This window comes from Solibacillus kalamii (assembly GCF_002174535.1).
GTDB classification, from domain to species: domain Bacteria; phylum Bacillota; class Bacilli; order Bacillales_A; family Planococcaceae; genus Solibacillus; species Solibacillus silvestris.
On record NZ_NHNT01000014.1, the window covers coordinates 57,672 to 99,836 of the forward strand.

Annotated in this window: 41 protein-coding genes (1 of these 41 cut by a window edge); 17 read left to right on the forward strand and 24 right to left on the reverse strand. The window is 38.9% G+C overall.

From position 1 onward, the window contains the following. Positions 1-1,141, reverse strand: the 5' end (the start) of a protein-coding gene (locus tag CBM15_RS16905) for a 3-hydroxyacyl-CoA dehydrogenase/enoyl-CoA hydratase family protein (protein WP_087618375.1). Its footprint begins 1,244 nt before the window's first position; the window shows 1,141 of its 2,385 coding nt (coding positions 1-1,141); the start codon lies at positions 1,139-1,141; its stop codon lies off the left edge, out of view. A gap of 241 nt (positions 1,142-1,382) precedes the next feature. Here CBM15_RS16905 and CBM15_RS16910 point away from each other — a divergent pair, with 241 nt between their 5' ends. The 3 genes from CBM15_RS16910 to CBM15_RS16920 all read left to right on the forward strand — a co-directional run bounded on the left by CBM15_RS16910 (position 1,383) and on the right by CBM15_RS16920 (position 3,644). Then, positions 1,383-1,700: a thioredoxin family protein gene (locus CBM15_RS16910; RefSeq protein ID WP_087618376.1), complete on the forward strand. Its 318-nt coding sequence runs from the start codon at positions 1,383-1,385 to the stop codon at positions 1,698-1,700. Between the two features lie 136 nt (positions 1,701-1,836). Then, positions 1,837-3,030, forward strand: coding sequence for an MFS transporter (locus CBM15_RS16915; protein WP_087618377.1), 1,194 nt, complete (start codon positions 1,837-1,839; stop codon positions 3,028-3,030). Between the two features lie 2 nt (positions 3,031-3,032). Then, entirely contained in the window at positions 3,033-3,644 is a 612-nt protein-coding gene (locus CBM15_RS16920; RefSeq protein WP_087618378.1) for an NAD(P)-dependent oxidoreductase, read from the forward strand. A 50-nt stretch (positions 3,645-3,694) separates the two neighbouring features. Here CBM15_RS16920 and CBM15_RS16925 read toward each other — a convergent pair whose 3' ends face one another. Further along, on the reverse strand, positions 3,695-4,627 hold the full coding sequence (locus tag CBM15_RS16925; protein WP_087618379.1) for a hypothetical protein: 933 nt from the start codon (positions 4,625-4,627) through the stop codon (positions 3,695-3,697). Next, positions 4,596-5,120, reverse strand: a complete 525-nt coding sequence (locus CBM15_RS16930) for a sigma-70 family RNA polymerase sigma factor (protein ID WP_087618380.1) — start codon at positions 5,118-5,120, stop codon at positions 4,596-4,598. The genes CBM15_RS16925 and CBM15_RS16930 overlap by 32 nt, the downstream gene beginning before the upstream one ends. 130 nt (positions 5,121-5,250) lie before the next feature. Here CBM15_RS16930 and CBM15_RS16935 point away from each other — a divergent pair, with 130 nt between their 5' ends. The 4 genes from CBM15_RS16935 to CBM15_RS16950 all read left to right on the forward strand — a co-directional run bounded on the left by CBM15_RS16935 (position 5,251) and on the right by CBM15_RS16950 (position 9,505). Continuing rightward, complete coding sequence (locus CBM15_RS16935) at positions 5,251-5,778, forward strand: C39 family peptidase (RefSeq protein ID WP_087618381.1); 528 nt, start codon at positions 5,251-5,253, stop codon at positions 5,776-5,778. 85 nt (positions 5,779-5,863) lie between these two features. Beyond that, a complete protein-coding gene (locus CBM15_RS16940; RefSeq protein WP_087618382.1) occupies positions 5,864-6,955 on the forward strand; it encodes an endospore germination permease in 1,092 nt (363 codons plus the stop codon). Continuing rightward, positions 6,948-8,375 (forward strand): spore germination protein, encoded by a 1,428-nt coding sequence (locus CBM15_RS16945; protein WP_087618383.1) that lies wholly within the window; start codon positions 6,948-6,950, stop codon positions 8,373-8,375. Before CBM15_RS16940 ends, CBM15_RS16945 begins: the two co-directional genes overlap by 8 nt. Next, the gene (locus tag CBM15_RS16950; protein WP_087618384.1) at positions 8,372-9,505 is read left to right on the forward strand and encodes a Ger(x)C family spore germination protein; all 1,134 of its coding nucleotides are present in this window, start codon (positions 8,372-8,374) and stop codon (positions 9,503-9,505) included. Before CBM15_RS16945 ends, CBM15_RS16950 begins: the two co-directional genes overlap by 4 nt. A 37-nt stretch (positions 9,506-9,542) precedes the next feature. Here CBM15_RS16950 and CBM15_RS16955 read toward each other — a convergent pair whose 3' ends face one another. The 5 genes from CBM15_RS16955 to CBM15_RS16975 all read right to left on the reverse strand — a co-directional run bounded on the left by CBM15_RS16955 (position 9,543) and on the right by CBM15_RS16975 (position 16,211). Beyond that, positions 9,543-10,421: a 5'-3' exonuclease gene (locus CBM15_RS16955; RefSeq protein ID WP_087618385.1), complete on the reverse strand. Its 879-nt coding sequence runs from the start codon at positions 10,419-10,421 to the stop codon at positions 9,543-9,545. Positions 10,422-10,489: 68 nt separating this feature from the next. After that, complete coding sequence (gene hutH / locus CBM15_RS16960) at positions 10,490-11,974, reverse strand: histidine ammonia-lyase (RefSeq protein WP_087618386.1); 1,485 nt, start codon at positions 11,972-11,974, stop codon at positions 10,490-10,492. Positions 11,975-12,440: 466 nt separating this feature from the next. Further along, entirely contained in the window at positions 12,441-14,438 is a 1,998-nt protein-coding gene (locus tag CBM15_RS16965) for an ABC1 kinase family protein (protein WP_087618387.1), read from the reverse strand. 13 nt (positions 14,439-14,451) lie between these two features. Beyond that, positions 14,452-14,889 (reverse strand): SACOL1771 family peroxiredoxin, encoded by a 438-nt coding sequence (locus CBM15_RS16970; protein ID WP_087618388.1) that lies wholly within the window; start codon positions 14,887-14,889, stop codon positions 14,452-14,454. 107 nt (positions 14,890-14,996) lie between these two features. Then, entirely contained in the window at positions 14,997-16,211 is a 1,215-nt protein-coding gene (locus CBM15_RS16975; protein WP_087618389.1) for a carboxylate--amine ligase, read from the reverse strand. A gap of 176 nt (positions 16,212-16,387) precedes the next feature. On the opposite strand from CBM15_RS16975, the gene CBM15_RS16980 reads away from it, so the two are divergent. Continuing rightward, a complete protein-coding gene (locus CBM15_RS16980; RefSeq protein WP_087618390.1) occupies positions 16,388-17,314 on the forward strand; it encodes a DUF4003 family protein in 927 nt (308 codons plus the stop codon). Positions 17,315-17,369: 55 nt separating this feature from the next. Here CBM15_RS16980 and sstT read toward each other — a convergent pair whose 3' ends face one another. Continuing rightward, positions 17,370-18,581 carry a serine/threonine transporter SstT gene (sstT, locus tag CBM15_RS16985; protein WP_087618391.1) on the reverse strand — a complete coding sequence of 404 codons (1,212 nt, stop codon included), beginning with the start codon at positions 18,579-18,581 and terminating at the stop codon, positions 17,370-17,372. A gap of 213 nt (positions 18,582-18,794) precedes the next feature. Next, a complete protein-coding gene (locus tag CBM15_RS16990) occupies positions 18,795-19,733 on the reverse strand; it encodes a bile acid:sodium symporter family protein (RefSeq protein WP_087618392.1) in 939 nt (312 codons plus the stop codon). 171 nt (positions 19,734-19,904) lie between these two features. On the opposite strand from CBM15_RS16990, the gene CBM15_RS16995 reads away from it, so the two are divergent. Next, on the forward strand, positions 19,905-20,105 hold the full coding sequence (locus CBM15_RS16995; RefSeq protein WP_087618393.1) for a hypothetical protein: 201 nt from the start codon (positions 19,905-19,907) through the stop codon (positions 20,103-20,105). A gap of 42 nt (positions 20,106-20,147) precedes the next feature. Here the strand turns inward: CBM15_RS16995 and CBM15_RS19400 are convergent, their stop codons facing one another. The 4 genes from CBM15_RS19400 to CBM15_RS17010 all read right to left on the reverse strand — a co-directional run bounded on the left by CBM15_RS19400 (position 20,148) and on the right by CBM15_RS17010 (position 23,825). Next, positions 20,148-20,306 carry a hypothetical protein gene (locus tag CBM15_RS19400; protein ID WP_193433808.1) on the reverse strand — a complete coding sequence of 53 codons (159 nt, stop codon included), beginning with the start codon at positions 20,304-20,306 and terminating at the stop codon, positions 20,148-20,150. A 322-nt stretch (positions 20,307-20,628) separates the two neighbouring features. Beyond that, on the reverse strand, positions 20,629-21,696 hold the full coding sequence (locus CBM15_RS17000; protein ID WP_039966902.1) for a hemolysin family protein: 1,068 nt from the start codon (positions 21,694-21,696) through the stop codon (positions 20,629-20,631). Positions 21,697-21,752: 56 nt separating this feature from the next. Next, a complete protein-coding gene (locus CBM15_RS17005) occupies positions 21,753-23,081 on the reverse strand; it encodes a hemolysin family protein (protein ID WP_087618394.1) in 1,329 nt (442 codons plus the stop codon). Positions 23,082-23,354: 273 nt separating this feature from the next. Continuing rightward, on the reverse strand, positions 23,355-23,825 hold the full coding sequence (locus tag CBM15_RS17010; RefSeq protein WP_239534887.1) for a Fe-S oxidoreductase: 471 nt from the start codon (positions 23,823-23,825) through the stop codon (positions 23,355-23,357). Positions 23,826-24,089: 264 nt separating this feature from the next. Between CBM15_RS17010 and CBM15_RS17015 the strand changes: the two genes are divergently transcribed. Continuing rightward, positions 24,090-24,578 (forward strand): hypothetical protein, encoded by a 489-nt coding sequence (locus CBM15_RS17015; RefSeq protein WP_087618396.1) that lies wholly within the window; start codon positions 24,090-24,092, stop codon positions 24,576-24,578. Between the two features lie 61 nt (positions 24,579-24,639). On the opposite strand, the gene CBM15_RS17020 is transcribed toward CBM15_RS17015, so the two are convergent. The 3 genes from CBM15_RS17020 to CBM15_RS17030 all read right to left on the reverse strand — a co-directional run bounded on the left by CBM15_RS17020 (position 24,640) and on the right by CBM15_RS17030 (position 25,960). Next, on the reverse strand, positions 24,640-25,038 hold the full coding sequence (locus tag CBM15_RS17020) for a DUF2798 domain-containing protein (protein WP_239534891.1): 399 nt from the start codon (positions 25,036-25,038) through the stop codon (positions 24,640-24,642). Between the two features lie 102 nt (positions 25,039-25,140). After that, positions 25,141-25,545, reverse strand: a complete 405-nt coding sequence (locus CBM15_RS17025; protein WP_014823008.1) for a pyridoxamine 5'-phosphate oxidase family protein — start codon at positions 25,543-25,545, stop codon at positions 25,141-25,143. A 13-nt stretch (positions 25,546-25,558) separates the two neighbouring features. Beyond that, on the reverse strand, positions 25,559-25,960 hold the full coding sequence (locus tag CBM15_RS17030) for a pyridoxamine 5'-phosphate oxidase family protein (RefSeq protein ID WP_087618398.1): 402 nt from the start codon (positions 25,958-25,960) through the stop codon (positions 25,559-25,561). Between the two features lie 354 nt (positions 25,961-26,314). Here CBM15_RS17030 and CBM15_RS17035 point away from each other — a divergent pair, with 354 nt between their 5' ends. From CBM15_RS17035 to CBM15_RS17045, 3 genes are all read left to right on the forward strand, one after another. Further along, a complete protein-coding gene (locus CBM15_RS17035) occupies positions 26,315-27,406 on the forward strand; it encodes an extracellular solute-binding protein (protein WP_087618399.1) in 1,092 nt (363 codons plus the stop codon). A 73-nt stretch (positions 27,407-27,479) separates the two neighbouring features. Further along, the gene (locus CBM15_RS17040) at positions 27,480-28,550 is read left to right on the forward strand and encodes an ABC transporter ATP-binding protein (protein ID WP_087618400.1); all 1,071 of its coding nucleotides are present in this window, start codon (positions 27,480-27,482) and stop codon (positions 28,548-28,550) included. 15 nt (positions 28,551-28,565) lie between these two features. Next, a complete protein-coding gene (locus CBM15_RS17045) occupies positions 28,566-30,287 on the forward strand; it encodes an ABC transporter permease (protein ID WP_087618401.1) in 1,722 nt (573 codons plus the stop codon). 50 nt (positions 30,288-30,337) lie between these two features. On the opposite strand, the gene CBM15_RS17050 is transcribed toward CBM15_RS17045, so the two are convergent. The 7 genes from CBM15_RS17050 to CBM15_RS17080 all read right to left on the reverse strand — a co-directional run bounded on the left by CBM15_RS17050 (position 30,338) and on the right by CBM15_RS17080 (position 37,138). Then, entirely contained in the window at positions 30,338-30,838 is a 501-nt protein-coding gene (locus CBM15_RS17050; protein WP_087618402.1) for a GNAT family N-acetyltransferase, read from the reverse strand. 58 nt (positions 30,839-30,896) lie between these two features. Further along, positions 30,897-31,916, reverse strand: a complete 1,020-nt coding sequence (locus CBM15_RS17055; protein ID WP_087618403.1) for a hypothetical protein — start codon at positions 31,914-31,916, stop codon at positions 30,897-30,899. A gap of 147 nt (positions 31,917-32,063) precedes the next feature. Then, on the reverse strand, positions 32,064-33,116 hold the full coding sequence (locus CBM15_RS17060; protein WP_087618404.1) for an NAD(P)/FAD-dependent oxidoreductase: 1,053 nt from the start codon (positions 33,114-33,116) through the stop codon (positions 32,064-32,066). A gap of 81 nt (positions 33,117-33,197) precedes the next feature. Then, positions 33,198-34,013, reverse strand: coding sequence for an ABC transporter ATP-binding protein (locus CBM15_RS17065; protein ID WP_087618405.1), 816 nt, complete (start codon positions 34,011-34,013; stop codon positions 33,198-33,200). Then, complete coding sequence (locus CBM15_RS17070) at positions 34,013-35,044, reverse strand: FecCD family ABC transporter permease (RefSeq protein WP_087618406.1); 1,032 nt, start codon at positions 35,042-35,044, stop codon at positions 34,013-34,015. The genes CBM15_RS17065 and CBM15_RS17070 overlap by 1 nt, the downstream gene beginning before the upstream one ends. Continuing rightward, positions 35,041-36,075 carry a FecCD family ABC transporter permease gene (locus CBM15_RS17075; RefSeq protein ID WP_193433809.1) on the reverse strand — a complete coding sequence of 345 codons (1,035 nt, stop codon included), beginning with the start codon at positions 36,073-36,075 and terminating at the stop codon, positions 35,041-35,043. Before CBM15_RS17075 ends, CBM15_RS17070 begins: the two co-directional genes overlap by 4 nt. Before the next feature lies 1 nt (position 36,076). Next, on the reverse strand, positions 36,077-37,138 hold the full coding sequence (locus CBM15_RS17080; RefSeq protein ID WP_087618407.1) for an iron-siderophore ABC transporter substrate-binding protein: 1,062 nt from the start codon (positions 37,136-37,138) through the stop codon (positions 36,077-36,079). 406 nt (positions 37,139-37,544) lie between these two features. Here CBM15_RS17080 and CBM15_RS17085 point away from each other — a divergent pair, with 406 nt between their 5' ends. The 4 genes from CBM15_RS17085 (at position 37,545) to CBM15_RS17100 (ending at position 41,986) form a co-directional block, all read left to right on the forward strand. After that, complete coding sequence (locus CBM15_RS17085) at positions 37,545-37,928, forward strand: MerR family transcriptional regulator (protein WP_087618408.1); 384 nt, start codon at positions 37,545-37,547, stop codon at positions 37,926-37,928. Further along, positions 37,925-39,439, forward strand: a complete 1,515-nt coding sequence (locus tag CBM15_RS17090; protein WP_087618409.1) for a class I adenylate-forming enzyme family protein — start codon at positions 37,925-37,927, stop codon at positions 39,437-39,439. Before CBM15_RS17085 ends, CBM15_RS17090 begins: the two co-directional genes overlap by 4 nt. Further along, positions 39,420-41,072 (forward strand): acyl-CoA dehydrogenase family protein, encoded by a 1,653-nt coding sequence (locus tag CBM15_RS17095; protein ID WP_087618410.1) that lies wholly within the window; start codon positions 39,420-39,422, stop codon positions 41,070-41,072. Before CBM15_RS17090 ends, CBM15_RS17095 begins: the two co-directional genes overlap by 20 nt. A 383-nt stretch (positions 41,073-41,455) precedes the next feature. Beyond that, positions 41,456-41,986, forward strand: a complete 531-nt coding sequence (locus CBM15_RS17100; protein WP_087618411.1) for a hypothetical protein — start codon at positions 41,456-41,458, stop codon at positions 41,984-41,986. The last annotated feature ends 179 nt before the right edge of the window (positions 41,987-42,165 follow it).

The following is a 42,165-nucleotide window of genomic DNA, read 5'->3' on the forward strand; positions in this document are numbered from 1 at the left end:
CATCAGCAATTTCACCTACTAATTTTCCTGAGTAAATTAATGTCGGTGCAAATGAATTCCATAATAGTTCCCCAACTCGGTCATTTGCATAAATTAAAACTTTTAATTTACCTCCTGGACCTTTTGCTTGTTTTGCCATTTCTAATGATGGTGCTACAAGTTTCGTAGTCGGTTCATATTCAAATGTTGATAAATTCAATTGTAGAATTTCTTTCCCTACTTTTTTGAAGAAACCTTGGCCCGATTTCGCGCCAATCCAACCATTTGAGATCATTTTCTTTAAAATAGGAGATTCTTCAAATACTGCCTGTTCTTCACCGGTTGTCTGGTCATATACATTTGTTGCAACATGTGCAAAAGTATCAAGACCAACAACATCCAATGTACGGAATGTCGCAGATTTTGGACGACCGATTAGTGGTCCTGTTACCGAATCTACTTCACCTACTGAATAGTTACGTGCAATCATTTCGTTCATTGTCACGATTAAACCGTATGTTCCGATTCTGTTTGCGATAAAGTTCGGTGTGTCTTTTGCGATAACAACACCTTTTCCTAATACATCTTCGCCGAACGTTTGCATAAAGCTCACAACTTCCGGTTTTGTTGTATTAGCCGGAATGATTTCCAGTAATTTTAAATAGCGTGGCGGGTTGAAGAAATGTGTACCAAGGAAATGCCCTTGGAAATCTTCTGAACGCCCTTCCGCCATTGCGTTAATACTAACCCCTGATGTATTTGATGAAATGATTGTGCCTGGTTTACGTACAGCATCAATCTTTTCAAATAAGCCTTTTTTAATATCTAATCTTTCTACAATTACTTCAATAATCCAGTCAACATCTTTCAGTTTTTCTAAATCATCGTCAAAGTTACCTGGTGTAATTAATGCTAGATTTTTTTTCGATGAAAGTGGTGCTGGTTTTTGCTTTAGTAATTTTTGCATTGCAGAAACTGCAAAACGGTTTTTTACAGGTTTTGAATCAAGTGTTAACCCCTTAGCTTCTTCTTCCTTTGTTAATTCGCCCGGAGCGATGTCTAATAACAATGTAGGAATCCCGATATTCGCCAAATATGCTGCAATTCCTGAACCCATTACCCCTGAACCTAAAACCGCTACTTTTTCAATTTTGTAAGACACGAGCACTTCCCCCTTCTCCCTTGAATGAACAGTCATTCATTTTGAAATCAAAAAAAAACTTCAAACAGCTTTTCTGTTCTTAGTGTAGATTATTTTGACAATTTACGCAATAATTTTCTCGCAATTTTAAATAAATTTATTATTCTTATATTTTTATTGCTAGAAGGTACATATATTAAGTTGAATTACTTTTCGTAAGCTGTCCCAATCGTGTACAATGGGCGTAAGGAGCGTGATTAATATGCAAGAAATTACAACAATTGAACAATTCACAGAACTAACTGGCAAGGAAAAACCAGTAATCGTGAAATTCTTTGCTGGCTGGTGCCCGGACTGCACACGTATGGATATGTTTATCGATCCAATTATTGAAGAGTACAATCAATATGACTGGTATTCAATCAACCGTGATAACTTCCCCGATTTAGCGGAGAAGTATCAAGTAATGGGTATTCCATCATTACTAATCTTCAAAAATGGTGAAAAATTAGCACACTTACATAGCGCTAATGCAAAATCACCTGCACAAGTGGAAGAATTTTTAAACGCACAAGCATAATATGTATTACGAATGAATCCAAAAGTTTACCGCTTTTGGATTTATTTTGTTTTTTTATAAGCTAAAGCGCTAGTCATAATGCGGTTTTTTAATTACAATGGATTACGTGAAATTTTATTGTAAGAAAGGAAAATTTATGACTTCAGATCAACGAAAAAAACTCGCTTTACTTATGCTTAACATGTTCATTGCTGTTGGGAGTTTCGGGATTATCATTCCAATTATTCCTGCCTATTTAAAAGAAATCGGGCAAGGTGGAACAGCTGCAGGTTTAATCATTGCAATTTTTGCATTCGCGCAATTTTTAGTATCACCTATCGGGGGGAAATGGACGGATAAGTATGGTCGTCGCCCGCTTATTAATATCGGACTGCTTACTTTAGCTATTTCGATGTTTATTTTTTACTTCGCAGATTCCATTTGGCTGCTTTATTTATCACGTGCTATCGGCGGAATTGGCTGTGCGTTCCTGATTCCTGCAATTTTTGCATATGTAGCAGATATTACAACAATGGATCAACGCGCAAAAGGTAATAGTTTTATTTCAGCCTCGATGTCACTCGGTATTGTAATCGGTCCTGGAATCGGCGGCTTTTTAGCGGATTTCGGACTTAAAACACCCCTTCTTGTTTCAGCGGTAGTCGGGTTGCTTGCGTTTATCGTATCATATTTTACTTTGGCGGAGAGCCAGGAAGAGAAAGTCGAAATTCTTCAAGACGAAAATTCTTCAATGATGAAAGATATTCTTTTATCTGTTAAAAAGCCATTCTTTATTCCACTGATTATTACACTGATCATGAGTTTCGGTTTAATGTCTTATGAAACCGTTCTTGGACTTTATGTAGATGATAAATTTGGTGCAACACCACAGGAAATTGCCTTCATGGTCACATCAACAGGATTAGTCGGTGTTATTATGCAATTATTTGTAGTTGACCGCCTTGTAAAAACGATTGGAGAAGTAAATGTATTAAAATTATTTTTAGTCGTTACCGCTTCCGGCTTCTTCCTGTCGATTATCGCAAAAAGCTATACGATGTTCTTTGCGATTTCGTTATTAATATTCCTTGCGACATCAATTTTGCGTCCTGTATTAACGACATTAATTTCAAAAATGGCCGGGAATGAACAAGGTTTTGCAATGGGTATGAACAATGCCTATATGAGCATAGGCAATATTATGGGGCCTCTTCTTGCAGGCGCGTTATATGACATCGATATCCTATACCCGTTTATCGCAGGATTAATCATATTAATTTTCACTATTATCCTAACATTTATGTGGAAAGGTATTAAGATCCAAAAAGCAGCATTAAAAGGAGGTCATTAATCGTGAAAATTATTGTCTTCGGAGCAACAGGTGGCGTTGGACAGCATTTTGTTGAAATGGCTGTCGCCGCTGGTCATACTGTTACCGCATTTGTACGTACACCTGAAAAATTGAAAACTACAGATGTAACGATTGTTCAAGGTGATGCATTTAATGCAGAGCAAGTGGCGGATGCGATTATCGGTCATGATGCTGTCATTTCATGTTTAGGTTCAAGTACTGGCATGAAAAAATCAAATGAGCTTGAAACGATGGGTAAAAACATTGCAGACGGTATGGAGAAGGCCGGTGTAAAACGTCTAGTGTACTGCGCTTCAGCTGGTGTGGATGGTGAAATTCCGGGTGTGATGGGTAAACTGATGATGAAAATGCTCGCTAATCCATTAGCGGATCACCGCGCAGCACTTAACTATTACAAAACAAAAGATGTTACGTACACAATCGCACTTCCTATGGGCTTAAAAGATGAACCGTTAAAAACCGATTACAAAGAGGCAGTCGATACGGTTCCAAAAGGTTCAAGCTCGATTCCAAGAGCTAGTGTGGCTCATTTTATGGTAAAAGCATTGGATGATACCCAATACGAAAACAAATCAGTTGGTTTATGCAGCTAGGTTTGAACAAACGAAAACTACCACAAATGGTTGAGGTAGTTTTCGTTTTTTTATTTGGCATTATCGATTTCCTCGATTTTATTGACTAATTTCCGGAAATGATTAGCCAACGCTTTTGGGATTTCGAATATTGTCCATGTATTTTTTTCCACATCATTTTTCAGCACATAGCTTTCTTTGTCTCCGCCCTTTAACCATAGCTCCAGCCTTTCTCTCTTTCCATTTTTATATTCGATTTCTATCATTAACTCAGATAAATCCAAACCAATTCTTTGGTGTTCTTCGTTCACTGTTGCCTGACTGAATAATTCTTTTACTTCATTTATGTCTTCTTCTAATAGGTAGACCTTTGTCCCAGTGCCGCCGATTTTATAAATTTTCAATGATTGAATGTCATCCACCAGCAAAACATCACTGATTTGAGGGATATCTTCAAAAGCAAACGGTATTGTATATTCAGTACCCTTATCATCTACAAGAATACGTGGAGCGGTACGGGTTAATGTCCAGCTAAAGCCGTCATCGCCAGTAATGAAATACTGATTATCTTTTGTTTTGATTTGAATATTTGTATACGTTTCCTCGATTAATTCTCCTGAATAGGGTTTTTCATCTTCTGATTTTGGCTTTTCTAAATAAAGGCGTGTATCACTCCTGTAATGAAGTGTTCCATTATTAAACACATACAGGATATTGCTCTCTTTACGATTTTGCACAATCATATCTTCCAAATGTTCAGACTTTGCCAAATACATCGTCTCTTCTTCAGAATCCTCCGCTAAACGTTCATCAGACAGTGGCATAAAGTAAAGTATTCCGCCGATTGTAAATAGGAATAGTAATACAATGGCAGGCTGCATGAAGGGCATCCGCTTTTTACGATGCTGTTTTCCATCCAGCAATTTTTGTACAAATGCTTCATTCATCAGCGGTTCGCTGCCGATTGTTTCATCAATTGCTTGCTTCACTTGAGAACTCGTCATACCATTCACCACCTTTTAATTGATCTCTTAACTTTTCACGTCCACGCCTAAGTCTCGTTTTCACGGTATTGTCCGAAATCGAGAGTAAATGTGCAATTTCATCAATTTTCAGTTCTTTGTAGTAATATAAAATTATAATTTCACGGTACTTAACCGGAAGCTCAAGAACCATATTTCCCAGTAATTGATTTTCGCTTCTTTCAAGCACATACTGCTCTGCAGATTTGGTTCCTTTAAAAATATCCTGAATTTTATTTGTTAAAATGGTATTTTTGTAGCTCCAGCTGCGTAAATAATCATAACTACGATTGATCGTCAATCGATATAAATACGTCCGGTAACTCGCATCGCCACGAAATTGTCCACGCTGCTCATATGCTTTTAACAGCACATCCTGTACAATATCTTCTGCCATTTCTTTATTTTTTACATATGTATAGGATAGTCGAAGTAATTCCTCGCCATGTGTTCTTATAAATTCTTCAAGCTGCATTTTCTTCCCCCCTCTTCTCCAAATGCCAACCGTTAGACGGAGCTGTTTTATTTTTAGTTTCAACTTTAAATGTTTATTTTTTTTGAATGTGGGTAATAAACTACTTTATAACAATTTGGAGGTTTTTAGTATGCGAGTATTATTAAATGTAAATGGCAGGTCACAATATAGTTCGGATATCCGGCCTGAATATCAAAACTCGGCATGCGGCCCAACGACTGCACATGTTATTTTGAATTACTTATGTGAAGATGAAACAATCCTCACTAAAGATGTAAATGAACTTTATAAATTTTTAGGTGGTACAAAAATCGGACTTTTTAAATGGCGGATGATCAGAAACTTACGTCGACTACTCGGAGATGACTGGTGTATCGAAGAATGTACATTAACTCAGGCAATTGAGCAACTGCGCTTAGGTAATCCGGTAGCGATGAAATTTGATGTGTATTTTACCGGGCAGTTCTTAAAAAATTACACCCCTCTTTATAAATACCACTGGGTACCGTTAATTGGCTATGAAATAAAAGACAACGAACTTTACTTAACGATTCATGATAATGGCGGCCGCAATCGTGACAGCCAGATCCGAACTTTTAAATATGATGACAACCGCAAAATATTAAGCTTTGTGAAAATTGAAAAGGAACAGCAGTAGCATCTATGCTACTGCTGTTTTCTTTTTTCTGAATAAATGATTAGTTAATTGGCTATTACTGTAATTAAAACTGCGAGGATATATTATGAAATCAGTGAGATCTATAAGTCTCTTACATATTATCTTTTTAACAATGACATTCATCGGGTTAAAAAACCATGTCACGATTATTCCATCCTTACTAAATGGAGCAGGTCGTGATGCTTGGTTTTCTGTTATTTTTTCAATATTTTTGATGATTCCCTGGTTAGTTCTTCCTTTTATCACATTAAAAAAACTTAAAGGCGAATCTCTTCGTATGTATTTACTAAACAATTACCCTAAGCTGAGTAAAGTGCTTATTTTTATCATTGCTTTTTACTTACTTCTCATGGCCGTTATTACAATGCATGAAACACTACAATGGGTTTCAACAACCTTTTTGCTGCAAACGCCGCCATTGCTTTTGTTTTTCTTTTTTACGGTTGTATGCTTTTTGCTGGCAACATCCTCCATATTAACGATTACGATGGTCAATGTTGTCGTCTTGTTTGGTGTTGTCATCCTTGGCTTCTTTATCGCCTTTGTTAATATTCAAGTGAAAGATTATGCATTGCTGCAGCCATTTTTCGAGCATGGATTTACACCGATTTTCACATCTATGGTATACCCTGCTTCCGGCTTTATTGAGCTTTATTTGCTCGTATTTATTCAGCAGCACTTTAAAACAAAGCTTAAATTTTGGCATTTATTAATAATGCTCTTTATACTATTTGGATTAACACTAGGTCCCTTATTGGGGGCAATTGCCGAATTCGGACCAACTGAGGCTGCTAAACAGCGCTACCCCGCATTTGAAGAATGGCGAATTGCCACAATCGGAAGCTTTATAAACCATATTGATTTCTTTTCTATTTACCAGTGGCTTACAGGAGCATTTGTCCGTATTGGTTTTATATTATTTATAGCAGTCGAGCTATTAGGGCTCACTGGTCAAAAGAAGAAAGTTTGGGAATATATTTTTCCGCTCTTTGTTTTTTGCTCACTGCCTCTTTATTTACTCGATGACAGTATATTTAGCAAATGGAAGGGGCAATATTTTCTAATAAGTACTACGTTATTCTTTTTCGTACTTTCAATTATTCTCTTTATATTAGTAAATCGAAAAACAAAGCGAAAGTTGGAATATAATGATTGAATACGCTGCCTTAAAAAAGCAATTTGATAATTGTGCTGATATTCGCTTTCAAACATTTGAATTTCCTGCAAGCAACGTTATGCTTATCACCTGTGAAGCGATGACAGATAATCATTTATTCAATGAAGTAGTCGTACCCCGATTAAGAATGGCATGCCAACAAAAGGAACAATTTGATGAGGCAGTTTTAATACAGAAATTGCATCTTCCCCAGCTACTGAAAATTGAAGATTTGCAAGAAGCTGTTACGAATGTATTTAGCGGATTTGTTCTTATTTATATCGAGAATTTAAATATACTGTTATGCAGCAATATTGAAAACAAGCCTAATCGAAGCCCTGAGGAATCAAACTTAGAAGTAACTATTAAAGGTCCACGTGATAACTTCATTGAAGACTTAGGTGTAAATATTGCTCTTATCCGCAAACGTCTGCCTACGAATTCATTAAGTGTTGAGAAGATAACGTTAGGAACACGTTCAAAAACAAAGTTAGCTATTTTATATTTTAATGATATTGCAGATTTATCTATCTTGAAACAATTAAAAAAACAACTCTCTGAAATCGATACAGATGTTATTTTAAGTGGTGAATTAATAATGGAACGGATGAATAAAATTTCATATTTAATTCCTTTAAATGATTCAACAGGTCGTCCTGATTTTGCGATGCAATCACTCGTTACCGGACGCTTTATCATTTTAGTAGACGGAATTGCATACGCAATTATCACACCCACCAATATTCTAGCATTATTAAAGTCCGGAGAGGATAATGATTTCCCATCCATATTCAGCTCGTTAGAAAGATTATTACGTTTATTCTGCATATTAATAGCACTTTTACTACCGGCTTTTTGGCTTGCGTTAACAACATTCCATCAAGAGCAGCTCCCAATTCAATTACTTGCGACAGTTGTACAAGCCAATACGGGCTCCCCACTGCCTGCAGCTATAGAAATGCTTGGAATGCTTTTTATGTTTGAGTTATTTCGTGAAGCGGGATTACGCTTACCGAGTATTTTAGGTGGAACGATCAGTGTTGTAGGAGGATTAATTATAGGTGATGCAGCCATTCGAGCTGGGATTACAAGTCCGGCAATGATTGTTGTCATAGCCATTTCAACGATTGCTACCTTTACACTTGTCAATCAGTCCTTCGTTACGACAATCAGCATGCTGCGAATTGTATTTATTATTATTACATCGATTTTAGGACTTTTCGGTTTCTTCTTATCGATCTATATTTGCCTTGTTTATATCGCAAATATCCGTGTATTTGGTGTTCCTTATTTAAATATAGCAGTCAATTTGAGCTGGGATAATATAAAAATGACCCTTTTCCGTCCACCAGCAAAATCACACACTAAACGACCGGAAGTATTAAATGTTAAAGATAAAACAAAGGAAAAAACAAAATGAAAAAATTGCTTTTACTTCCATTGTTACTTTTAGTTGCTGGCTGCTGGGATACAAATCAGCCTGAACGTATGTATTATTTACTTGGCCTGGGAATCGATTATAAAGATGGTCAATATGAAATTTATAGTCAAGTTGTTGCTTTCACTAATATTGCTAAAAGCGAACAGCCGAACCCGGAAGCTACGCAGGCTGAAGTTGGGATTGCCAAAGGGAAGACATTTGATGAAGCATTTTTTAATTTATATCAAACGATGGATGAGCGCTTCTTTTTAGGGCATTTAAACTATGTTCTCTTTTCGGAAAATATCGCAAAGGAAGGTAAAGTTGAACCTGTTATCAATTCCCTTATCCGATACAGGGAATGGAGGTATACAACTTGGGCTTATATTACAGATTCACCACTTAAGGAAGCTTTGCTCATCACACCCATAATCAACAAATCCATTACCCTTTCAAAAGTGTCCGACCCGCTCAGTTCATTTAATCAGTCATCCCGGGTCCGTCCTATACAATTACGGGAACTTATGATTCATTTGAATGAACCTAGTCATGAAGCCAAAATACCATTTATCGAAATTAGCGAAAACTGGTCAAAGGAAGATGGACCGGATCCTGTCTATTCATTTAAAGGCATAAGCATTATCGGTAAGAACTCTGGTTTAAAAGGGAACTTATTAGGCGACGATTTAAAAGGTGTTCAATGGCTGGAGAATGAAACAGACCGCTCAGATATTACCGTTAAAACGGAAGAGTTTGAAGAATTGTACACAACGACAACCGTTGACGAAGTGCGTTCTAAAATTACACCAGTTGTTTCCGAAAATAATGTGCAATTTGATTTACAAGTGCAATTGGTTGTTCAAACAAATGAAATTCTTAATGAAAATAAAATGGATTTATTAGAAAATAAGATTAAGGAGCAAGTAAAAAAAGAAATCGAGCAAACCTATAAAGCTTCATTAGAATTTGATGCCGATATTTACCGGTTAGCTGAGGTATTGTATCGAAAAGATTTGAAAACCTGGAAAAAGTATGAACAAGATGGAAATATTCCTCTTGACGAGTCTACTATTCGGAAAGTGGATGTGGAGCTTGTAAAAGTCAAAGGTGAACGTATCATTTCCCATTAAAAAGAGGTTGTGCAACTGTGCACAGCCTCTTTCGCATTTATTTATAAATCGAACGGGCATGTTTCGCGATTAAGCGATAGCCTTGCTGTTCAATATGATTAAACAAATCCGGAGCATAAGGGGATAAAGCTAAGTGATCCAGCTCCACGTCAATCGGTACATCACAATGAATTGTAGCTAATTGATGGGACAAACGTAACATCGCTAAATTTTCGCTGATTTTAATGCGTTGTCCCGGCTTTAAAGTCGGCAATGCTTCTAATACGCCATCAATGGAACCGTGATTTTGAATAAGCTGTAATGCTGTTTTCGGACCAATCCCCTTTACACCCGGGTAACCATCACTCGTGTCCCCCATAAACGCTTTCACTTCCGCGAATTGTTTTGGTGCAATGCCATATTCCTCTACAAACCGGCTTTCTGTATACACATCGTACTCTGTATAGCCTTTTTTTGTAAATGCAATTTTTGTCGAAGGGTTAAGTAATTGCAGTAAATCTTTATCTCCGCTAATGACAGTAATTTGGGCATCGTCTTTCCATTTTTTAATCATTGAGCCGATTAAATCATCTGCCTCAAGACCTTGCGTACCAAAGTTTTGCCACCCGATCATTTCAGATACACTTTTAGCCATATCAAATTGCGGCAACATTTCCTCCGGCGGTGCAGGTCGATTCGCTTTATAGCCATCGTATAAGTCATTGCGGAATGTAACCGCGCCCATATCCCAGCATACAGCTAAATGTGTCGGCTGCATCAGATTTTGTGCTGTGAATACATGCCGGGCAAAGCCTTGAACACCATTTGATGGCGTCCCGTCATCTAAACGTATAAATTGATTCATTGCAGCTGACGCAAAAAATGAACGAAACAATAGCGCCATCCCATCAACGATTAATAAATGTGGTTTTGTCATAATAAATCTCCTCTTTCTACTAAACACTTATTATAACAAATGCACCGGTAGAATGTAGCTGTCAATACTTACCCATTCGGTTTCAAGTAGTCGATAATATAATTTACGTCCTTGCTGAAAATACGATCCTCTGTCATGGCAGGCGCTAAGTTGCGAATGTCTTTCCACTTATCATAAAGTTTTGGCGACATGTTTGCTACACCCCGGTATTCCACTGCCTGTGCTGCACAAAATGCCTCGATTGCCAATACATTTCTTACATTGGCAATAATCATCCGCGCATGGCGAGATCCTGTCGTCCCCATTGATACATGGTCTTCCTGATTTGCAGAGGATGGAATGGAGTCGACCGAAGCAGGATGTGCCAAAGTTTTGTTTTCCGATACTAAACTTGCGGCACTGTACTGCAAAATCATTGCTCCTGATTCAAGCCCTGGATTCGCGCTTAAAAATGCAGGCAGCCCTTCATTTAACTGCGGGTTTACTAATCGTTCAATCCGTCGTTCTGATACATTGGCCAACTCCGCCATACCGATTTTCAGAAAGTCCATCGCAAACGCAATCGGCTGTCCATGGAAGTTTCCTCCTGAAATAACTAAACCGCCGTCATCAAAAATGAGCGGATTGTCTGTTGCCGCATTCATTTCGATTTCGAGCTTTTCTTTGACATAGTTCAATACTTGCCAGCTTGCCCCATGAATTTGCGGGATGCAGCGAAGCGAATACGGATCCTGCACACGCTTTTCGCCTTGATGTGTAATGAGCTTACTGTCCTTCAGCCAACCACGCATACGCTCTGCAACAGCCATTTGTTCCTGCATGCCTCGCGCTTCATGGACAGCTGGATGAAAAGCATCGATAATCCCGTATAAACTTTCCATTGTCATTGCTGCAATCCATTCACTCGCATAAGCCAGTTTCTCCGCTTCCAAGTAATTGACGACCCCTTGTGCAGTCATCGCCTGGGTTCCATTGATTAAAGCAAGACCTTCTTTCGCCTGCAGCTCGATTTTCGGTAGTCCCCGACGTTCGAATACTTCATGTGACGGGCGCATGACACCATTCACATATACATCGCCTTCTCCAATAACCGCCAATACTAAATGAGAAAGTGGCGCTAAATCTCCGGATGCCCCGAGTGAACCTTGCTGTGGAATAACTGGAATGACCTCTTCATTAATCATCCATAACAAACGTTCCAGCACTTCCAGTCGAATACCCGATAGCCCTTTTAATAAAGCATTTAATCTTAGCACCATCATCGCTTTTGCAACATGTTCCGAAAAAGGCTCCCCAAACCCGCATGCATGGGAACGAATTAAATTTACTTGCAGTTTACTTACTTCGTGCTCTGCAATTTTTACATCGCTGAACTTTCCAAATCCCGTGTTAATTCCATATACCGTTTTATCCTGCTGAACAATTCTTTCCACTGCTTCACGGCTTTTAACAACTCGTACCTTCGCTTCTTCCGCTATCTCTATTTTTTCCCCATTATATAAAATGTTTCCCAATTGTTCGATCGATAAATTTTGTCCGTTCAACTGAATCATTTCCCGCACCCCTTTTAAATATTGTTACTCTTAAATTTATTATTGTTTAAATAGCAGTTAATTGCTACTAATATTTCATCCTTAAAATCATAGTTTAGTTGAAAACGCCTTTATTAAAGGCTTTGTACGTTTTATTTCTAAAAAATTGTTCACCTACTAATACATTAACCTTCTAGTGATTTAGTATTTTATTATAGTAAAGTGCTAAAGCGAAGAAGGATAAAAAAGCTTAGACAGCAGTTGTAATTTAATTGAAAAAGGTAAAAAACTCTTAGTGAGAAATGGGCAATATAATAAAATTGATTGGAATGGAGGGCGACTCCTACGGGAATAGCACGACGCCTGAGACTACAGGCTCAGGCCGTGCCCGTGGAAAGCGTCCCGGAATGGAAATCAATTTTTACGCACAGCAAAAAATGCCATTTTCCTTAAGAAGAAAAATGGCATTTTGGATTATTTTAAGCCTCTACTTTGTACGCTTCATATCTCGGATTGCTTGAATCGATAATCGCACGAGCAAAATCGCACATAAAAACAAGCCTAAATAAGCAGCGGTATTCAAATAAATTGCATAGGCATTATGAATAAATTGCGATATTGCGAGCAATGCCACCGATATAATCCCAAATGTAATCCCAACCATCAGCAGAACAAACCGTGAAAACAGCTGAGTGACAAACATGGAATTCGCTTTATCCGAAAAAATATCATGATGCAAAATAATTTTCCCGCTTTCCACTTTCCTGAACAGCTGGTCAAGACGACGCGGTATTTTCCGTATATTCGGTAATAACAATGCCAGTTCTTCTTCAATTAAGTCTTTCGTCTCGCCCGGATGTTTGAACGGTTTCAATAAGCTTGATTTCAAATAATCATTGGAGAAATCTTTTACTTCACTGAAAATCCTAAACCCTGGGCAAATAACGGACAATGTGCCATCCAATGTAACAATCGCACGTAATGCCACATTGACGGATGGGTAAAAGTGGAGTCCAAATTCACGCACTACAGAGAAGATGGAGTACATTAGCTCATCTGTAGGGATTGTCGACACATAATTAATTTTCAACAGGATCTGGCTAATCGCCTGCTCCATTTCATGCCGATTGATCTGCTCGGCATTTTCCACAAGTTGGGCAATACCATCAACAACAAGTGCTGCATCATTTTGATGAATTCCGACTAGAAAATATTTTAACCCTTCCTGCTGCAATTCAGCTAAACGGCCGACAGCCCCATAATCGAGAATTGCGACACGCCCGGTTGTTTCCTCAATATAAATATTTCCCGGATGTGGATCCGCATGAAAAATTCCGGAAATAAGCGTTTGCTCTAAAAACGAATACAATAATGTTTGTGCAAACTGATGGCGGTCAATGCCCAACTCCGTAAATAATGCATTTCCTACTGTAACGGATTTCCCTTTTATATATTCCATCACCACAACATTTGAATTACTGCATTCCCGGTATACTTTCGGCACTTTCACATCGATACTGCCACGTTCGACAATCTTGGCAACCTGTTCCATGTTGCGTGCCTCAATAATAAAATCAATTTCTTCCTTTAACGCCATGCTGAAGCCTTTTGCCAAGTCGTAAAAGCCTAAGTTTTCAGCCCATTGCGATTTACTGGAAATCCATCTGGCAAACTCCATTAAAATCGATAAATCATCCTGCATAATATTTTTGACATCAGGCCGTAAAAACTTCACAACGACAGGTTCGTTCGTTTCCTTTAACACCGCTTTATGTACTTGACCGATTGAAGCGGAAGCTAACGGAGTTTTACTTATATAAGAAAAGATTTGGTGCGTACCTGCATTGAAATTTTCTGCAATTATTTGGTCAACTTGCTGCTCGGTAAGGGGTTTCACATGTTGCTGAAGCTTTTCAAGTTCCTCAATAAAGATGGGAGACAAGAGCTCTTTACGCGTTGACAGTACTTGTCCAAATTTAATAAATACCCCGCCGCACTGTTCCAGCGTGTCCCGTAATGCTTTTGCCAGTTCCCGTTCATCTTCGCGGGCACGGGCATATTTCATCGTTCTTGTGACCCCGTTCGTTACAGCGATTCCTACAACTTCACGTAACCGTTTTTGACGCTTCCAATAAGTTATCAGTGTCTTAAAATAGGAACGTCTGCCGACAGGTGTGCCATTTTCATTCAATTCTATCGAATCAAACAGCTCAAAAAACAGATAAAGCAGCATCGAAATCAGAAGCATACTGCCGAGCCAGATAAGTGTTGTAATGTTGACTACATTCGAAACGATTCCTTGGTCATAATAGTCCGATCCTCGTAAATATGTATACCAAAATACAAATGTCGTAAGGGAAACACTAATTAACACGGATAATATTCTTTTCATCAGACTTATTTGTGAGCCGATTAAACGGCCGCTAATGAAGAAAACAAGCACGGATGCAATAAGTAATTGAAGTATAGCTGATATGAAATCCATTCAAATCGCCCCTTTAGGTCAAAGTTAAATGTGTATGCACTTCTACATTCCCTTTTAACGCTTTACTAATCATACAAGTTTCCTCTGCCTTATATGCATAGCGCTCCGCTGCACGACGGGCACGTTCATCTTCCTTATTTTGCAGGTCAATGTCGACATAGTGATGGATCGCTTTATAAGTAAAAACACCATTTGTCACATCAACAAGCCCTTCTGATTTCAAATTCAGCTTTGCATCAATTTGGCTTCGTTCAAGCATTGCCGCCAGTGTAATTAAGTAACAGGTTGCTGCAGCACCGAGCAGCATTTCATCCGGATTTGTCCCAATACCTGGTCCATCCATTTCAGGCGGAATCGAAATTTGCGTCTGCAATCGTTCGGTTTTTAAGTCACCAACCGAATTTCGTCCCCCTGGCCAGTCAATCGTTAATGTAAAAGTATGTACCGTCATTACTGTTCACTCTTTTCAATTTTCTTTAACTATAACATTTTTCGCTTAGGATGTTCAGCTAATGAAAACAGCCGACTAACAGGAAGCTCCTGTTAATCGGCTGATGTTTACCATACGTTTTGTTTATATTTTTTATAGTAGTTAACCTGACGGATGAACATGTAGATTTTGCGTTTAAAATGCTTGTCCTGTTTATAGAACAACGGATTCACAATTTTCTTTTCCTGAATCAAACGTCGAATATCCTTTTTCACCGCTTCATCGTAAACGAATTTTTTTAATACAATTTTCGGCACGACTGAAAACAGCACATCCCCTTTTAAATACGAGCATGGTTTTGGAATATCGTAAATCAGGTCTTCAACAAAGTTGCGCGCTAAATTATGACCCATTGCATTAATATAATAACTTGAACGGCCTTGGCGAATATTTACTTCAAACACTTTAAACTTCCCGTCACGCTCATCATATTTTAAATCAAAGTTTCCGTAGCCGCGATAGCCGACCGCTTCCAAAAAGCCGCGCAGTTTCGTCATTACTTCTTCGTTATAACGGGAAATAAGCGCCGTGTAATTGCCAATCGCCGTTTTCGTATGTTCCTGAAGAACAACTTGTGCAAACGATACGAGCTGTGTTTCGCCTTTTGAATTGACATAGACAACCGAATCCCACATTGCTGTATCGTCACCGGGAATATAATCCTGAATAATAAGTTCTTCCTGGTAGCCGCTTTTTTTAATCATATCGATCACTTGTTGGACTTCTTCTTTGTTTTCTACTTTGAAAACTTTCGCCTGTCCTTCAAATGGATGACGGCTATACTCAATCCCGTTACTCGGTTTAATAATAACCGGATACATCATCTCGGTTTCGAATTGACCATCTGTTTTGCAATCATAAAATACCGTCGTCGGAATATCGATTCCATATTGTTCGCAAAGTTTATAGAAATTGGATTTAATCTGTAAATCATTCATTAACGTTTCGTCGATATAGTTGAACACGAAGTAATCTCTTAATATCGCGCTGTTTTCAATAATTAAACGGACGTATAAATCATTTGTGCCGATCAGAATCAGTTTTTCTGCTTCTTTTTCATATTTTTTCGCTACGCTAATTAAAATTTTGGCAAACTGATCCGGTTCACCGAGTTTTTTGTCATACTCAATCGCACGTGGAATATTGCTTAAGTTTGTAAAAGGTAAAACACCTTTTCCTACTAGAATCGGATGGATCTTATATTCTTCATGGAAAGAAATCGCCATGTTGTATGCATTAATATCAGTACCGACAATAATCGGTAAAAATGGTTGTCGAGTCATTACTATACTTCCTCTCAATCTGTTCAACGGTATTCTTATTTGATTTATCACTTATTTATCATACAATACTCTATCGATTTATGCTGTATTTTGTAAATGGTTTTTATTATTTCCCGAATATTTTAATGAAACTTCTCCTCGTTTAAAACGTACGTATTAAGTAAGAGGTGATCGGGATGAATGCTCAATTACAATTATTCTTCACAAACATTGATAAAATCGTTTTATATTTTGGGGCAGATGCAAAATATTTTTATATTGACCTTGCACTAAAACTGACTGTCCGCAATATCGTATTTAACTATGAGGATTATGAAAACGTGCGTCAACAAATTAAAAACAATACAAAATGGTATAACTTTGCTCGCGTTAATACTCAAATTATTAATACATATTATGTTCATTATGCAAAGGAACCTGAAAAAATCGTTGAGGTTATAAATCTCCATAAATTATTGACGAAGCAGTTTAGCCGCCATGAAGACAGCTATATAGCGGCTGCCTATTTAAACTCGGAAGAACATATCGAGCGAATCGGTCTGTTAATTACAGAATTAATGAACAAACAAAGCGTAAAATATGCGCCTTTAAAACTTTCCACGAGTACGATGCTTGCCGGGCGGGTGGAAGATACTAAAGTATTGGCAAATAGTGTGGAAAAGTATTATCAGGCGCTTGTGTCTATCGGATATGAACGAACAAAGGACACGACAAATACAGCTGTCATTTTAACAATCGGAACAGGGGTTTTTCATAATGAAACCTTTGCCCGATTAAAAGAGTTGACGACTTTTATTAGAAAAACAGAAAAAAAACTTACACCGTACCATTACAATACGATTGCCCTGCTCTCGCTTGCGAAGTTCGAAGTACACCAATTCCCGGCACTACATGATATGCATGAAGAAATTTGCCGCTTTTTAAAGATGGATCGAAGCCAGTTTAACTCATTGCTGGTAGCCACTCAAATTTACACATCGACTGAATCTATCGGTGACTTACCCTCATATGATGTAGATTTCTCCACAGTTATTTTCTCTGCTGCAGAGCATTCAAATTCTGGTCCTTATGAAAGCGACCTTCCTGCTGGCGGTGCTGACTGAAAGAAAAACAAAAAACTGTGCTGAACCGGAAGAGACCCCATTCAGCACAGTTTTATTAATTTTGTTTACGTTCTTTCGCATATTCAGCAGCTGCCGTAAATACGATATCCGTCGAGGAATTCAATGCTGTTTCACAAGAATCCTGGATTACACCGATGATAAAACCAATTGCTACGACTTGCATCGCAATATCATCTGAAATCCCAAATAGGCTACATGCTAACGGAATCAGTAACAGCGACCCGCCTGCAACACCTGAAGCACCAGCAGCCGATACTGCAGCCATTACCATTAAGATGACCGCAGTCAGGAAATCAACTTCGATACCTAATGTATGAGCAGTTGCCATCGTCAGTACGGAAATTGTAATCGCAGCCCCGCCCATATTAATTGTTGCACCTAAAGGTATCGATACTGCATATGTATCTTTATCTAATTTCAGCTTCTCTGCCAAAGCCATATTGACTGGAATATTGGCCGCTGAACTACGTGTGAAAAAGGCTGTAATTCCGCTCTCTTTTATAGATGTAAAAATAAGCGGATACGGATTTCTGCGTGCTACTGCATATACAATAAGTGGATTCACAACGAGCGCTACAAAGAACATTGTTCCTACTAAGATCAGAATTAGACGAGCATATTCCCCTAATGCTGAAAGGCCTGTCGTTGAAATCGCTTCAAATACTATTCCTAAAATACCGAATGGCGCTAAGTTAATAATCCATTGCACAACTTTTGTAATCGCATCCGAAAAATTCGCAATAACACCTTTAGTTGAATCGTTCGCAGCTTTTAAAGCAATCCCTAAAACAACTGCCCAAGCTAAAATGCCGAGATAATTTGCGTTCATAATTGCACTTACCGGGTTTGTCACGATATTGAATAATAATGTTTCAAACACTTCAAGTATCCCGCTAGGCGGAGCCACATCCTGTGCTTCTGTTTTTAATGTTAATACTGTCGGGAAAATAAAGCTTGCAATGACTGCAACAAATCCTGCCGCGAATGTCGCAACCCCGTATAAAGCAAGAATCATCTTCATATTTGTTGCTTTGCCGCCAGCATGTGAAGCAATCGCATTAATAACAAGCACGAACACCAAAATCGGTGCAACTGCTTTTAAGGATGAAACGAATAGAGTCCCTAGAATGGTAATACCACTCACCGCTTCCGGTATCGTCAATGCTAAAATAACACCAATAATTATACCAATAATAATACGGTTTACTAAGTTAATGCTGTTCCATTTTTCGAACAATCTTTTCATAATTTCCCCCGCTATTCTAAGATGTTACATTGCTTCTGGATGTTTGAGACGAGTAAGTGAATGGATCTGATCAATGCACTACAAAATTCTCCGGCTGAAGCTACTTTTCTATATAACACTTCAAAATTTAATAATTTACTATAGACCAATAATACAATGTGCGACTAAATAACACAACTGTATTTTTCCACAGTACAATGTTAACAAGCGACTTTAAACTGTTTCCGAGTTTTTTCGGATTATTTTATAAAATATTGAAGCTAAAACTTGCTGGAATAACATCCCGAAAACGACCGGCATCGCTACTTTTGATGGAAAATATGTTGTTGCGATAACAACACCTACCGCAATATTCCGCATTCCTCCATTAAAAACAAATGTCGCCTGATCAGCCTCTGATTTCCAAAACAGCCGACCAAGTACAAGGGAGAATACATAGCCAGAAACTGCCAAAAACAGGACAGCAGCAATAACTTTCGCAAGCTCCAAGTCAATCGTTTTTACATACGGTGCAATTGCACTACTATTAATCATAATAATTCCGAATAAACAGAGCTTCGAAACTAAAGACATAGGTTTTCCATATTGTAAGAATAACTTCCCTTTCGTCCATTCGTTTACAAGGATACCCAATATAGACGGTAAAACAATCATCCAAATAAGATCAAAAATAAGTGCTGATGTATTTAGCGATATCGATTCCCCGACAACTAAATGCAAAATTAATGGCATAAGGATCGGAGCAAGCAGAGTATCAATCAATATAATGGCGAGAGATAAAGGCAAGTTTCCTTTACTGATCGTCACCCAAATAACGCTCGTAACCCCTGTTGGCACGGCAACGGATATTAGAAATCCAATCGTTAATAAGCGGTCATCGAATATGAGTTCTGCCAGAAAGAACGCCCATAAAGGCATGAGAATATGTAGAAAAGCGATGACAAATAAAATCGTTTTAGGGTATTGTTTAAACACTTTTATATCGCGAAATTTTAGATTCAAGCTGCTGATGAAAGTCATCACGGCAAACAAGACCGGGACTAGAAAAAGAAAATGTGTTCCGATTTTTTCGAGCAGCACACCGATGACTAAACTGAGCGGTGTTAATACCGGCATCCATTTTTGAATAAATTGATTGAGCAATTGAACCATGCATTGTGCCTCTTTTCTTGAATTTATATTCCTTACCGAATTGTATCATAAGCGGATTCCGTCCGGACCAGAATGAAATTCAACCATCAATTTAGTAAAGCAACCGTTTAAATAGATAAGTTTGCAAACATTATGGTATTTTTATGATAGGTATTTAAGGAGGTTATTGCATTGTCATTATCTAAAAAGGGCTATCTTGTCTTGTTTATCGGGATACTTTTATTAATCAGTTCTATCTTTTTCACAACTAACTGGAGCATTACTTCATGGCTTGTATTATTTATCGTCAGTCTTCTATTTTGTACAGTCGGAATCATTATGTTAATTGTACATTTAGTTAAACAAATAAAGTTGGAAAAGCAGAATAAGTAAAACAAATGAAAAATGAGCAACCGTATTGTTGGTTGCTCATTTTTATTTTTCTTCCTTTACGGATAGGATGTTAACGGCTTCTTCAAATTGAATGCGTACTGTTTTTCTGGCACGTACGGATGATCTTGCTTTCACTTGAACTTGCTTTTTTTCGCCATTATGCTCAATTTCCACTAAAAAACATTTTGCACCACATTGCATTTCCAACAGCTCCTTATTGCTTTAATTATAGTGACATTTGCCCTTTTAATCTATTAGCTCAACTTTCGATAATACTAAAAAAAGCCGCAAATAATTGACAATATGCCCATCCATTACGACCTTTTCTTATCCCGCATTAACGGGTAGTAATTTATCTACCTCGAAAGCGTAACGGCAGAGGCAAGACTAACCGTAAAGGCCCGATTGGTTCGGGCCAACACGATGTTGGTCACACAAGCGTTGTCACAGGACGTGACGGTTTTAGCTTGTGTTCCTTCCAATCCGGGGGATGAAAAATACCCCCACGGATTGGCGTATCACTTTATGTTGAGGGAACGATAATTTCCCCATCGTCTTCATCTTCAATTTCTCCAACGATTTCTGACAATATATCTTCCATCGTCACAAGACCGATTGTGACACCTTTTTCATCTGTAACAATCGCCATATGGTTGCGCGATTGCTGCATTTTTAAAAACACGTCTTTTATCGCTACTGTTTCCTTATAACGGGGAATCTCACGAATATACGTACTGAAATTATTCTTCCGTCCCGCAGCTATATCTGTCAGCATTTCCTTCGAGTTAATGAAACCGATAAAGGCTGCTGTATTTTTACTGCGATCAATGACCGGATAACGCGTAAATTCGTACTCGTCAATAACAGCAAGAATTTGCTCTAATGTATACGTTTTTTCGATTGTAATTATTTCATTGCGGGGAATCATTACTTCCCGTAATTTCCGTGTATCAAAAGCGAAAATATTTTCTAGATAGGCAAGCTCTGTCTGGTTGATTTCTCCACCTTCATAACTTTGCGTCACAATCATTTTAAGCTCTTCTTCAGAGTAAACTGTATCGTGACCAGCCGGTTTGACACCAAAGATTTTAAGCAGCCCACGAGCAGAACCGTTTAATATCGAGATAATCGGTCCTGTAATTTTACCGAACCAATAAAGTGGCGGTGCCAATAATAGTGTCATTTTTTCTGCATATTGGATAGCCAATGTCTTTGGCATTAATTCGCCAAGTACTACGTGTAAAAAAGTAACAACCGATAATGCAATAACATAAGAAAGGGCTGTTGCAACCGCCGCTGGAATGCTGAAGTAGTCAAAAACAGGCTCAAGCATTTTTTCTACGGTCGGTTCCCCGAGTGCACCAAGAATTAACGCTGTAATCGTAATACCAAGCTGACAGGCTGACAAATAATAATCCAAATCCTGTGTTACCTTTTTTGCCGTGACGGCTTTTTTATTGCCCTCTGCGATCAGCTGATCGATTCGTGACATACGCACTTTTAAAATTGAGAATTCTGCTCCAACGAAAAAGGCTGTTAACAAAATAAATACTGCAATTAAAATTAAATTTATCATTATAATACTATCCAATTAATTCCCCCGAAATATGAGGGATTCACCTCCAAGACATATAAAGTATCGATCATTTACTGCTGAAGTTTATATTGTCTTAATACAACTTCCTTAATTTGATAATTGTCCATATCTGTAATGACCCAAATATGGTCGTCGAATTTAATTTCATCACCGATTTGAAGCTCTTCACCGTTTTTGATTGAATCGATGTTCGTATGCTGAATCCAGCCGCCAATTGTATCTATCTCTTCACTGTCCTCAAACTCAAAACCGAAACGATCTTCCAGTTCATCGAGCAGTACACGACCATTAATCGTATATTCGTTTTCTCCTGACTTACGGATATCATCTACTTCATCCTCGTCAAATTCATCCCGAATCTCTCCAACCAGCTCTTCCAAAACGTCTTCCATCGTTAATACTCCGGCTGTACCGCCATATTCATCGATAATGACCGTCATATGCACTTTCGCCTTTTGCATTTTTAATAGTGCATCCTGGATACTAGTCACACCTAAAACAAATGGTACTTTCGTTAAAAACTGCTCGAGCTGTACTGTTCGATTTGAAACGATATAGCTAAGAAGCTTGTTTGCATTTATCACACCAATAATGCGGTCTTTATCATTATTTTCAACAATCGGATAACGTGTATAGTTATGTTCATCTAAAATTTGGATAATCTCTTCGGCGCTCATATCTTTGTCGATTGTAACTAAGTCTGTTCGAGGCACCATAATATCTTTTGCAACACGCTCATCAAAAGCAAATACATTTTCTAAATATTTCAGTTCTTGTTGGTCAATTTGTCCGCCCTGGAAACTCTGTGCCATAATGATTTTCAGTTCTTCTTCAGAATAGGCCTGCTCTTCACTTGCTGATTTAACACCAACTGCACGTAATAGTAACCGAGATGTTCCATTTAATGCCTGAATAAACGGATACATAATTTTACCGAACCAATAAAGTGGTCCTGCAAGCATTAAAGTTACTTTCTCGGAAAACTGAATCGCTAACGTTTTTGGCGCCATTTCGCCAATTACTACGTGCAAATAACTTACAATAGCTAGTGCAATTACATAAGAAGCAGCCGAAGCTACAACATCCGAAACATTTAACCAGTCAAATACAGGATATAGCAGTTCTTTTACATACGGCTTCGTAAACGCACCTAAACCGATTGCTGTAATGGTAATACCAAGCTGACAGGCAGATAAATAATAATCTAGGTCTCCTGCTACTTTTTTTGCAATGACTGCTTTCTTATTGCCTTCCAAAATCAATTGGTCAATACGGGATTTACGAATTTTAACAACAGCAAATTCAGCTGCAACGAAAAATCCAGTTAAACCTAAAAAAATAATTAATAAAATGATGTTTAATATGGTGTTTACGTCCAATTACTTCCCTCAGCGTGAGGGATTCACCTCCAAAAATAATTTAATAGTAATTCGGCCTTTCTGTTATGTACCCAACTATCCTATTGAACATGCTAACTATAATGGTGAAGTTACTAACTCTTGTAGAAGGATGTTCAAAACCATCACGTTATAGTTTATAAAAATTATATAGTTTTTTTTATCAAATCACAATTAATTGTGCCCAATAAATATAGAACTATAAAAAAAAAGCTTTCAACTTTGAATAATCAAAGCTGAAAACTTTTAATAAATTTATTCTACATCCATTGAAGATTTTAAAATTTCGCCGTTATATAATTGAACTTTTTCATATTCGTCTTTCTCCACTTGGAGAACGAATGTATGAGGGACGCCTTCATCTTCACATTTTTGTCCCACATTGTCGATCAATTGAACTGCCAAGTAATTACCATGTTTGTAAACATTATCGACTGAAGTACCACAGCTACCCGAGTAAGTAACTATAAAGACAGCCATATATTTATCCATATCAAGCGTGAAATTGTCTACATCAAAGCGAGCTTGCAAGGATTCAAACTGTCCTTGCGTATTTGCATAGGCAATATGCGGTACGAGCGTCTCGTAAATCGGTGCAATTTTTTCATCATACTTAATAATTTCAAATGGTACTGCTTGTTTTTCGGTAAATTTAACTTTTGTACTATCTCCATTACTACAACCTGCCAACAACAATAAGATTATAGCGAACAAATATTTTTTCATCATAAATTCCCTTCTCTTTTACATCTTCATAGTGAATTTTAGTTCACTTTCAAACAATTTTCAAATCTTCTACCTTACTTTAAATGATTGTCCATTCGTTAACACTTTCCCTTAGTTCAATATGTAATAAAACATATTGAACTAAATTTCTGGGCGAAAATTATGATCACTAAGGTATTTTGACTCGTATTAGGCGAATTCCTATTGGCGTTTATCCACATTTACATACATTACAAAGAATACTTAAGAAAGAAGGTATGCTTGTTGTATCAAAATCCGTTTGAACGCTTTGATGAGAGCCCTGCAGGACAACCATTTCAACAACAGTTTTTCCCAGCCCCACCCGGCCAAGGCCCGGGAGGTTTTCCAGGAGGACCAGGTGGGTTCCCTGGCGGACCAGGATTCCCTGGTGGGTTCCCAGGTGGACCAGGATTCCCTGGTGGTGGTCCTGGCGGCTTCCCTGGCAGTCCTGGTGGAGGTCCTGGTGGTAATACCCCAATGCCAATGGGTCCGCCCCCTACCTTTACTCCCCAAATGCAACAATTATCTGCTGGCCAGTCACAGCAAGGTTCCAGTGGTATAAGACGTTGTATTTACCGTAATACGTTCATTTGGCAACGAAACGGAAATAGTTTCTGGTTCTTCCCGACGTTTGTTACGAGCAATATCATTTTAGGCTTTAGATGGGGACGTTTCGGTTGGGTATACAGTTCAGTAAACCGTAACTCAATCCTGACTTTCCAATGTTTCTAACTTAAGTACAAAAGCTCTTATGCCGTAGTATTCATTACTACGCCATAAGAGCTTTTACTTATTATTGTGCTGCTTCTTTTGCAGTTTGACTTTCATGTAATTTTTTCATAGCAAAGCGTGCAATTGGCTGTGCGACTAATAACTCAATCCAAAAAGCGATCGCAAAATTTCGTGGCCAAATATGGAAAAATTTTTTGAGAGGCTCTAAACCAAATGTTTTGGTGCCTACCCATGTTCCGATAATCGTTAAACAAACCGATAAAACCGTCACGTTTAAGAGAGTATTTAATAGGACACGCGCATTGAAACCGTCTGTTTGACCAACAAATTTAGGCATAATTTTACCTACTAGAGGACCCGCTACTAAACGGACAAGCAATACAACGATAATCCACATAATCGGTAAAATTTTTAACGTACCAAAATAGACTTCCTTAGTAAAACCTCGCTCAAACCCCATAATGAGCGGGGTTGTTAAATATTTTAAATCTTTATGCAACAGAAAAAGCAATGACAACGATATATGCCATTGCTTCGCTAACCGATTAAATAAATTAAGACGTTACAGCTTCAGTTCCTGCGGTTCGCCATCATTCATTAATTTGATTGTGATTGGATCGAATTGAAGTGTCACCATATCCCCGTCTTCTGAAGTAAAAACGTCTTTAAAGAAGTTTGTAATTTTCAGCTTTAATGTATCATCTTTTACTTCGCTTAGTTTTGCTGTAATTTCTAAATATGGGGCATCAAGATCTTCCTTAGTATAGCCAAGTAAAATATGAGTGTAGGGATTTTCATTTAAATCGTACACTTTTTGGGAATCCTCTGTTGTTGTCGCATATAGTGTGAAGTCTTCATTAGTAAATGTCATGTAACGAACATAAGGGTGACGTCCGTTTAATGTAGCCATTGTTCCAATTTTATGATCTTTAATAATTGAAAGTACTTTTTCCTTTAATGTTTCCATTACGATGCCTCCCTTAATATAGTTGAATTTCTTCCTGGTTTTTTCCGTTTTTATTCATAATTCTCATTCTTGTTGGCGTAACTTGAATGAGCACAAAGTTTCCGTCCGCATGCTCTGAATATTTTTCAAGCAGCTGCTGCTTCACAACATCATTTAATGTTGTCGCTGCATTGCCTTCGATTTCTAAAAATGTTTCAAGTAAGCCATCGCTTTCATAGCCTAATAAAATATGGGTACCTCCATATTCCTTAATTTCACGCACTACATCGGAATCTTCCTTTGCCACGGTATACAGTTTTGATTCAACATAGTGAAATGTCATGTAGCGCGAATTGGGCACACCGTTATTATTTGTGGCCATAACGCCAATACTGTTTTCATTTAAAATTTGCAATGCAATTTCTTTATTACTCATATTTTCACTCCTCCGGTAAATTAAGTTCCATCATTCATGAGATGAGAAGCACGTCCAACTTGATAGAAGAATTTTGCAAAACTGCTGATGTGCTGATGTTTTTATAATTCCCCTAATAAATTTAAATAAAACAACTTTCTTCATATTCAACGTAGCGTATAGTCCTCTCGTTTTTCCTCGTTTTAAAAATGACCGTGTAAAAAACTCATCTGTTTTAATTATTTAAACTGTAAAAAATTAAAAGATATAGGGATATTTGTTTGAATATTAAAAAATTTGTAGATAAAATGAAATTGGAATAGATATCCTTTATTCTGCATGACAATGAAAAACTATATGTAAGGAGGACATTGGATGAAAAGATTTACTTGGCTTTCTCTTATTCTCACAACTCTTTTATTAGTTTTGGCTGCGTGTAGCGACGCCGAAGAGACGACAAATGAGTCAACGCAAGGCAATAGCGGCACGACAGAAGGTACAACAGAAGAAAATGCTTCCGGCAAGCTCGTCATTTACACAGGACGTGATGAAAACATGGTACAGGGTGTTATTGAAAAATTTAATGAGCGTTACCCGGATATTGAAGTGGAATATATGACAATGGGTGCCCAGCAAATTTTAGAGCGTGTCCGTGGTGAAAAAGCCAATCCACAAGGGGATTTTTGGTGGGGTGGTACACAAGCTGCGATGATGGTTGCCGCAAATGAAGATTTACTTTTACAGTGGGATCCTTCATTTATCGATGCTATTGACCCGCTTCATAAAGATGAACAAAATCGGTGGGTCGGTGAAATGCTGTTACCTGAAGTCATTATGATTAATAGTGATGTCATGTCACCAGAAGAAGGACCTCAGGATTGGGATGATTTACTTGATCCGAAGTGGAAAGATGAGATTTTAATTCGCGGTGTCCTTGCTTCAGGAACGATGCGGACAATTTATTCTTCTATGATTTTCCGTCAAGGTGCCGATGATCCGTCAAAAGGCTATGAATGGCTGAAGCAACTGGATGCGAACACGAAAGAATATACGCAGGATCCTAATGCATTGTATTTGAAACTTGCACGTCAAGAAGGTTCGATTTCATTATGGAACTTGCAGGATATTTTACTGAAAAAACATACAACGGATTACACGTTTGACTTTATTTATCCGGAAAGTGGTGCACCGATTTTAGTCGATGCAGTCGGTATTGTAAACAATGCGAAAAACGAGGAAAATGCGAAATTATTTATGGAATTCCTGTTCGATCAGGAGACAATGATTGAGCTTTCAAAAGAGTATTACCAAATCCCAACACGTACTGATATTGCAGCGGATGCTATGCCGGACTGGTATAAAGAGCTGGATTTGAAATCTTTGGAGATCGATTGGCAAGTTATGGCCGATAAAGAAGCGGAATGGATGGAATATTGGGATACAAACATTAAAGGTAAAGGTAAATAGTAGTTATAGACTGACCTCTGAATTAAGAGGTCTTTCTTTTCATAATTTGTCGGTGTGAAGGGAGTTGGATTGGATGAAAGCTGTTCATATTAACGACGTTTCAAAAAAATTCGGTGATGTCGTAAGTGTCAAAGATTTAGAGCTGGATATAAAATCGGGTGAGTTTTTTACATTTTTAGGTCCTAGTGGCTGCGGCAAGACAACTACATTACGGATGATCGCCGGATTTTACTACCCTTCTAAAGGAAAGATTTATTTTGACAATCAGGATGTCACAACATTGCAGCCTAATAAACGTAATATCGGAATGGTGTTTCAAAACTATGCACTCTTCCCGCATATGACCGTCAATGAAAATATCGCATTCGGTCTGGAAATTCGGAAATATGATAAAAAAACAATTAAAGAAAAGGTTGACCGGATACGAGAGCTCGTTCATTTAGGACCATATGGCACACGTAAGATCAATGAGTTATCAGGTGGACAACAGCAGCGTGTTGCTTTGGCACGAGCACTTGTTATTGAACCTGATATTTTGCTGCTGGATGAGCCATTATCCAATTTGGATGCAAAGCTGCGTGAGGAAACACGCATTGAAATTAAACGAATTCAGTCAGAGCTCGGTGTGACGACAATCTACGTTACCCATGACCAGACTGAAGCAATGGCAATGTCGGATCGGATTATGGTAATGGAGCATGGTGTCGTGAAACAAATTGGTACACCACAGGAAATTTACCACCGCCCAAACAACCGCTTCGTCGCTACTTTTATCGGAGAAACAAACTTGCTTACAATGAAAGTTCAATCAATTGAGGACAACATTATTACTGTTACTAATGACAATGGATTGGTATTACAGGGATTGACGGAAAACTTAGCACCTGGACTTCAAGTATCGAACGGAGATGAAATTTTTATATCAATCCGTCCTGAAGCATTTGAAAGTGGTCCTGGAGAAAACACCGTTACAGGTATCGTTGAGCTGATTGAATTTACTGGAGTCAGCGTAAATTATTTCATTAAATGGAATGATACAACATTAAAAGCAATGATAATCAGTCGGGGTACTGCAATACTGCAAGCTGGCGATATGATTGAATTACATATCCCTAAACAAAATATTTATTTTCTAGGAGAATAAGAGAGGAGGCACACAATGAGCAAAAAACCCGTTGACACATACGAAGCGAGTTGGTGGTCTCGTCTTACACAATCACGCTATTTTGTCTATATTCTCATCTCCCCGCTTTTTTTAATTTTATTTGCCTATGTCATTTATCCATTTTACTCAACATTTATTCAAAGTTTTGCAGGCGACAATCAGCTAGCAAACTATCAGAAGTTTTTCAGTTTGGAAAGTACAGCCAATTTAGAGGCACTTTGGAACAGCTTTTATATATCGATAATTAGTGTTATATGTTGTGCCGTTGTCGGGGTAATGATGGCCTTTTTACTGGAGCGCTATGATTTTCCTGGTCGTCGGCTGCTCTCCATTTTAGTACTTGTCCCGATGGCATTACCCCCGTTAGTCGGGGTGTTATCCTTTACATTTTTATATGGAGAAAGCGGCATTTTTCCGCGCTTATTTCAGCAGATGTTTCAATTGGAAGATGTACCGTTTGCATTGAAAGGGATTTGGGGCGTCATTGTTGTTCATACGTTTACGATGTATACGTACTTTTATTTAACTGCTTCTGCCGCAATTAAAGGACTTGATCCTTCTCTGGAAGAAGCCGCAACAAGCCTGGGTGCAAGTCGGATCCGTGTTTGGCGTAAGATTATTTTGCCGATGCTTACCCCTTCTTTAATCGCATCTTCCCTGCTCGTTTTTATGGTGTCGATGGCATCCTATACAGCGCCACTCATGTTCGGGGTTGAACGTACGATGACGATGCAAATATACTTATCACGGACAAACGGCAATCTGGATATGGCGGCAACACAGTCAACCATTTTATCGTTCGTATCTATCACCTTTTTACTTATTATGCGTTGGTACCAAAACCGACGTAATTATCAAAATTTAAGTAAAGGCATAAGTGTTCACCGCTCTGAAGTGAGCTCAAAGCCTCTAAAATATTTAGCGGTCGCTCTATCTTTCATTGGGACGCTAATTTTAATCTTACCGATTTTAGTGCTGATTTTAATTTCGTTTTCTAAAGATGGTGCTTGGACAATTCAAATTTTACCGACGGAATATACACTCGACCATTACAAAGCGCTCTTTACCGATGAGCGGACATGGCGTCCAATTTGGAACTCGCTGCAGATGGGCTTCATCGCAACAGTCGGCAATATTATATTCGGTGTTGCTGCAGCATATGCCATGGTCAGACTTAGTTTCAAGGGGAAAACAGCGCTCGATATTTTAATTACGATTCCGTGGGCATTGCCAGGTACAGTTGTAGCCGTTAACTTAATCGCGGCCTTCTCAACTGAAAGTGCGTTTACATTTAACCAAGTATTAATTGGTTCATTCTGGATTTTACCGCTTGCGTACTTTATCCGGCATTTGCCGCTTGTCTTCAGGTCAACATCCGCATCCCTCATGCAGCTGGACCAGTCTGTAGAAGAAGCTTCCCGGAGTTTAGGGGCATCATGGTGGTACACATTCAGAAGAATTGTCATTCCGCTAACTTTATCCGGCGTTCTTGCCGGGACATTGTTGGCTTTTGTCCAAAGTATAGGGGAATTCGTCGCATCGATTTTAATTTATAATACGTCGACGATTCCATTGTCGGTTGCAATTTTCCAAAAGTTGTATGCCTTCAAGTTTGGGACGGCGTGCGCGTATGGTGTGCTGCAGATTATTTTAATCCTGATTGTACTGATTATTTCAGAACGATTATCGAAAGGCTCTGCAGGAAGCGCAATATAGCAAAAAAAAAAGTAAAAGCATAAAAACTGCTTTTACTTTTTTCTTTATAGCTATAGCTCTTTAACCATCCAAACTTCATCATAATAGTTACCGTCAACTTTCAATGCATGTCGTTCCAATGCATATTGCTTAAATCCTAAAGATTCATAAAGTGCAATTGCCCGTTCATTCGTTGATTCCACTGTAAGATGCAGCTGTTCAAGACCCTCGTTTTCTCTTAATAGACGCAGCAACTCCTCTACCAAGGCACGTGCAACGCCCTTCTCTCTTTTTTCTGGCATAACATACATACCTACTAGAAAGCCTTTATGATTTAATTTTGCGTTTGTTTCCCTTTTAAATGTCGCAATTGCGATCAGTTGGCTCTCCTCAAATGCCCCAAGTGTAAATTTATCGGCTTGCGGGCGAAGTCGTTGTTCAATTTCCGGAACCGTATAATTATTCTCATGTTCATAAGACGAGCTAAAAAATGTTGGATAATTTAAAAGTCCATGTAATCTGACTTTATGATATTGTTCCGCATCTTTATAACCTAATATTCTAATATTCATCTTTTCACCTCTTAAATTTACGTCCCTTATTATATACCCCGTTTCTTAATCTTTTACACTATTTCGCTAGTATCGCTAATTCTATTTCGCTACGTAATAGGGCTGGCGCATCGGCATAAACCCCAAGATATTTTGCCTTTTTTTCAAATCCGACAACTAATTGAATCGTTTGCAATTGCTTCAGTTCTATTACAAAAGCAGGCTGTTCATCTGTATTACCTAATACTTTAAAATGATAGACACTCTTATCTTCTTCTATCGACTTATGAAGGTGTGCAATATTAGTCACGTCAATTTTTGTTTGTTTCAATAAACCATTGGATAGATATAGATTTCCGTTTTCAATACGAACTGGATTTAGCGTTAATGCTCGAAAATCTGCAAGTAAGAATACGAGTCCGTAAAGTGATAGAACTGTATGGCCCCAAGCTAAAATCGGTAGCCGATCATGAAAGAACCAATGAAATGCGATTCCTTCAAACAATGCCGCATGAAAAATCATTACTAAAACAGGTACATACATCGTATTTTTGTAAACAGAAAATCCGGTAGGCTGTTTTTTCTTCCAACTGCAAAACGCATAATAAAAAACTAGCATTTCTGAGCAAAGTACCCTAACGAGAATGTTATCTTTCACTTTCTCTGCTACGATTCGAGGAAACGCAAAAATAAGTTGCTCCTGCTCTAATTTAACCGCTTGAATGATGCTCGGTAAATATTTGATAAAAATAAATAAAATGAATAATTCTATAAGAACCAACCCTGCTTCTACAGCAATTGCAGAAAGTGTTAAATAACGGAAAGGCTCCATCAATCCATTAGGGATTACCAATCGAGCAAATAAAATACCGGCAGCAATAAAGACAATGAAATTTTGGACTGTCCATTTGCCTTTTTGCAGCAAAAGAAGCGCCGGTGCTACAACTGCACAGTCAATTAGCGAACCGATCACCATTCCACGCGCTTGCTCATCTGAAAGTGTGGAGACAAACGATAACTGATAAACAATCATATTACCCAGTAAAATGATACAAGCAATCAGAAGCCATTTATAATCAAATACTCTTTGGAAAACCATAGCGATCCCCTTCCTTAGATTATTGCATAAATTCCCATAAATCTGGTACTTCCATTATAATCTAATGTTACCCTTCCATCATTAAAAAACGCAGAAGTTCACATAAACTTCTGCGTTTGGATTTATTTTATTTAATCGTTATTGGTACTAACCATTCACAAGGATATCCTTCATCAGTTCCCTGTTACGCTTTTCGAACACTTCGTTATGCGAAGAAACTTTTGCATACTGATCTGCTGTCGGTTCAAGGCTTAACTTGATTGCATTAATTGCATTGACGGCATCCTGGAATGTACCTGTAATTAAATATACTTTGTTGTCGTACTTGGAAATATCGCCTACTGCATAAATACCGTCAACAGATGTCAATCCTTTTCCGTCGGTTAAATAATAATAGTCATAATCCGAATCTTTTTCCGGAGCTAGTGCCTCATCAAAAGAAAACGAAGAATCCCGGTCATAGCCATGGTTCACTAATACGTCATCTACAACTATCTTTGATGTTTCCTTTGTTACGACATTTTCCAAAATGACTTCTTCTATTTTTGTCTTCGTTTCATTCGCTACAAGTGTTTTAATTTGTGTATTTGTAATGATCGGAACGCCATTATCCTGCAAATGTCGGATTTGTGCTTCGTGTGCAGATAGCTTTTCGCCACGGTAGATGACTGTAATCTGCTTGGCGATGCCGATCAGATCCTTCGCCCAGTCAATTGCCGAGTTACCGCCGCCTGAAATTAACAGTGACTTGTCCTTAAAGCTTTGAATGCCCCGAATTGTATAATGCAGGTTCGATACTTCATACTTTTCAGCACCTTCAATATGCAATTTGATCGGACTAATAATACCGCCACCTACTGCAACTACGACCTTTTTCGAATAGTGTTTTTCGCCTGAACTTGTCTCAATCACAAATAAATCATCTTTTTTTGTAATGAAATCGACTTTCGTATTTAGACATACGGTCGGCTTAAATGTCAGTCCTTGTTTAACCAGATTTTCAATGACTTGCTGCGCAGGAGTTGCAGGCATGCCGCCAATATCCCAAATGATTTTTTCAGGATAAACATGCAGCTTACCGCCAAGCGTAGGCTGAAATTCAATGATTTTTGTTTTTAAATCTCTCAACCCTGCATAGAACGCACTGTATAATCCACTTGGACCACCGCCAATTATCGTTACATCATAAATATCGTTCATTCGAAACACTCCATTCTTTTCATTATCGGTCAATTACACTTTTCGCGAAATTGCAGCCGGATTCCATTGACTAAGTTGCAGCTAAACGAGCATTCCGGATTTCGAATGGTGTCTTCCGATTGGTACAACAGAAGGCGAATCCGAAACAGGATCTTGTGTGACCACACAGTTTAGATTAAATATATCTTTGATTAATTCACTCGTAATCACGTGTGCTGGTGTTCCCTCCGAAACAAGTCGACCTTTATGTAAAGCAAAAATATAGTCGGCATAGCGGGCGGATAAATTAATATCATGGAGTACCATTACAATTGTCGTACCATGCTTACGATTTAAATCCGTCAGCAAGTCCAAAATCTCCACTTGGTACGTAATATCCAAGTAGGTTGTCGGTTCATCTAGAAACAAAATATCGGTTTGCTGTGCAAGTGCCATGGCAATCCATACACGCTGTCTTTGCCCTCCTGACAGCTCATCGATATGACTGTCTGCAAGTTCGGTAATATTCATCATTTCCATCGCTTCCGCAACTGCATCATAATCCTCCGTTGACCAGCCCTTTAACAAGATCTGATGAGGAAATCGGCCCCGGCCAACTAAATCGGCTACCGTGATGCCTTCCGGTACGATCGGTGATTGCGGAAGAAGTCCTAAAACACGTGCAAGCTGCTTCGGCGGGATTTTGTTAATCGATTTATCATCCAATAATACTTGGCCGGAGATTGGCTTGATTAATCGTGCCATCGTTTTTAAAAGTGTTGATTTCCCACAGCCATTCGAACCGATAATAATGCTGATTTTGTTGCTAGGAATCGCTAGACTTACACCGTGTAAAATCGCTTTGTTGTCATAGCCTGCAACAAGATTTTCCGTTTGGAATGTATGTGTCGATTTCATCATAAATCTCCTTTCCGATTAATACGGATTAATAAATAAATTAAGTATGGTGCACCGATTATCCCTGTAATGACCCCTACCGGATAGCGTGTCTCAAAAGCAAACTGTCCGATAAGATCTGCTGCCAATACTAAAATGACCCCGATTAAACCCGCAGGAATAAGACCTGAAAATCCGACACCGACCAATTTTTTTGCAATGGGACCTGCCAGGAAGGAAATAAAGGCAATCGGACCCGTTGCAGCAGTCGCCAATGCAATCATGAGCACCGACGTAATAATAAGGATGACTCTCGTTTGGTTTGTGTTGACGCCTAGAGACGTTGCCGCCTGTTCACCAAGCTCCAGCATTTCCAGACGCTTCGCAAAATACATTAAAATCGGTGTGCAAATACACACGATAAGAATTAGCGGGTATAAGTTCGTTAATTTTGCACCATTTAAACTACCGCTCAGCCATCTCATTGCAGCCGGAATATCATGTGTATCCCCGATAAGCATTAAATAATTGATAAAGGCCGTCAGCATTGCCTGAATGCCGATACCGATTAAAATAAGTCGACCAATCGAAAAAGATGTGCCTTTTGCAAGCAGATAGATAAAGATAGCTGTTGCAAGCCCTCCGATTACAGCTGCGATGGATACGGCCGTATTGCTCGCATTTAATACAATGATACAAAATACAGCTGCAGCACTTGAACCTGTTGTAATTCCGATTACATTTGGATTTGCCAGCGGGTTACGCAGCATCGTCTGGAAAATATAACCCCCGACACCAAATGCAAAGCCTGCAAACAAACCGGCTACCATTCTCGGGAAACGAATTGTATTTACCGCAAAGGTTGCTCCCTTCACTTGTTCACCTAGTAAAACCTTTATAACATCCTGTACCGGATAAATTGTATTGCCAAGCATAAGCATCAAACCGCAAAGTACTAGCGAAATGATTGCCATCAAGGAAGTCATCAATATAAACCGGCGTTTTCTTTTTAATCTTGACGTTTTAATCATCTTCATCGTTTCATTCATCATATTGCACGCATTTTCGCTTTCATCGTAATTAAAATTAAAATCGGCGCACCTATAAAGGCCGTCACAATTCCAACTTCGAGCTCACTTGGACTGCCAAGAAGCCTTCCGATCACATCGGAAAAGGTTAAAATAACCGCCCCCGACAATGCTGACATTGGAATAATATAACGTAGATCAGGACCTACTACGAGACGTACGATATGTGTAGCTAATAAACCAATAAAGCCGATTGGACCTGCCAAAGCAGTCGCAGCACCACATAATAATACGCCACCTAATGCCGCTACAATTCTTACAGTACCTGTGCGAACCCCCAGCCCTGTCGCGACATCATCACCTAATGCCAACGCATTTAATGCCGGCGCTGTAAAAAAGGCAATGAATAGTCCTACCGCGATAAATGGAATAAATAAAGTTATTGTATCCCAGCTTCCTGACCCGACACTTCCTACTTGCCAAAATCTGAACTGATCCATTACATTCGTTCGCGGAATCATAATGGCAACGACCAGTGATGATAAAATAGCGCTCGTAGCTGCACCTGCCAAAACGAGCTTTAATGGTGTCGCCCCGCCTCTTCCCATTGAACCGATCCCAAATACAAAAATAGCGGTAATAAAAGCTCCCGCTATCGCAAGCCAAATATACTGATTTGCAGAACTGATATTCAAAAAAGCAATACCACAAACGACAAAAAGGGATGCCCCTGTATTTACACCTAATATACTTGGATCTGCAATAGGGTTACGTGTAACCGATTGCATAAGCGCTCCAGAAACACCTAATGCTGCGCCGCATAATAAACAGAAAATCGTTCGTACCACACGCTGTCTTACTACGTTCGCTTCATGAGACTGAGCTTCTGAATGGAATATCCCATTCAGAAGATCTGTCCAGCTAATCATCCGCGAACCAAATATAAGTGATGCAAGTATACATAGTCCGAGTAAAATCGTTAAAAGCAATAATACTTTTATAAAATTACGCGGCATCATAATTTGCTTTTTTTCTAAAACGGATGGACTTTTCATATTACTTTAACTTTTTCGCAACTTCCGAAATTAGTGATACATATTCATCAATTGTGTACTGAATTGATAATGGGTTCGGGTTTCCTGCTGCAGCAAGTGGTGTGTTGTCAGGAATAATTAAAACCGTACCATTTTTGATTGCAGGTACTTTGCCTAAAATCGGATCTGCCTGAAGTGCTTTTAATGTGTTGTCATCACCATAGGCAATCAGAATTTCAGCATCGTTTAAAGCGTCCGCATTTTCTGCACTTAACTCGATATAGAAGCTGCTTTCATCCTGAACTTGCGCTTTAATGCTTTCCGGATATTCCATACCTAGCTCTTCCAGTAATTCACCACGTGGGTCAGCTGGTGTATAAATGTAGAACTTCGATAAATCAGTCGCGTTAAACATACCGAACGCCGCTTTTTTCCCTTTGATTTCAGGGAATTCATTGGCTTTATCTTGAATTAATTTTTCTGTATCAGCGATTAATTTTTTACCTTCTTCTTCCATACCCATACCTTTTGCATTGAATAGGATTTGGTCACGCCATGTAATAACCCATGGAGTTTCCGGATATGCAACGACTGGTGCAATCTCGCTTAAAGTATCGTACTCTTCTTGTGTAAGTCCTGAATATGCCGCTAAAATAACATCCGGATTTGAATCTGAAATTGCTTCAAAATCCAGGCCATCTGTATCTTGGTAAATGTTCGGGTTCTCTTCACCAAGCTCTTTTAACTTCTCTGCTGTCCATGGAAGCATACCGCTTTCATCCTGAACACCATAGTTTGCTGCCGAGAAACCTACTGGTACTACACCTAAGGCAAGTGCCACATCATGGTTTGCCCATGCAACCGTTGCTACACGCTCCGGTTTTTCTTCAATTACTGTTTCACCTAACGCATGTTTGATTACGATTGGATATTGCGTTGCCGAATCTTCTGAATTCGAAGAGCCAGATTTTGTTTCATTGTTTTCATTTGTACTTGTTTCTTTATCCGAGCAACCCGCAACAATTAGTAGGCCCATTGCTACGAAAAGCATTGCCATTAAAGAATAGAACTTTTTCGTTTTCATCTAATTAACGCCCCTTAAACTTGAATGATAACAATTATCATTATCGCTAATTAGAATAATAATGCTATTTGATAATGATTGTCAATGAGATTATTACTTAATGCGTACTATTTTTTTATATAGGAAGCATTTTATAAGAATATAAATAAAAAAGCGGCTTCTCCATTGAGAAACACGCTGTATTTAATATGGACTATACTTATTGTCCTATCCCTTATAAAGGGTTACACGATTTTGGTCTTTCTGCATATAAGGCTTGGATTGCTCCGTTAATCATTGCAATCGCATTCCCCCCTTAATTCCCCTATTTTTTCCTTTAATAAATATTTTTTCTCTTTTATTCTTTATTTCTCTTTAAATTGACGTTAACGTAAATGGTATACTTTCGCCAATGGGGGTGCCTTATATGAAATCCATTAAAACGATCGCTAAAGAATACGCACTCACAACGAGAACGTTGCGCTACTATGAAGAACTCGGGATTTTGAAACCGACACGACCTCATAATGGAATGCGCCACTATTCCAAACGAGAGGAGGCAAAGATTAAGTTAATTATCCGCGGAAAAAAGTATGGCTTTTCTATGGAAGAAATCAAGGAAATGATTTTACTTTTTGACCTTGATCGTACTGGTATTAAACAGTTGGAGCGTACAATCGAATACGGTCAGCAAAAGTTAAGGGAAATTGATCAGAAGATTCAAGAGTTGTATGAAATCCGTCAAGATATCGAAAGGACGGAAGCTATTTTTCGGGAAAAACTAATTCTATTATTGGAGGACCAATCATGAATATTTCTAATCTGTTAGCTCGTCATGCAAGAAAGTATCCGAATCAAATTGCTGTCATTAGTCTCGGTCAGGAAACGACGTATCAACAATTGGATGAACAAGTAAATAAAATCGCCGGCTCATTGCGTGCAAGCGGAATCGTTAAAGGTGATAAAGTCGGGATTTTCATGCCGAACGTAAAAGAATTTGTCGCACTATACTTTGCCATTCAGCGTATTGGTGCAGTTGTAGTCCCGATCAATGCCAAGTTTGTCACGCGTGAAATTGAATATGTGCTCAATCATAGTGATGCAAAGGCGATCTTTGTCCATGAGCTGATTTTCGAACAGGCCGCTACGATTATGTTCAATGGTCTAAAAGTAAAAACAGGTCCTGCTGTCCATGACTGGCTAAGCTTCAATCAATTCCAGGAAGCTGCCCCTAATGAAGTTGTATGCTGTGATTTAGTGGAGGATGATAATTCAACTTTACTTTATACATCCGGTACAACCGGCAATCCTAAAGGAGTTTTATTGACAAACCGCAATGTACTTGCTGTATCGCATATGATTGCAATTGAAATGGAAGTAAAACCAGAAAGCCGAATGCTGATTATGATGCCGTTAACTCATTCTGCTCCATTGAATTTATTTTTAGTTACAGCCATTTTAGTCGGGGCAACCGCTGTACTCACACCGACGTTTACGCCTGACTTGTTAATCGATACAGTAGAAAAATACAAAACGACGCATTTCTTCGGTGCACCTGTTGCCTACCTTTTGACTGCAGGCTCACCGCGTATCGCAAATGCCGACCTATCGTCAATGAAATGGTGGGTGTACGGAGGCGCACCGCTGTCTGAAAAAGAAGTCGTATATATTCAACAGCAGTTTAATACAGACAACTTAGTATGTGTGTACGGTTTAACGGAAGCCGGTCCTAGCGGTTCGATTTTACATGCTGCTGACCACCCTCATAAAGCAGGTAGTATCGGCAAGCGAGCACCATTTGGAACAGAGCTGCGTGTTATTAACACATTAAATGAAGATGTAGTTCCTGGAGAAATTGGCGAAATCGTTTTATACGGTGAAGGTAATATGAAAGAATACTATAAAAATCCGGAAGAAACGAAAATCATTTTCGTTGATGGCTGGGTACGTTCAGGTGATTTAGCCCGAATTGATGAGGACGGGTATATATACATTGTTGACCGTAAAAAAGATGTTATTATTTCCGGCGGCGTCAATATTTATCCGAAAGAAATTGAAGATCAGCTGCTGCTGCATGACGCTATTTTTGAAGTAGCGGTGTTCGGCGTGCCGCATCCTGAATGGGGTGAAACAGTAAAAGCGGTTTACTGTGCGAAAGTCCCTGTTTCCGAGCAGAAAATTCGTGATCACTTAGAAGGTAAACTTGCCGCATTTAAAATACCGAAAATCTTTGAACAAACTGAAGCACTTCCGCGTAATGCTTCCGGGAAAATTTTAAAACAACAGCTAAGAGGTGAAGCAAATGCAAGTGTTAGCCAATAAACGTGAAAAGAGCCAGAACTTTTATGAATTTGATCAAACATTGCATCAGCTATTACAGCAAAAGCTTTCGCCTTCTTTTTACCGTTATGCAGATGAACGGCTTACTGCATTCGGTGCGCTTTGTGCCGGACCTATTGATGCCCGTGCCAAAGTGACGGACCGGGAAGGCGAACCAAGATTACGTCGCTATAATGCATACGGCGATGAAGTAAGTGAAGTCATTGTAAATGAGGGCTATAAACAAACGGTTGCCGAAACATACGCAACCGGAATTGTCGGCTATGTGCATAAAGACATTCCTGAATTAGGTCATAAAGGTAATTATGTATACAGTTTTGCGCAAGGCTATTTATTATCTCAAACAGAGCCCGGCTTTTACTGTCCTGTTACATTGACGATGGCCACTGCTTATTTATTCGAGCACTATGCATCTGAAGAGCTGAAGCAGAAGTTTATGCCACATATTTGTGCTACAGGCGATACGGAATTATTTGAAGGGGCTACGTTTTTAACGGAGCGTCAAGGGGGATCCGATGTCGGTGCGAACGTCGTGGAAGCGCGATTCGAACAAGGTAAATGGCGTCTATATGGTGAAAAGTACTTTGCATCAAATGCCGGGATGTGCGGTGTTGCGATGGTGCTTGCACGCCAGACGACCAATTCCAAAGAAGGCTCACGCGGCTTAACATTGTTTGTTGTACCATGGCGTGACGACGATGGTGAGCTTAATCACATTACAATCCGCCGTTTGAAAGATAAGCTTGGCGTAAAAGCAGTACCATCTGGAGAGGTCGAGTTTAATGGTGCAAAAGCATATGTTGTTGGCGATCCGTCCAAAGGAATCTACTATATGCTCGAAGCGCTCAACTTGTCCCGTATTTGCAATGCCGCAGCTTCTATCGGCATTATGAAACGCGCACTGGATGAAGCGGTCCATTATACAAACGGGCGTATCGCTTTTGGCCAGACTGTTGCCGAGTTTCCGATGGTGAAGCATACGTTAGGCGCATTGCACGCAAAATGGCATGCTTCACTTGTCGCGTTGTTTGATTTAGTGTCGCGCTATGATGAAGTTGTAAGCGGGAATGCTTCAGAGGAAGAACAGCAGATTGTCCGCCTGTTAATTGCGTTAGTGAAAAAGGAAACCGCAGAATGGGCAATTGAGTTCACGCATGAAGCGATCGAACTTCATGGCGGTAACGGCTATATCGAGGATTTCGTGCTCCCTCGCCTGCTTCGCGATGCTCAAGTATTGACTGTTTGGGAAGGAACAGCGAATATTTTGGCACACGAGCTTATTCGCCTCGTGCAAAAGAATGCGCATATTACGCTTCTTAATGAATTACAGCAAACGAACCATCCTTATTTACAGCAACTTGCCTCTGTCGTTGAGCAGCGTTTTGCAGTGTTTGTCACACTAGATCCGGCAATGCAAACGCTCGAAGCAAAACCGCTGATGCAACAGCTTGCTCGTCTATACGAAGCAGTTGTCGCAGTAAAGCATGCTGAATCGGCCGGTGAACGCGAGCAGATGCTGGCGGAAATTTATATCGAAGAACAATTTGATCAAAAGCCCTTTGGTGAAGTGCCGTTAGCGGTGAAAGGGTTTAAATTGTTGAATAGCGGTTATTGATTGGTTGAGTGAAACGCCTTGGTTAAGTAGTTACCGGGCGTTTTTTTGTTAGGCTGGATTATGTTCCCGGGGATTTGCACCGGGGTGCACTAGAGATTGGCCGGGTATTCTAATATAGTTACAGAAGTTCTAATATCATTTTATTTGTTCTAATAAAGTTGCGATTTTCAAATTTATTCTCCAGTTGTTCTAATAAGGAATCGGTTTGTTCTAATATCACCTCCCGACTTTCCAATATCGGGTTGAGTTTTTCTGAAATCGTGTTCAATTGTTCTATAAAAAAAAAAAGCGCGAGAAAAAAAGATTCCTTTTTTTAACTTTCTGTTGTCTAGTTACATAGTTTAATGGGTATGAGATTTTAGATAGGATATGGAGGATGGAAAATGATTCGATTATTAAAGAAAATGAACGGCGGCACACAATTTTGGCAAGCCTGGAAAGTGAATAAGCAGATTCATATATTATCCGGGACATTAGGTGAGCAAGGTAAGGAGGAGGAACTGCCGTTAGGATTTTTTCAAAGTTCTAAACGCGCCATGGAAAAACTGGCGGCAGAGAAGGTCAATCAAGGCTATGAATATGTAGATCCCGGTTCTTTAATTAAAATTGCTGTTCAATACCGTTATGAACAGGAAGAGCAGTTTGAAGAAGCGGAAGAAAGAAGCTTGTTCGTGGAGGATTTGTTAGATGATATTTTGCACGAAACTGGAAACGGCGAACTTTATGGCTCCGAAATCGGGGATGGTGCCGGCATTACGTTCTGCCTCGTTGTTGATTTAGGATTAGCACTGAGATCAATCTTAACAGTACTAACCGAACATCAAGTAATTGATGGAGCGGAAATTGCCTATTTAAATGATGAAGAGACCTATATTGGCATTTATCCCGAAGACATAGTGTTTGAGCTCGTATAAATAAAAAATAAGGGTGTGAACCATATAAAATGAGGTTAGTATAAAAAATGGACACGTCTTAAGAGACACTTTAATATTAAGATATCTAAAAAAGGACGTGGAACCGATGAAAGAAAAACAAACTCGTAAGCGATTAGACGCACAAACAAAAGAATACATTTTAAAGTCTGTTTTAGAAG

What these genes read in the sequence shown, in the direction of transcription:
- CBM15_RS16940 (WP_087618382.1), top strand. Translation starts at nt 5,864, where the DNA reads ATGAAATCAGTGAGATCTATAAGTCTCTTACATATTATCTTTTTAACA.
- CBM15_RS17055 (WP_087618403.1), bottom strand. Translation starts at nt 31,916, where the DNA reads ATGGTTTTCCAAAGAGTATTTGATTATAAATGGCTTCTGATTGCTTGT.
- CBM15_RS17070 (WP_087618406.1), bottom strand. Translation starts at nt 35,044, where the DNA reads ATGATGAATGAAACGATGAAGATGATTAAAACGTCAAGATTAAAAAGA.
- CBM15_RS17060 (WP_087618404.1), bottom strand. Translation starts at nt 33,116, where the DNA reads ATGAACGATATTTATGATGTAACGATAATTGGCGGTGGTCCAAGTGGA.
- CBM15_RS17075 (WP_193433809.1), bottom strand. Translation starts at nt 36,075, where the DNA reads ATGAAAAGTCCATCCGTTTTAGAAAAAAAGCAAATTATGATGCCGCGT.
- CBM15_RS17025 (WP_014823008.1), bottom strand. Translation starts at nt 25,545, where the DNA reads ATGGAAACATTAAAGGAAAAAGTACTTTCAATTATTAAAGATCATAAA.
- CBM15_RS17035 (WP_087618399.1), top strand. Translation starts at nt 26,315, where the DNA reads ATGAAAAGATTTACTTGGCTTTCTCTTATTCTCACAACTCTTTTATTA.
- CBM15_RS16990 (WP_087618392.1), bottom strand. Translation starts at nt 19,733, where the DNA reads ATGGTTCAATTGCTCAATCAATTTATTCAAAAATGGATGCCGGTATTA.
- CBM15_RS16950 (WP_087618384.1), top strand. Translation starts at nt 8,372, where the DNA reads ATGAAAAAATTGCTTTTACTTCCATTGTTACTTTTAGTTGCTGGCTGC.
- CBM15_RS17010 (WP_239534887.1), bottom strand. Translation starts at nt 23,825, where the DNA reads ATGAAAAAATATTTGTTCGCTATAATCTTATTGTTGTTGGCAGGTTGT.
- CBM15_RS19400 (WP_193433808.1), bottom strand. Translation starts at nt 20,306, where the DNA reads ATGCAATGTGGTGCAAAATGTTTTTTAGTGGAAATTGAGCATAATGGC.
- sstT (WP_087618391.1), bottom strand. Translation starts at nt 18,581, where the DNA reads ATGAAAAGATTGTTCGAAAAATGGAACAGCATTAACTTAGTAAACCGT.
- CBM15_RS16930 (WP_087618380.1), bottom strand. Translation starts at nt 5,120, where the DNA reads ATGCAGCTTGAAGAATTTATAAGAACACATGGCGAGGAATTACTTCGA.
- CBM15_RS16910 (WP_087618376.1), top strand. Translation starts at nt 1,383, where the DNA reads ATGCAAGAAATTACAACAATTGAACAATTCACAGAACTAACTGGCAAG.
- CBM15_RS17050 (WP_087618402.1), bottom strand. Translation starts at nt 30,838, where the DNA reads ATGAATATTAGAATATTAGGTTATAAAGATGCGGAACAATATCATAAA.
- CBM15_RS17020 (WP_239534891.1), bottom strand. Translation starts at nt 25,038, where the DNA reads ATGGGGTTTGAGCGAGGTTTTACTAAGGAAGTCTATTTTGGTACGTTA.
- CBM15_RS17065 (WP_087618405.1), bottom strand. Translation starts at nt 34,013, where the DNA reads ATGAAATCGACACATACATTCCAAACGGAAAATCTTGTTGCAGGCTAT.
- CBM15_RS16965 (WP_087618387.1), bottom strand. Translation starts at nt 14,438, where the DNA reads ATGGATTTCATATCAGCTATACTTCAATTACTTATTGCATCCGTGCTT.
- CBM15_RS17045 (WP_087618401.1), top strand. Translation starts at nt 28,566, where the DNA reads ATGAGCAAAAAACCCGTTGACACATACGAAGCGAGTTGGTGGTCTCGT.
- CBM15_RS17095 (WP_087618410.1), top strand. Translation starts at nt 39,420, where the DNA reads ATGCAAGTGTTAGCCAATAAACGTGAAAAGAGCCAGAACTTTTATGAA.
- CBM15_RS16935 (WP_087618381.1), top strand. Translation starts at nt 5,251, where the DNA reads ATGCGAGTATTATTAAATGTAAATGGCAGGTCACAATATAGTTCGGAT.
- CBM15_RS17030 (WP_087618398.1), bottom strand. Translation starts at nt 25,960, where the DNA reads ATGAGTAATAAAGAAATTGCATTGCAAATTTTAAATGAAAACAGTATT.
- CBM15_RS17090 (WP_087618409.1), top strand. Translation starts at nt 37,925, where the DNA reads ATGAATATTTCTAATCTGTTAGCTCGTCATGCAAGAAAGTATCCGAAT.
- CBM15_RS16915 (WP_087618377.1), top strand. Translation starts at nt 1,837, where the DNA reads ATGACTTCAGATCAACGAAAAAAACTCGCTTTACTTATGCTTAACATG.
- CBM15_RS16975 (WP_087618389.1), bottom strand. Translation starts at nt 16,211, where the DNA reads ATGACTCGACAACCATTTTTACCGATTATTGTCGGTACTGATATTAAT.
- CBM15_RS17040 (WP_087618400.1), top strand. Translation starts at nt 27,480, where the DNA reads ATGAAAGCTGTTCATATTAACGACGTTTCAAAAAAATTCGGTGATGTC.
- CBM15_RS17080 (WP_087618407.1), bottom strand. Translation starts at nt 37,138, where the DNA reads ATGAAAACGAAAAAGTTCTATTCTTTAATGGCAATGCTTTTCGTAGCA.
- CBM15_RS17100 (WP_087618411.1), top strand. Translation starts at nt 41,456, where the DNA reads ATGATTCGATTATTAAAGAAAATGAACGGCGGCACACAATTTTGGCAA.
- CBM15_RS16925 (WP_087618379.1), bottom strand. Translation starts at nt 4,627, where the DNA reads ATGACGAGTTCTCAAGTGAAGCAAGCAATTGATGAAACAATCGGCAGC.
- CBM15_RS16980 (WP_087618390.1), top strand. Translation starts at nt 16,388, where the DNA reads ATGAATGCTCAATTACAATTATTCTTCACAAACATTGATAAAATCGTT.
- CBM15_RS16970 (WP_087618388.1), bottom strand. Translation starts at nt 14,889, where the DNA reads ATGACGGTACATACTTTTACATTAACGATTGACTGGCCAGGGGGACGA.
- hutH (WP_087618386.1), bottom strand. Translation starts at nt 11,974, where the DNA reads ATGATTCAGTTGAACGGACAAAATTTATCGATCGAACAATTGGGAAAC.
- CBM15_RS16945 (WP_087618383.1), top strand. Translation starts at nt 6,948, where the DNA reads ATGATTGAATACGCTGCCTTAAAAAAGCAATTTGATAATTGTGCTGAT.
- CBM15_RS16955 (WP_087618385.1), bottom strand. Translation starts at nt 10,421, where the DNA reads ATGACAAAACCACATTTATTAATCGTTGATGGGATGGCGCTATTGTTT.
- CBM15_RS17085 (WP_087618408.1), top strand. Translation starts at nt 37,545, where the DNA reads ATGAAATCCATTAAAACGATCGCTAAAGAATACGCACTCACAACGAGA.